The 55776-nt window shown below is 65.5% G+C and carries 51 protein-coding genes; 29 read left to right on the top strand and 22 right to left on the bottom strand.

The features are described from left to right. Nucleotides 1-22: 22 nt before the first annotated feature. Nucleotides 23-664: an SH3 domain-containing protein gene (locus tag J1C49_RS16560; RefSeq protein ID WP_227446952.1), complete on the bottom strand. Its 642-nt coding sequence runs from the start codon at nucleotides 662-664 to the stop codon at nucleotides 23-25. Nucleotides 665-824: 160 nt separating this feature from the next. Here J1C49_RS16560 and J1C49_RS16555 point away from each other — a divergent pair, with 160 nt between their 5' ends. Continuing rightward, a complete protein-coding gene (locus J1C49_RS16555; RefSeq protein ID WP_227446951.1) occupies nucleotides 825-3254 on the top strand; it encodes a DNA topoisomerase IV subunit A in 2430 nt (809 codons plus the stop codon). A gap of 504 nt (nucleotides 3255-3758) precedes the next feature. Here the strand turns inward: J1C49_RS16555 and J1C49_RS16550 are convergent. The 3 genes from J1C49_RS16550 to J1C49_RS16540 all read right to left on the bottom strand — a co-directional run bounded on the left by J1C49_RS16550 (nucleotide 3759) and on the right by J1C49_RS16540 (nucleotide 9018). After that, nucleotides 3759-6413, bottom strand: coding sequence for a peptidoglycan -binding protein (locus tag J1C49_RS16550; RefSeq protein ID WP_227446950.1), 2655 nt, complete (start codon nucleotides 6411-6413; stop codon nucleotides 3759-3761). Between the two features lie 3 nt (nucleotides 6414-6416). After that, the gene (locus tag J1C49_RS16545) at nucleotides 6417-7610 is read right to left on the bottom strand and encodes a biopolymer transporter ExbB (protein WP_227446949.1); all 1194 of its coding nucleotides are present in this window, start codon (nucleotides 7608-7610) and stop codon (nucleotides 6417-6419) included. Between the two features lie 871 nt (nucleotides 7611-8481). Continuing rightward, complete coding sequence (locus tag J1C49_RS16540) at nucleotides 8482-9018, bottom strand: gamma-glutamylcyclotransferase (RefSeq protein ID WP_227446948.1); 537 nt, start codon at nucleotides 9016-9018, stop codon at nucleotides 8482-8484. 458 nt (nucleotides 9019-9476) lie between these two features. Between J1C49_RS16540 and J1C49_RS16535 the strand changes: the two genes are divergently transcribed. After that, nucleotides 9477-10448 (top strand): DUF2125 domain-containing protein, encoded by a 972-nt coding sequence (locus J1C49_RS16535; protein ID WP_227446947.1) that lies wholly within the window; start codon nucleotides 9477-9479, stop codon nucleotides 10446-10448. A gap of 111 nt (nucleotides 10449-10559) precedes the next feature. After that, complete coding sequence (locus J1C49_RS16530) at nucleotides 10560-11840, top strand: acetylornithine deacetylase/succinyl-diaminopimelate desuccinylase family protein (RefSeq protein ID WP_227446946.1); 1281 nt, start codon at nucleotides 10560-10562, stop codon at nucleotides 11838-11840. A gap of 309 nt (nucleotides 11841-12149) precedes the next feature. On the opposite strand, the gene J1C49_RS16525 is transcribed toward J1C49_RS16530, so the two are convergent. Continuing rightward, a complete protein-coding gene (locus J1C49_RS16525) occupies nucleotides 12150-12731 on the bottom strand; it encodes a YqgE/AlgH family protein (protein WP_227446945.1) in 582 nt (193 codons plus the stop codon). A gap of 222 nt (nucleotides 12732-12953) precedes the next feature. On the opposite strand from J1C49_RS16525, the gene J1C49_RS16520 reads away from it, so the two are divergent. Next, nucleotides 12954-13751, top strand: a complete 798-nt coding sequence (locus J1C49_RS16520) for a protein-disulfide reductase DsbD domain-containing protein (protein ID WP_227446944.1) — start codon at nucleotides 12954-12956, stop codon at nucleotides 13749-13751. 454 nt (nucleotides 13752-14205) lie between these two features. Here the strand turns inward: J1C49_RS16520 and J1C49_RS16515 are convergent, their stop codons facing one another. The 4 genes from J1C49_RS16515 to J1C49_RS16500 form a co-directional block, all read right to left on the bottom strand. Beyond that, on the bottom strand, nucleotides 14206-17607 hold the full coding sequence (locus J1C49_RS16515) for an efflux RND transporter permease subunit (RefSeq protein ID WP_227446943.1): 3402 nt from the start codon (nucleotides 17605-17607) through the stop codon (nucleotides 14206-14208). A gap of 601 nt (nucleotides 17608-18208) precedes the next feature. Further along, nucleotides 18209-19666: an efflux RND transporter periplasmic adaptor subunit gene (locus tag J1C49_RS16510; RefSeq protein ID WP_227446942.1), complete on the bottom strand. Its 1458-nt coding sequence runs from the start codon at nucleotides 19664-19666 to the stop codon at nucleotides 18209-18211. Nucleotides 19667-19887: 221 nt separating this feature from the next. After that, complete coding sequence (moaB, locus tag J1C49_RS16505) at nucleotides 19888-20430, bottom strand: molybdenum cofactor biosynthesis protein B (RefSeq protein WP_227446941.1); 543 nt, start codon at nucleotides 20428-20430, stop codon at nucleotides 19888-19890. Between the two features lie 41 nt (nucleotides 20431-20471). Next, nucleotides 20472-21266, bottom strand: a complete 795-nt coding sequence (locus tag J1C49_RS16500; RefSeq protein ID WP_227446940.1) for a uracil-DNA glycosylase family protein — start codon at nucleotides 21264-21266, stop codon at nucleotides 20472-20474. 109 nt (nucleotides 21267-21375) lie between these two features. Here J1C49_RS16500 and J1C49_RS16495 point away from each other — a divergent pair, with 109 nt between their 5' ends. The 5 genes from J1C49_RS16495 (at nucleotide 21376) to plsY (ending at nucleotide 25261) form a co-directional block, all read left to right on the top strand. Then, nucleotides 21376-22326 (top strand): aspartate carbamoyltransferase catalytic subunit, encoded by a 951-nt coding sequence (locus J1C49_RS16495; protein WP_227446939.1) that lies wholly within the window; start codon nucleotides 21376-21378, stop codon nucleotides 22324-22326. Further along, on the top strand, nucleotides 22323-22862 hold the full coding sequence (locus J1C49_RS16490) for an aspartate carbamoyltransferase catalytic subunit (RefSeq protein WP_227446938.1): 540 nt from the start codon (nucleotides 22323-22325) through the stop codon (nucleotides 22860-22862). The genes J1C49_RS16495 and J1C49_RS16490 overlap by 4 nt, the downstream gene beginning before the upstream one ends. Further along, the gene (locus tag J1C49_RS16485; protein WP_370639429.1) at nucleotides 22859-23260 is read left to right on the top strand and encodes a hypothetical protein; all 402 of its coding nucleotides are present in this window, start codon (nucleotides 22859-22861) and stop codon (nucleotides 23258-23260) included. Before J1C49_RS16490 ends, J1C49_RS16485 begins: the two co-directional genes overlap by 4 nt. Then, entirely contained in the window at nucleotides 23257-24540 is a 1284-nt protein-coding gene (pyrC, locus tag J1C49_RS16480) for a dihydroorotase (RefSeq protein WP_227446937.1), read from the top strand. Before J1C49_RS16485 ends, pyrC begins: the two co-directional genes overlap by 4 nt. Before the next feature lie 94 nt (nucleotides 24541-24634). Beyond that, on the top strand, nucleotides 24635-25261 hold the full coding sequence (gene plsY, locus J1C49_RS16475; RefSeq protein ID WP_227446936.1) for a glycerol-3-phosphate 1-O-acyltransferase PlsY: 627 nt from the start codon (nucleotides 24635-24637) through the stop codon (nucleotides 25259-25261). A 54-nt stretch (nucleotides 25262-25315) separates the two neighbouring features. On the opposite strand, the gene J1C49_RS16470 is transcribed toward plsY, so the two are convergent. From J1C49_RS16470 to J1C49_RS16455, 4 genes are all read right to left on the bottom strand, one after another. Beyond that, nucleotides 25316-26500 carry an amino acid aminotransferase gene (locus J1C49_RS16470; protein ID WP_227446935.1) on the bottom strand — a complete coding sequence of 395 codons (1185 nt, stop codon included), beginning with the start codon at nucleotides 26498-26500 and terminating at the stop codon, nucleotides 25316-25318. Between the two features lie 84 nt (nucleotides 26501-26584). Further along, complete coding sequence (gene sseA, locus J1C49_RS16465) at nucleotides 26585-27454, bottom strand: 3-mercaptopyruvate sulfurtransferase (RefSeq protein WP_227446934.1); 870 nt, start codon at nucleotides 27452-27454, stop codon at nucleotides 26585-26587. A gap of 77 nt (nucleotides 27455-27531) precedes the next feature. Next, the gene (gene smpB / locus J1C49_RS16460; protein ID WP_227446933.1) at nucleotides 27532-28005 is read right to left on the bottom strand and encodes an SsrA-binding protein SmpB; all 474 of its coding nucleotides are present in this window, start codon (nucleotides 28003-28005) and stop codon (nucleotides 27532-27534) included. Between the two features lie 382 nt (nucleotides 28006-28387). After that, nucleotides 28388-28951: a hypothetical protein gene (locus J1C49_RS16455; RefSeq protein ID WP_227446932.1), complete on the bottom strand. Its 564-nt coding sequence runs from the start codon at nucleotides 28949-28951 to the stop codon at nucleotides 28388-28390. Nucleotides 28952-29135: 184 nt separating this feature from the next. On the opposite strand from J1C49_RS16455, the gene J1C49_RS16450 reads away from it, so the two are divergent. Both J1C49_RS16450 and J1C49_RS16445 read left to right on the top strand, forming a co-directional pair. Then, nucleotides 29136-29420 carry a hypothetical protein gene (locus tag J1C49_RS16450; RefSeq protein WP_227446931.1) on the top strand — a complete coding sequence of 95 codons (285 nt, stop codon included), beginning with the start codon at nucleotides 29136-29138 and terminating at the stop codon, nucleotides 29418-29420. Continuing rightward, entirely contained in the window at nucleotides 29392-30096 is a 705-nt protein-coding gene (locus tag J1C49_RS16445) for a hypothetical protein (RefSeq protein WP_227446930.1), read from the top strand. Before J1C49_RS16450 ends, J1C49_RS16445 begins: the two co-directional genes overlap by 29 nt. 861 nt (nucleotides 30097-30957) lie before the next feature. Here the strand turns inward: J1C49_RS16445 and J1C49_RS16440 are convergent. Further along, nucleotides 30958-31905, bottom strand: a complete 948-nt coding sequence (locus J1C49_RS16440; protein ID WP_227446929.1) for an L-threonylcarbamoyladenylate synthase — start codon at nucleotides 31903-31905, stop codon at nucleotides 30958-30960. Nucleotides 31906-32132: 227 nt separating this feature from the next. On the opposite strand from J1C49_RS16440, the gene J1C49_RS16435 reads away from it, so the two are divergent. Together J1C49_RS16435 and J1C49_RS16430 are read left to right on the top strand one after the other, a co-directional pair. Continuing rightward, nucleotides 32133-33833: an acyl-CoA dehydrogenase gene (locus tag J1C49_RS16435; RefSeq protein WP_227446928.1), complete on the top strand. Its 1701-nt coding sequence runs from the start codon at nucleotides 32133-32135 to the stop codon at nucleotides 33831-33833. Further along, nucleotides 33833-34873 carry an MBL fold metallo-hydrolase gene (locus J1C49_RS16430; RefSeq protein WP_227446959.1) on the top strand — a complete coding sequence of 347 codons (1041 nt, stop codon included), beginning with the start codon at nucleotides 33833-33835 and terminating at the stop codon, nucleotides 34871-34873. Before J1C49_RS16435 ends, J1C49_RS16430 begins: the two co-directional genes overlap by 1 nt. A 184-nt stretch (nucleotides 34874-35057) precedes the next feature. Here J1C49_RS16430 and J1C49_RS16425 read toward each other — a convergent pair whose 3' ends face one another. Further along, nucleotides 35058-35303: a DUF6356 family protein gene (locus J1C49_RS16425; protein ID WP_227446927.1), complete on the bottom strand. Its 246-nt coding sequence runs from the start codon at nucleotides 35301-35303 to the stop codon at nucleotides 35058-35060. Nucleotides 35304-35429: 126 nt separating this feature from the next. Here J1C49_RS16425 and J1C49_RS16420 point away from each other — a divergent pair, with 126 nt between their 5' ends. The 4 genes from J1C49_RS16420 to J1C49_RS16405 all read left to right on the top strand — a co-directional run bounded on the left by J1C49_RS16420 (nucleotide 35430) and on the right by J1C49_RS16405 (nucleotide 37564). Beyond that, on the top strand, nucleotides 35430-35891 hold the full coding sequence (locus J1C49_RS16420) for an Lrp/AsnC family transcriptional regulator (RefSeq protein ID WP_227446926.1): 462 nt from the start codon (nucleotides 35430-35432) through the stop codon (nucleotides 35889-35891). Between the two features lie 141 nt (nucleotides 35892-36032). Continuing rightward, on the top strand, nucleotides 36033-36518 hold the full coding sequence (locus J1C49_RS16415) for a DUF6173 family protein (protein WP_227446925.1): 486 nt from the start codon (nucleotides 36033-36035) through the stop codon (nucleotides 36516-36518). 178 nt (nucleotides 36519-36696) lie between these two features. Further along, nucleotides 36697-36831 carry an aa3-type cytochrome c oxidase subunit IV gene (locus tag J1C49_RS16410; protein WP_227446924.1) on the top strand — a complete coding sequence of 45 codons (135 nt, stop codon included), beginning with the start codon at nucleotides 36697-36699 and terminating at the stop codon, nucleotides 36829-36831. Nucleotides 36832-36934: 103 nt separating this feature from the next. After that, the gene (locus J1C49_RS16405; protein ID WP_227446923.1) at nucleotides 36935-37564 is read left to right on the top strand and encodes a hypothetical protein; all 630 of its coding nucleotides are present in this window, start codon (nucleotides 36935-36937) and stop codon (nucleotides 37562-37564) included. A gap of 388 nt (nucleotides 37565-37952) precedes the next feature. On the opposite strand, the gene J1C49_RS16400 is transcribed toward J1C49_RS16405, so the two are convergent. Both J1C49_RS16400 and J1C49_RS16395 read right to left on the bottom strand, forming a co-directional pair. Next, nucleotides 37953-38276, bottom strand: a complete 324-nt coding sequence (locus tag J1C49_RS16400; RefSeq protein WP_227446922.1) for an AzlD domain-containing protein — start codon at nucleotides 38274-38276, stop codon at nucleotides 37953-37955. Continuing rightward, nucleotides 38273-39076 carry an AzlC family ABC transporter permease gene (locus tag J1C49_RS16395; RefSeq protein WP_227446921.1) on the bottom strand — a complete coding sequence of 268 codons (804 nt, stop codon included), beginning with the start codon at nucleotides 39074-39076 and terminating at the stop codon, nucleotides 38273-38275. The genes J1C49_RS16400 and J1C49_RS16395 overlap by 4 nt, the downstream gene beginning before the upstream one ends. A 278-nt stretch (nucleotides 39077-39354) precedes the next feature. Here J1C49_RS16395 and J1C49_RS16390 point away from each other — a divergent pair, with 278 nt between their 5' ends. Genes J1C49_RS16390 through glp form a run of 5 tightly spaced genes read left to right on the top strand, consistent with a single transcriptional unit; the run spans nucleotide 39355 to nucleotide 44011 of the window. After that, nucleotides 39355-40233 (top strand): formate dehydrogenase accessory sulfurtransferase FdhD, encoded by an 879-nt coding sequence (locus tag J1C49_RS16390; protein ID WP_227446920.1) that lies wholly within the window; start codon nucleotides 39355-39357, stop codon nucleotides 40231-40233. A 4-nt stretch (nucleotides 40234-40237) separates the two neighbouring features. After that, complete coding sequence (locus J1C49_RS16385; protein ID WP_227446919.1) at nucleotides 40238-40684, top strand: GNAT family acetyltransferase; 447 nt, start codon at nucleotides 40238-40240, stop codon at nucleotides 40682-40684. Continuing rightward, nucleotides 40681-41331, top strand: coding sequence for a molybdenum cofactor guanylyltransferase MobA (mobA, locus tag J1C49_RS16380; RefSeq protein WP_227446918.1), 651 nt, complete (start codon nucleotides 40681-40683; stop codon nucleotides 41329-41331). Before J1C49_RS16385 ends, mobA begins: the two co-directional genes overlap by 4 nt. A gap of 34 nt (nucleotides 41332-41365) precedes the next feature. Then, the gene (mobB, locus tag J1C49_RS16375; RefSeq protein ID WP_227446917.1) at nucleotides 41366-41860 is read left to right on the top strand and encodes a molybdopterin-guanine dinucleotide biosynthesis protein B; all 495 of its coding nucleotides are present in this window, start codon (nucleotides 41366-41368) and stop codon (nucleotides 41858-41860) included. A 36-nt stretch (nucleotides 41861-41896) separates the two neighbouring features. After that, nucleotides 41897-44011: a gephyrin-like molybdotransferase Glp gene (gene glp / locus J1C49_RS16370; RefSeq protein WP_227446916.1), complete on the top strand. Its 2115-nt coding sequence runs from the start codon at nucleotides 41897-41899 to the stop codon at nucleotides 44009-44011. Between the two features lie 48 nt (nucleotides 44012-44059). On the opposite strand, the gene J1C49_RS16365 is transcribed toward glp, so the two are convergent. Next, on the bottom strand, nucleotides 44060-45067 hold the full coding sequence (locus J1C49_RS16365) for a hypothetical protein (protein WP_227446915.1): 1008 nt from the start codon (nucleotides 45065-45067) through the stop codon (nucleotides 44060-44062). A gap of 19 nt (nucleotides 45068-45086) precedes the next feature. After that, nucleotides 45087-45557 carry a transcription elongation factor GreA gene (greA, locus tag J1C49_RS16360; RefSeq protein WP_227446914.1) on the bottom strand — a complete coding sequence of 157 codons (471 nt, stop codon included), beginning with the start codon at nucleotides 45555-45557 and terminating at the stop codon, nucleotides 45087-45089. A gap of 421 nt (nucleotides 45558-45978) precedes the next feature. On the opposite strand from greA, the gene J1C49_RS16355 reads away from it, so the two are divergent. The 4 genes from J1C49_RS16355 to J1C49_RS16340 all read left to right on the top strand — a co-directional run bounded on the left by J1C49_RS16355 (nucleotide 45979) and on the right by J1C49_RS16340 (nucleotide 50893). Next, complete coding sequence (locus J1C49_RS16355) at nucleotides 45979-47631, top strand: electron transfer flavoprotein-ubiquinone oxidoreductase (RefSeq protein WP_227446913.1); 1653 nt, start codon at nucleotides 45979-45981, stop codon at nucleotides 47629-47631. A gap of 209 nt (nucleotides 47632-47840) precedes the next feature. Continuing rightward, entirely contained in the window at nucleotides 47841-48134 is a 294-nt protein-coding gene (locus tag J1C49_RS16350) for a PilZ domain-containing protein (protein WP_255670757.1), read from the top strand. A gap of 115 nt (nucleotides 48135-48249) precedes the next feature. Next, nucleotides 48250-50085, top strand: a complete 1836-nt coding sequence (locus J1C49_RS16345; protein ID WP_227446911.1) for a tetratricopeptide repeat protein — start codon at nucleotides 48250-48252, stop codon at nucleotides 50083-50085. Further along, the gene (locus J1C49_RS16340; RefSeq protein ID WP_370639428.1) at nucleotides 50072-50893 is read left to right on the top strand and encodes a 4-(cytidine 5'-diphospho)-2-C-methyl-D-erythritol kinase; all 822 of its coding nucleotides are present in this window, start codon (nucleotides 50072-50074) and stop codon (nucleotides 50891-50893) included. The genes J1C49_RS16345 and J1C49_RS16340 overlap by 14 nt, the downstream gene beginning before the upstream one ends. Before the next feature lie 70 nt (nucleotides 50894-50963). Here the strand turns inward: J1C49_RS16340 and J1C49_RS16335 are convergent, their stop codons facing one another. Next, nucleotides 50964-51962 (bottom strand): polyprenyl synthetase family protein, encoded by a 999-nt coding sequence (locus tag J1C49_RS16335; protein WP_227446910.1) that lies wholly within the window; start codon nucleotides 51960-51962, stop codon nucleotides 50964-50966. 54 nt (nucleotides 51963-52016) lie between these two features. On the opposite strand from J1C49_RS16335, the gene J1C49_RS16330 reads away from it, so the two are divergent. From J1C49_RS16330 to J1C49_RS16320, 3 genes are all read left to right on the top strand, one after another. After that, nucleotides 52017-52232 carry a DUF2007 domain-containing protein gene (locus tag J1C49_RS16330; protein WP_227446909.1) on the top strand — a complete coding sequence of 72 codons (216 nt, stop codon included), beginning with the start codon at nucleotides 52017-52019 and terminating at the stop codon, nucleotides 52230-52232. Further along, on the top strand, nucleotides 52222-52995 hold the full coding sequence (locus tag J1C49_RS16325; protein ID WP_227446908.1) for a tRNA1(Val) (adenine(37)-N6)-methyltransferase: 774 nt from the start codon (nucleotides 52222-52224) through the stop codon (nucleotides 52993-52995). Before J1C49_RS16330 ends, J1C49_RS16325 begins: the two co-directional genes overlap by 11 nt. A 117-nt stretch (nucleotides 52996-53112) precedes the next feature. After that, a complete protein-coding gene (locus J1C49_RS16320; protein WP_227446907.1) occupies nucleotides 53113-53289 on the top strand; it encodes a YdcH family protein in 177 nt (58 codons plus the stop codon). Between the two features lie 270 nt (nucleotides 53290-53559). Here the strand turns inward: J1C49_RS16320 and gcvA are convergent, their stop codons facing one another. After that, nucleotides 53560-54504, bottom strand: a complete 945-nt coding sequence (gene gcvA, locus J1C49_RS16315; protein WP_227446906.1) for a transcriptional regulator GcvA — start codon at nucleotides 54502-54504, stop codon at nucleotides 53560-53562. Nucleotides 54505-54978: 474 nt separating this feature from the next. Continuing rightward, nucleotides 54979-55701 carry an acetoacetyl-CoA reductase gene (gene phbB / locus J1C49_RS16310; RefSeq protein ID WP_227446905.1) on the bottom strand — a complete coding sequence of 241 codons (723 nt, stop codon included), beginning with the start codon at nucleotides 55699-55701 and terminating at the stop codon, nucleotides 54979-54981. Between the last annotated feature and the right edge of the window lie 75 nt (nucleotides 55702-55776).

Raw genomic sequence — 55776 nt, 5'->3', positions numbered from 1 at the left:
TTCCCCGAATATTTGTTGTGCGTCAGGAGTCGCGCAGGAAGCGCGCCGCCATCCATCCGGTCTCCGAGCCATCGAGCGCGCGAAGCTCCACCCAGCCATTTTCTGCCTCGTCCAGAACCTCAACCTCGTTACCGCGGCGCAGCTGATCGACGACGGCGTAGCTCGTCCCGGGGCCGGCGCGCATGTTCACCACGCTTCCCGTCACAACGCGGAAATCTTTGGTGTTTTGAGGCTCGAACAACGCGCCCGACGCGCCCTCCAGCACGAGGGACACAGGCTGGCCGTCTGTCTCGCCTGTCTGGATGAGAGGCTTCTCGACGGGCGCGATGGCCGTCACGAGTTGCAGGGTCGCGAGCGATTCCGGCTGCTTGCGCGTATCGAGAGACGCCTGCTGGATCACCACCCGGTTCGTCGCGCCGGTCACGGCGGTCGCCTTGCTCACGTCCAGCAGTTCAGGAGAGCCCACAGAGGCGCGCGCCAGTTCAATGGAGGATGCATCTTCGAGCGCCTTGCGATCCGTGCCCTTCAACGCGGTTTCTTCCACCGCATCGACTGCTGCAACCAAGGTCACGCCATGGTCGCCCGCGGCGAATTCATCACCACCAGACAACTCATACCAGCACCACCCCAAAACCCCGAAGGTCAGTATCATCAGCCGGGTCATCAAACCACTCCTACATTGCGCAACGTACACCAAGGATTGGCAGAAATCCTCTTGCGCCATTCATGTTTAAACCGATTCCCCAGATGCACTAAGGGAATTCTCGGGAATTTTTCCCGCACCGCGCTTGCCGCGTCGCGGACAGGCGGTTAACACGAAACCTATGGATAATGATGACGACGACCCCAAGATGAGCCCTCGCGACGTGCGCGAGCCGCTGTCGCGCGCAATCGGCGACCGCTATCTGACCTACGCGTTATCCACAATCATGCACCGCGCTCTTCCGGACGCCCGAGACGGGTTGAAGCCGGTGCACCGTCGTATCCTTTATGCAATGCGCAGACTGCGCCTAAGTTCCACGGGCGGCTTCCTGAAATCGGCAAAAATTTCGGGCGACACGATGGGCGACTTCCATCCGCACGGCGACGCCGCGATCTACGACGCCATGGCGCGGCTCGCACAGGATTTCACCATCCGGTATCCCCTGGTCGACGGTCAGGGCAATTTCGGCAATATCGACGGTGATAACCCGGCCGCCTCGCGCTACACCGAAGCGCGCATGACGATCATGTCCGAAGCCCTGCTGGACGGTCTGGACGAGAACGCCGTCGATTACCGCGACAATTACGACGGGCGGCTCCAAGAGCCGGTTGTGCTGCCGGCGTCTTATCCCAACCTGTTGGCCAACGGGTCCTCCGGGATCGCTGTCGGCATGGCGACCAATATTCCGCCGCATAATATCGGCGAGTTGATCGACGCCTGCCTGCACCTGATCAAATCACCCGAAGCCCGCGACGAGACGCTGTTGCAATACGTGCCCGGTCCGGACTTTCCCACCGGTGGCGTGATTGTCGAGCCGCCGGAGAACATCGCCGCCGCATACAAGACCGGGCGCGGATCAATCCGCTTGCGGTGCACATGGGAGGTTGAGGACCTGGGCCGTGGCCAATGGCAGGTCGTGGTGACGGAGATCCCCTACCAGGTCCAGAAATCCAAGCTGGTCGAGCGCATCGCCGAGCTGATCCAGACCAAGAAGGTGCCGATCCTCGCGGATGTGCGCGACGAAAGCGCCGAAGATATCCGGATGATCCTGGAGCCGCGTTCGAAAAACGTGGATCCGGATGTTCTGATGAACATGCTGTTCCGCAACTCCGATCTGGAGACGCGGTTCTCGCTCAACATGAACGTGCTGATCGACGGGGTCACGCCGCAGGTCTGTTCGCTGAAGGAAGTGCTGCGGGCGTTTCTCGATTTCCGGCGCGACGTGTTGCTGCGCCGCTCGCGGCACCGCATGGCCAAGATCGACGCCCGTCTCGAAGTGCTCGAAGGCTTGATGATCGCGTTCCTCAACCTCGATCGCGTGATCGACATCATCCGCTACGACGACGACCCCAAGGCGGCGCTGATGTATGAAAACTGGTCGCGCGATCATCAAGCCGGCATCAGACGCGCCACCGATGACAGCGATTATATCTCGCCTTTGCAAGGGATTGACCTCAAATCTCTGATCTTGGTCGAAGATCCCGGAGCGCGGCTGGAGGGTGTGCTGGCCGAGGGCGATGACGGGGCCGGCACCGCGATCCCGAGACGGTATGACGGGCGCGAGGATGGTCTGTCGGACGTGCAGGCGGAAGCCATCCTCAACATGCGGCTGCGCTCGTTGCGGCGGCTTGAAGAGCTGGAACTGAAGGCCGAGCAGGACAAGCTCATGGCCGAGCGCGCCACCCTTGCGGACCTTCTGGAGAGCACGGATGTGCAGTGGCGCCGGATCGCCGAAGAGCTGCGGGAGACGCGCAAGAAATTTGGCAAGAGCACCGAAACCGGTGCGCGTCGGACGGTTTTTGCCGAGGCGACGGAAGCCGAGGAGGTGCCGCTCGAAGCGATGATCGAGCGCGAACCGATCACCGTCGTGTGCAGCCAGATGGGCTGGATCCGCGCGATGACCGGCCATATCGCTCTGGACCGGGAATTGAAGTTCAAGGATGGCGACGGCCCGCGGTTCATCTTCCATGCCGAGACCACGGACAGGCTCCTCGTCTTTGGATCGAACGGCCGATTTTATACCTTGCAGGCCAGTCAGTTACCCGGTGGTCGAGGCATGGGCGAGCCGGTGCGGCTGATGGTCGACCTGCCCAATGAGGCAGAGATCATCGACCTGTTGATTCACCGTCCGGAGGGCAAATTGCTGGTGGCCTCCTCTGCCGGCGACGGCTTCGTGGTGCCGGAAAAGGACGTGGTCGCGCAGACCCGCGCCGGCAAGCAGGTCTTGAACGTGCGCGGCGACGTGAAGGCCAAGATCTGCACGGCGGTGGACGGGGACCACGTGGCCGTTGTGGGCGAAAACCGCAAGGTATTGGTGTTTGCGCTCGATGAGCTACCAGAAATGGGGCGGGGCAAGGGCGTTCGGCTGCAGAAATACAAGGATGGCGGGCTGTCGGATGCGCGCACCTTCACGCTGGCAGACGGGCTGTCATGGCATGATCCGGCGGGACGCACACGCACCGAAACGGCGCTCGACGAATGGAAAGCAAAGCGCGCCACGGCAGGGCGCATGGCCCCGCGCGGCTTCCCGAGAAACAACCGCTTTACCTGATCCCGAAAGGCCGCCGCAGCGCGTTTCCGGCGATGCACAATCCATGCACATTCGATGCACATTCGATGCACATTCCATGCGCATGACGGATGCATCGAAAACCGCGCGTGATCGGCGCCCCTGACGGAGCGGGCTGTTGAAATGGCGATGCCGGATCGGTGCGATGCTGGCAGCGCAATGGCGGAACACCCCGGCACGCCCCGGATCGCCCCCGGATCGCCGCGATTGGCATCGGACCGCGGGGCGCCCGCGTTGGGACGCGCGAGCACGCAGCGGATTGCCCTGCGGATCACCCCCGGTCACAGGAGGTTGCCTCGAGTCATGCCGGGTCGCATCGATACCACCTGATTTGCGCGCCTTTGCACCGGAAGCGCGCGCGCCGGTCACACCGGCCGCATCCGGTCGAACCGGACTGCGACACAGCGCACAGATTGGCATCGGTTCTTGACCGAGGTGGCCCCAAAAGACCCTGCCAGACACAGGCGCTCGGGCCGCGAAACGGTCCTAGCGCTCGGTCAGCTTCAACTCGATCCGGCGGTTTTGTGCCCGCGCTTCGGCCGTGTCGGCGGGGTTGATCGGCTGATGCTGGCCGAACCCGTTGGCCGCGAGACGATCCGGCGCGATCCCGAGGAAATCGGTCATGTAGCGCACGACAGAAAGCGCGCGGGCCTGGCTCAGCTCCCAGTTATCGGCAAATTCCGCCCCCGGCCTCACGGGGATGTCGTCGGTATGCCCGTCGACGCGGATGATCCAGTCCAGTTCAGACGGGATTTCGGTGGCAACCGAGCGCAGGATGCCCGCGATCTTGGCGATCTCGGCACGGCCTTCGGCGCTGAGATCGGCGGAGCCCAGCTCGAAGAGCACTTCGGAGCTGAACACGAAGCGGTCGCCCACAACGCGGACCCCTTCGGTATTGCCAAGCAGGTCACGCAGCCGCCCGAAAAACTCCGAGCGGTAGCGTTCGAGATTGCGGGCCTGCTCTTCGAGGCGCTTGCGTTCGGCTTCTTCAAGCTGGCGGCGCTTGCGCTCTTCGGCAGCCAGCTGCGCCAGCGCCTGATTGAGTTCCGAGCCAAGGTTCTGCAGTTCGACCTGCGCTTCGCTGTCGGCGGCCTTGGCCTCACCCAGCAGGGTCTGCAACTCGTCAAGCTGGGCGCGCAAAGCGGCGACCTGCTGGTTGAGCAACTCGGCCTGCATCTCGGAGGCGCTGGCCCGCTCCCGGCTTTGCGCAAGCTCTTCGCGGGCTGTGGCCAGAAGATCCTGCCGCTCCTGTGCGGTGGCGGCGCGGTCTTCGGCGCGGGCCTCGGCGGCCTGTTGCGCCGCCAGCGCCGCGGCCAGCCGTTCGCGCGTTTCCTCCACGGTGCTTTGCGCGTCGAACTGCGCCGCGAGGGCCGCCGCGAGCCGCTCTTCGAGCGACCGCGCATCGTCGCTGCGCTCGGTGGCGCGGGCTTCGGCCTCCGCAAGCGCGGCCTGAAGCCGGGCGATTGTCGCGTCGCGCCGGGCCTCCGCCTCGCGGGCGGCTTCAAGCTGGGCACCGAGTTCGGCATTGCGCGCGGCCAGCGTGTCGCGGGCGTCGGCGCCTGCGCTGGCATCGCTGCGGGCCGCGGCCAGATCGGAGACCAGCGCCTGATTGCGGCTGCGCAACGCGTCGATCTCCGTTTGCAGGCTCTCGGCCACGCTGACGCGGGCCAACGCGGCGGCAAGCTGGGCCGAAAGATCGGACAGCCGGGTCTGGTCCGCCTGCGCAATCCCCCGGGCCGTCTCGAGCGCCCGTTCGGCTTCGGCGCGGGCGGTCATCGCGTCGCGCAGGGCCTGCTCGGTCTGACGCCGGGCATCCTGTTCGCGCGCCAGATCGGCCCGCAGCGCGTCGAGCCGGTCATCACTTTCGGACCCGGCGGCCCGCAGATCGGCAAGCGTGGCTTCGAGGCGCGCGATTCGGTCGCTCTGGTCGTCGATGGTGGCCTGCAAGGCGCTGGCCTCCTGTTCGCCACTGGTCAGGGCCTCGGCAAAGCGCGCGTTGAGCGCGGCCTCGGCTTCGCGCGCGGCAAAGAGCTCGGCTTCGAGCGCGGCGATTCGGTTGGCCTGAGCCTCAAGGCGGTCGGTCATGGCCGTCTCGGTCGCAGTCTGCGCCGATTGCGCGGCGGCGAGCTGGTCGGTCAGAGACGCCTCGGCCTGTTGCGCGGCGGCCAGCTCGGCTTCGACCCGCGCAAGCCGCGTGTTCAGCGCAGCGATACGCGATTCCAAATCGCGCGCGGTTGTGTCGTTGGCCACCAGCGCCGCGGCCAGCCGCGCGTTCAGATCGGCCTCGGCCTCGCGCGCCGCAGCCAGCAGCGTCAGGGTTTCCTCCGCCTCGGCGCGTTGCTGTTCCAGCGCCAGCGTCATGGCCGTCAATTCCGCATCGGCGGCTTCCAGCCGGGCACGCAAGGCGGCGGCGGCTTCGGCCTCGGCCAGCCGGGCGGCCTCTTCCTCGGAGAGCGCCTGTTCGAGCGCCGCTAGATCACCGGAAAGGCCACCGATGCGCTCTTCGGCATCGGCAGTCTGGCTGCGCAGGTCAGCCACAAGCGCCTCAAGCGCCTCGCGCTGTGCGGCGGCAAGACGGGCCGCTTCGGTTTGGGCGTCGATCTCGCTCCGGGCATTGGCCAGCGCCAGGTCCAGCGCGTCCCGCTCCGAGAGGATCGCGGCGCGGGCCGCTTCGAGCTGCTCCTGCGTGGCGCGCAGATCGGCCACGGTGGCGCGCGCGTCGTCGCGTTCGGCAAGCAGGGCCGCGACCTGGTCCTCGAAGGCGGTGATCCGGCTTTCGGCGTCGGCGATCTGGGCGGCCTGTCGGTCACGCTGGGCGCTCAGGCTGTCGATGATCCGGGTTTGCTCGGCCAGGCGCGCGGCGTTGTCGGACAGGGTCGCTTCTAGCTCTCCCAGCTCGGAGGTGAGGTCGGCATTGCGGCGCTCCTCGACCCCCAGCGCCGCGGCCAGCGCGGCGATTTCGGCAGAGAGCGTGTTGAGTTCGGATTCCTGGCCGGTGATGGTTTCGCGCAGCACGTATTGCACGATCATGAAGATCGACAGCACGAAGGTCAGCACCAGCAACAGACCGGTCATCGCGTCAACAAAGCCCGGCCAGATATTGGCCTGAAGCCGCGCGCCGCTGCGCCGTGACAGGCCCATGGTCTAGCGCTCCTGACCGGGGCCGCCGGTGCGCGGGGGCGGCGCAGAGCGGGTGATCTTGCCAAGGTTGCGGCTGAGGGCTGCGAGATCGGTGCGCAGCTCGGCCATGGTTTCCTGACGGCCCGCGGAGAGCTCTTCGAGAATGCGCAGCATCTGCACGTCGATGGAGCGCAGGCGCATGCGGCTTTCAGCGTCCAGCCCCTCGGCGGTTTCCTTTTCACGGATCGCGTCGGCCAGACGGTCCTGCCCGTCCGCGATGCGGCTGAGCGCGGTGGCGGAGGGCGCGGTCGCCTCGATCCGTTCGGTCAGGCGCTCGACGCTGTCGGCAAGCTGGCCGAGACGGGTATCGACCTCGGCGCGGGAATGCTCGCTTTCGGCAAAGAGGAATTGCAGGCGCTCCATCTGTTCGGCCATACGGTCGAGCACGATGCCCGCCGCGCCCAGGTCGGGGCCCTCGGTATCGGCAGAGAACCCGATCCGGGTGATCGAGCTGAGCCATTCCTCCAGCTCGCGGTAAAAGCGGTTCTGGCCATGACCTGCGAACAATTCCAGCAGCCCCACGATCAGCGAACAGGCCAGCCCGAGCAGCGAGGAGGCAAAGGCCACGCCCATGCCGCCAAGCTGGGCGTCGAGACCGGTCATCAGGCGGCCGAAGACATCGGTGCCCGATTCCCCGTCTTGCGGATTGAGGCCACGGATCGTGTCCACAAGCGCGGGCACGGTGGTGGCCAGCCCGTAAAACGTGCCGAGCAGCCCGAGGAAAATCAGCAGGCTGACGATATAGCGGGTGATCTCGCGCGCTTCGTCGATCCGGGTCGCGACGCTGTCGAGGATGGAGCGCGTCGAGGTGGTGGTGATCTGCATCCGCTTGTCGCGCCGGCCCAGAAGCGCGGCGAGCGGCGCGAGAAGCTGTGGTGCCTGCGCGCGCACGCCCTGGTCGCCCGCGGCCGTGAAGCGCTCGATCCAGCGCACGGAATACATCAGCTGCGCCACCTGCCAGAAACAGGCCAGCACGCCGACCACGAACACGATGAGGATGAAGCCGTTCAGGTAGGGGTTGGATTCAAAGACCGGCAAAACCCGCGGCAACGCGAGAAACGCGCCGCCCGCGGACAGGCCGAGAACCACCAGCATCGAGATGACCTGGCGGATCGGTTGAGAAAAATGCGGCTCGGCCTCGCGGTCCGGCTGGTCCATCGGGACACCTGACGGGGGTTCTTGTTCTGACGGGAAGACCGTAGGGAATTTCGCGCCTCAAGCCAAGGGCTTGTCCCGTTTGCGCATGCAGATCGGCACGAAAGGCACAACCGACGATCACAGGGTCGCGCGCGGCGCGCAAAAATGACGCGACAGGTGCCAGCGGCGGCGCATTTGGCGGCTTAGCCACAGGCCGCGCCCGTCGGTCGTGGCTCGGGCGGGGCGAAGGCGATGCACGCGGCGTCCCTGCCCGCGCCCGGGAGCGTGCAGACTATCCGCAGAGGGCCGCACAGGTTTGGCCGGAGGGGTCAGCGACGTAGCCCCGGAGACTTGCATAGGGCCCTGTGGGTGTGGCCATGCCAGTTCGGCGATTCATTCACGGTCGCCTGCGCCGGGCTGAGCGAACATGACCATGCGGATCCGACAGGTCACGGAGCGCCCGCAGAGCGCCCCGCAGGTTTAGCCGGAGGCGTCAGCAGTGTATTCCCGGAGACCCGCAGAGGGCCCTGTGGGTGTGGCCATGCCAGTTCGGTGGATCACCCGCGCCGGGCTGAGCGCACATGACCATGCGGATCCGGCCGGTCATGGACCGCCCGCAGAGCGCCGCGCAGGCTTTGCCGGAGGGGTTAGCAGCGCAGTCTCGGAGACCCGCAGAAGGGCCTGTGGGGATGGCCATGCGAGTTCGGCGAGTCATTGACGATCGCCCGCGCCGGATGGAGCGGACATGACCCTTCGGATCCGGCAGGTCATCGGGCCGTCCGCAGAGGGCGCCGGGGACCCCAGCCGTTCAGCGCCCGAGCGGTCTCCGGCTGCCCGCGCAGGGCGGCGCGGGCTGGACCGGTTGGCTCCGACGGTGCGCCTCGGGCCGGCCTCAGCCGCCCGACAACAGCGCGCGCACCCGTTCGGTCAGCCAATGCAGATCCGCGTCAGGGATGCCGAGTTCGTCGAGATGGGCGGCTGTGTTGTAGAGATATTCGCTGTTCGGGCCACGCCCGCCATGGGCCCGCGCGATGATATGGGCTTGCTCTTCGAGCGGCAGCGACCCGCAATATTGCCCGTGGTCCGCGTCGATCACATAGGTCACTGTCTCGATGCGGCGGCCATCTGCCAGAGCCACCGGGAGCACCTTTTCGAGATAGGCCGAGGAGACCAGTTCCCGCTCGCGCAGATAGGTCAGGGTCGCGTCTTCGGTGCCCGGCATCGCGCGCAAGGCCAGCCCGTCACAGCTGGCTCCGGGATGCGCGTCCAGCGCGAGGACAAGGCCCGGTTCCGTTTCGGTGCCGCGGTGATGGATCGACCGCATGCAAAAGCTGCGCGCATAACCATGCAGGGTGGCATGGGCGGTTTCTGCCACCTCGAAACCGGGGTTCCAGAGCAAGGACCCGTAACCGAAAACCCAAAGCGTCATATCCATTCGTCCTTTGCCGGTGGCGCTCCGCAAGCCGCCCCGAAACCGCTTCGCCGTCGTCCCGGCACCGAACCGGGACAGATCCGCTTCAGCCGATGCCCCGCGCCCTGCCCCGTATACGCCCCGATCACAGGTTGCAGCGCGTATCACGATGCGGGATGGTTTGGCTGTGCGGCCCTGCCTATAGACCGAAGCCGCCGGGGATGTAAGAGACCCCGCATCGGACCGGGGCCCGGATCGGGCCGGCGGTGATCGGGTCGCCTAAGATCGGGTCGCCTGAGATCCGGGCAGGCCACGGCGCGAAGCACGCCCCTGCTGCCCCATCGGGATGGGCTGTTCGGGCTGTCCTGCGCGTTGGGGGATGGCGGGATGGCTCCGGGCGAAAGGGTCACGGGCGCGGCACAACGGATGACGGAGAGCGGATGGCGACTGGCCGGCGCGTGAGACGAGGGATTGGCATGAAACAACTGACGCTGCTTGTGGTTGCGGCTGCGCTGGCATGGTCGGGGTTCTGGCTCTGGTCGCAACAGGCACGCCATGCGGCTGTGGCGGACTGGGTTGAGGAGCGGCGGTTGGATGGCTGGGACATCGAGATCGGCGCGGCGTCTGTCAGGGGCTTTCCGAACCGGCTCGACACGACGCTCGACACGCTGCGCATCAGCGATCCGCAAAGCGGGATGACCTGGGAGGCGCCGTTCGTCCAGATCCTCGAACTGGTCTACAATCCCGGCCATGTGATCCTTGTCTTCCCGCCACGGCAGGTGCTGTCGCAGGGGCGCGACGGCGTGGAGATCGAGAGCGAGGGCCTGCGCGCCAGCGCCGTGTTCGAAGGCGCGGCTCTGGACCGCTTCAACCTTGAAGCGACGCTCGTGAACCTGTCGGGCGACTCCCTTGCGGTGGCACTGGCCGGGCTCAACGCCGGTGTCGCGCGCGTGCCTGCGGAGGAACCTCGCTATCGGCTTGCGCTGGCGGTGGATGCCATAGCAGGGGACGGGCAGCGGCCTCTGGCCGGTTCGGACCGGATCGACGCGCTTGTTGCGCAGGCGGAAGTGGTGTTTGACCGGGCATGGGAGGGCACAGGGCTTGAACCACCGCGCCCGCAGCCCACCCGCATCGACCTGCGGCAGGCCACCTATAGGGTCGACGATCTAGAGCTTGCGCTTGCCAGCGATGTCACCATCGACGCGCAGGGGCGCGCCACGGGCAGTCTTGCGGTGCGCGCGGCGAACTGGCGCACAGCCCTTGAGGGCGGCGGACTGGCAGACGCGCTGCCTGCGGAGGTGATTGCGGCGATCGAAGACGGGCTTGGCCTTCTGGCCCAGCTTTCCGGCAATCCCGATACGCTCGACCTGACCATCACGCTGCGGGAGGGGAAAACCGCGATCGGGATCATCCCGCTGGGCGACGCGCCGCGCCTGACCATTCCCTAGGACGTCGCGGACCCGTCCCGCACGGGTCCCCGACGCGACACGCCGCCCTTGCGTCTTGAGGGCGGGGCCGTGACACTGCGTGTCACAAGCAATCCGAGGGGGAGAGACGCCATGGCCGAGGATCTCGCGGCGCGAATCGCCGCCAAGCAGGACGAGCTGATCGCGCTGACCCAGGATCTGGTCCGCATCCCGACCCTGAATCCGCCGGGGGCCCATTACCGCGACATCTGCGAATATCTGCGCAAACGTCTGAGCCTGGAAGGCTTTTCCTGTGAAATGGTGCGGGCCACGGGGGCGCCGGGAGACAGCGACCGCTATCCGAGGTGGAACATCGTGGCGCGCCGGGAGGGGTCGCGGCCCGGCGATTGTGTGCATTTCAACGCCCACACGGATGTGGTCGAGGTCGGACAGGGCTGGACCCGCGATCCGTTTGGTGGCGCGCTGGAAGGCGACCGGATCTACGGGCGCGGGGCCTGCGACATGAAGGGCGGGCTGGCCGCCTCGATCATCGCGGCAGAGGCGTTTGCCGAGGCCCATCCCGATCACGCCGGTGCCATCGAGATCAGCGGCACGGCGGATGAGGAATCGGGAGGGTATGGCGGTGTCGCCTATCTCGCAGAGCAGGGGTATTTCTCCCCCGAGCGGGTGCAGCACGTGATCATTCCGGAGCCGCTTGGGCATGACCGGATCTGCCTTGGCCATCGCGGTGGCTGGTGGGCGGAAATCGAGACAAGGGGCGAGATCGCGCACGGATCGATGCCGTTTCTCGGTGATTGCGCCATAAGGCATATGGGTGCGGTGCTCGACGCGTTCGAACGCGATCTGTTCCCCGCCATGGCGGCGCGGCGCACGGCGCTGCCGGTGGTGCCGGATGGCGCGCGCCATGCCACGATGAACATCAACGCGATCCATGGTGGTGAGCCCGAACAGGCCAGCGACTACACCGGTTTGCCCGCCTGCTGCGTGCCGGACAGCTGCCGGATCATGATCGACCGCCGCTATCTTGTCGAAGAGCCGTTTGAGGCGGTGCAGGGCGAGGTCATCGCGATCCTGGAGCGGCTCAAGGCGGAGCGCCCGAAATTTGACTACGCGCTGCGCGATATCAACCGCATCACCCCGTCCATGACGGAGCGTGACGCGCCCGTGGTGACGACGGTGAGCGGGGCGATCCGCGATATCCTGGGGCAGGACCCGGACTACGTGGCCTCGCCCGGTTCGTATGACCAGAAGCATATCGATCGGATCGGGCGGCTGAAGAACTGCATCGCCTATGGTCCGGGCGAGCTTGAGCTGGCGCACAAGCCCGACGAATGGATCAGCGTCGCGGCGATGGTGTCCTCGGCGCAGGTCATGGGGCGCGCGCTGGAGAAGTTGCTCCTGCCGGAGGGCTAGGGCTGCCGGAGCGGACGGACCGGGTGCGGTGGACGGGCCAGGCGCGGCGGGCGGATCGGGTGCGGCGCGCGGGCTGAGTGCGGTGCGCGGATCGGGTGCGGCGGATCGGCGCGAGGCGCGCCGGGCCTTGCGGCGCGATGAGCAGAACCCTCCCCTATGCGCTCACGCGGTGCCTCTATCCGCTCAGGCGGTGCCCCGTTGCGCTCACATGGTGCCTCTATCCGCGCACATGATGCCCCGTGGCGCTCACATGCTGCCCCGTTGCGCTCACATGGTGCCCGGTTGCGCTCAGGCGGTGCCCCGATGCGCTCAGGCGGTGCCGCCTTCTGCGGACAGCATCAGCGCGGAGACCCCGAGCGATTCGAGCGCGGCTTCCCATTTCTCCGCATCCGGCAGGTCAAAGATGATGCGCGGCGCGGCATCGCATACCAACCAGGCATTCATCGCAAGTTCGTTCTCCAGCTGCGACGCGCCCCAGCCCGCATAGCCCAGCGCCATGAGCCATTTGGCCGGGCCCCGGCCGCGCGCCACGTCCTCCAGCAAATCAAGCGTGCCAGTCATGTGCAGGCTGTCGCTCACCTGCATGGCGCTGTCGCGGGGCGGATCCTCTGCCGCGTGCAGCACGAAACCCCGGCCCATCTCGACCGGGCCGCCAAAATGCACGGGCCGGTCGGCAAGCCCCGGTGCGGCGGGAATATCGAGCTGTTCCAGCAGGTTTGGCAGGGTGACCTCGTCGCTGGGTTTGTTCACGATCACGCCCATGGCCCCCTGTTCGGAGTGGTCACACAGGAACACGACGCTGTGGTCGAATCGCGGGTCGCCCATGCCGGGCATGGCGATCAGCATGCGCCCTGTGAGATGCTCAACGGTGGAGTGGGGCTGCGGCGTCATTGCGCGCGGGACGATGATGCGGTCATGACAAGAGCATGGGTGCGCTTGCCGCGTGATGCAAGGGCCAGAGACAAAAGCCTCGCGCCTTTGCATGGCATTGGCGCGCGAACCGGCGCTCCCATTGCAAGAGAACGTCCGGACGTGCCGCCAGTCACGCAGATGCGCAGGACGGTTATCCAGTCGTGACTTCCCTTTTTGCCGAAATGCCCGCATGACTGAGGGATGAAACGACTTTTGTGCCTGTTGCTGTGGATCGCGCTGCCGGGTTGGGCTTTTGCCAACCCCTACGCGGATGTTGTCGAGAGCGAGCTCCGCCCGGGATGGCGGCTTGCCGATGGCACACATATGGCAGCGCTGCATCTCAAGCTCGCGCCCGGCTGGAAAACCTATTGGCGCGCGCCGGGGGATGCGGGGATCCCGCCCCTGTTCGGCTGGAGCGGCGCGCAAAACCTGCGCAGCGTCGCGGTGCACTGGCCCGTGCCCGAGGTGTTCTGGCAATCGGGGATGCGCTCGGTTGGCTATGAAAACGAAGTTGTGCTTCCGCTCCGGGTGACACTGCGCGATCCGGCGCAAGCTGCGCGGCTCAAAGGCGTGGTGGATATCGGGATTTGCTACGATGTCTGCCTGCCCCACCGCGTGCGCTTTGACGCGATGCTGCCGCCGGAGACCTCACGACCCGATCCGCGCATCGCGGCGGCCCTCGCCGATCAGCCCCTGAGCGCAAGCGAGGCCGGTGTCCGCAGCGTGCGCTGTGCCGTGGCGCCCAGCGCGGACGGGCTGACCCTGACCGCGGAAATCCAGTTGCGCGGGCGGGCCGGACCGGTCGACACGGTGATTGAAACCGCCGATCCTCAGGTTTGGGTTGCCGAGCCGGACACGCAGCGCCGCGGGTCAACGATCTCTGCGCGCACGGAGCTGCGCCACATGTCCGGCAGCCCTTTTGCCCTCGATCGGTCGGGCGTGCGGATCACGGTGCTGACCGGCAGCACGGCCATCGACATTCGCGGCTGTTCCGGCTGAGCCGGAAGCCGGCGGCGCGGCTGGGCGTGGCGCACCGGGCTTAATGGTTCAGACCACGGCCGCGTTGACGCGCAGATGGCGGGGTGCAACGGCCTCGGGCTGAAACGGCACGACCGGCGGGTGACGCTAGCGCGGGGGCGATGCATTGGGCCAGATCAGAGACAGGCCAGCCCTCCGCCAAGGCTCCGATACACCAGACCCGCCGCCTCCACCAACGCTCTGCTACTCCAGATCCGCCACCTGCACCAAAGCCGTGCTGGCTCTCCGGCGCGTTGCGCCGGGATCGCATGGGCCAAGGTCCCGCCCAGACCGTGGTGCGACGCCCCCGCTGGCGGCTCTGCAGATGCGCCAAACCCGCCGCCCGTGCCAAGGCCATCCCTGTGGTCCGGACGCGCTGCGGGCCGTTCCGGCTCTCCGGCGCGCCGCGCCGGGATCGCGGGGGCCAAGGCCCCGCTCAGACCGTTGCGCGACGCCCGCGCAGGCGGTTCAGCAGATGCACCAGACCGCCCAGCGCATAGACCCCCAACAACAGCGCCACGACCCCCGAGAGGAACAGCGCAAAGGCGCCAAGCATGGGTGACAGGTTTGCCACCGGCGATTGTTGCAGCGCCACCGGCAGAGCCCCGGTCACGGCCACGGAGCCCATGGTCGCCGCGCACCAGGCGACCACCGACGCCGCAGCAAGCCCGAGAAACGCGCGCCAGCCGCCACGGCGGAAGCGCAGGCTGCGCTTGGCCGAGGCGACGTATTTGGACACGTCATGCTGCACCGCAACAAGTGCAGGCACCACAAGCAGCACAAGCACCATGCCGAACCCGAGCCCATAGACCAGCGTGATCACCGTAGGCTTGAGGAATTGCGCATCCGCCGAGCGCTCGTAGAGCAGTGGCATCAGGCCAAGAACGGTGGTCGCCGTTGTCAGGAACACGGGGCGCAACCGGTCTGCCGCGCCGTCAATAATGGAGGGGATCAGCCCGCGTTCGGCGGCATATTCGTCGATCTGGGTGATCAGCACGATGGAATCGTTGATGATGATCCCGGTCATGCCCAACAGGCCCACAACGGTGAACATCGACAGCGGCACGTCCCAGACCGCGTGGCCGTAGATCGTGCCCACAAGGCCGAAGGGGATGATCGACATGACCACAAGCGGCCGCGTCCAGCTTCCAAAGACCCAGGCGAGCACGAGGAAGATCCCCAGCAGCACCATGATCAGGCCATTGCGGGCATCGTTGAGAAAATCGCCCTCCTGTTCGCTCAGCCCTGAAAGCAGGTAGTCCACCTGCTGTTCGGAGGCGATGCGCGGCAGGATCTCCTCTTCGAGCGCGGTCATGATCTCGGTCGCGCGGGCGGCGTCGTCTTCGGCGATGTCGCCGGTGACGGAGATCAGGCGGATGCCGTTTTCCCGACGGACGGTGGAAAAGCCGGTGCGCCGCTCGACCGACACGATATCGGCCAGCTGGACGTATTCGCCGGAGGGCGTGCGCAGCTGGGTCCGTTCGAGGAAATCCGCCGTCAGCTCGCTTTCCGGCAGCTCGACCCGGATCTGCGCCGAGCGCGGCCCCACCGGGTAGGTCGCGGCCTCGATCCCGCCGAGCCGGTTGCGCAGAACGCGCCCCAGACCGTCGATATCGAACCCGAGCGCCTGCCCCTGTGCCGTCAGTTCGAGGATCAGTTCCTCCTTGTCATAGCTCAGCGTGTCTTCGACGGCGGTCACTTCCGGGAATTGCGCCAGCGCGGTTTGCAGCGCCAGCGAGGCGGCTTTGAGCGTTTCGGCGGAGGCGCCGTAGAATTTCACGTCGAGCGCGTCGCCGCCCGGGCCGGAGCGCCAGCCGCGGAAGGAAATCGTCTCGACCATCGGGTGCCGGGGCACGCGGTCCTGAAGCTCGCCGACAAAGGCAAAGGAAGAATAGGGGCGCGCGTCGGCCTCGATCAGCTCGATGGAAATGCCGCCCAGCTGATCGGCGTCCTTGGTATCGGTCCCGGCCAGCCCGCGTCCGGCATTGCCGCCGATTTCGGCCATGACATAGACCAGCGGGTTGGTGCCGTGGCGTTCTTCATATTCGCGGCCCAGGGCTTCCGTCGTGTCCTGGAACAGCTTCATCTGGGCCAGCGTGTCTTCGCGCGTCGCACCCGGCGCCATGGCGAAATTGCCGGTCACGGACGGGCGTTCGGGCGCGTTGAAGAAGCGCCATTGCACATCGCCCTGAATGAACAGCGCCGCCTGACTGGCGAGGGCGACAACGGCTCCGGCGAGCACCACGTAACGCGCCGCGATGACCCCGGCCATGAACGGGCGGAACAGCGTGTCGCGCATCCAGTTGAAGCCACGGTTCACCACGCGGGACGGCGCGTCATACCAATGCCGCTTGTCCGCGTGCTTGAGCGAATGGGCCATGTGGTTGGGCAGGATCAGGAAGCATTCCACCAAGGATGCAATCAGCACCACGATCACCGTAAAGGGAATATCGCGGATCAGGTCGCCAAAGCGCCCTCCAATCGCCACGAGGCCAAAGAAGGCGATCACCGTGGTGAGGGTCGCGGAAAACACCGGCAGCGCCATCCGCCGTGCCGCCCCCTCGGCGGCCTCATAGGGGCCAAGGCCCCGGCGCGAAAGCTGGTCGGCATGTTCGCCCACAACGATGGCGTCATCGACCACAATGCCCAGCGTGATGATCAGCGCAAACAGCGAGATCATGTTGATCGTCAGCCCGAAGGCATACATCAGCGCAATCGCCGCCATCAGAGCGGTGGGGATGCCCGCCGCAACCCAGAACGCGGTGCGCGCGTTCAGGAACAGGAACAGCAGCGTGACCACCAGAGCCAAGCCGGTCAGCGCATTGTCGAGCAGGATGTCGAGACGTCCGGAGATCGCCTCGGCGCGGGTGCGGATGAGATCGACGCTGACCCCGCTGGGCAAGGACGCTTGAAACGCCTCGGCCAGTTCCTCGACGGTGGCCTGAATGCCGATGGCATCGCCGCGGTCGGAGCGGTCGATACGGATCGAGATGGCGGGGTTCTCGCCAACGAAATAACTGCGCTCGCGGTCGATGCCCTCAACCCGCAGCGTTGCGACATCGCCGACCGTGAGCGTCGAGCCATCCGGGTTGGAGCGCAGGGTGATCGCCGCCAGATCGTCCGCGGCGCGCTTTTCGACGCCGGTGCGGACACGCGCGCCCGCGCTGCCCACGTCACCGGCGGGATCGGCATCGACCTCCGCTGCGATGGCGGCGGCGATTTCGGCCATGGTGATGTCATAGGCAATGAGGTTGAGGGTTGGCACCTCGATGATCGTGCGCGGCGCGGCGATGCCACGGATCGTGCTGCGGGTGACGCCTTCGGCAAAAAGCCGGGTGGTGAATTCATCGGCAAAGCGCGCCAGTTGGTCGACACCCACGGGCCCGGTGATCACCAGATCGGTTACGCGGTCCCGCCAGTAGCGCCGCTGCACCTCCGGCTCTTCGGCGTTATCCGGCAGGGTTGTGACCCCATCCACGGCCGATTGCACATCCGCAGCAGCGCGCGCCATGTCCCAGTTGGGCTCGAATTCGAGTTGGACGGACCCCGATCCCTCGCGCGAGGTGGCCGCACTGGACTCGACCCCTTCGACCGCAAGCAAAGCCGGTTCAAGCACCTGAATGATGGCGGTATCCACGTCCTCCGCCCCTGCCCCGTCCCAGCGCACGGATACCGAGACCTCGTCGATGATCACATCCGGGAAGAACTGCGCGCGCATGTTGGGGATCGCGAACACCCCCGCCGCCAGCAGGATCACGAGGAGCAGGTTGGCGAGCGTGGGATGGCGCGCGAAATGGCTCAGGATGCCTCCGGCCGCAGATTTCGAGGTCAGTGCCATGGGGTCAGCCTTCTGCCGGAATGGGGTTTGAGCGCGTCGGGTGGGCGGCGCGCTGGAGGCCCGGCCGGGGATCTGGCCCGGCCGGGCGGCACGCAGGGAAACGGTGTGGCCTGTCAAACAGAGGGGCCAGAGGAGACGGTTTTCGGTCCGAGGGAAGCGCGACCGGGACTCCCTGTGCTCCGACGCGCGGGCGCGTCGCGCCTCTGGAGCGGCGCGCTGACAGTCGGACCGCAGCGGAAGCCGGGGGCACAGTGAGCGACGGGCGGCTGGCTGTCACCGAGACCGAACCGCCGCAGCGCGGTCCGCTCCCGGGCGCAGCGGATGACACCAGAACGCGCGCCGCTGCCCGCGAGACGGGCTGTCCGATCAGCGACGGGTCGAGCGGTGGCCGGGCGGGCGACAGGGCGAGCGGCGGATGGCCGGCCGACGTGCAGAGCGGCGGGTGACGGACCGTCAGGCACGCGGACGCGCCACCGGGCTGGTCAGCACGCCCGTTCAGAAGTCCGCGCGGTTGCCGGAACAGGTGCCCGTCGGAGAGCACGACCGGGTGCCCGGACACAGATCCGAACCGGAGAAGCGGAGCCAGCCCTGCGCGCATGGTTCAGCCCCCCATCCGGCTTTCGATCCGCTCGACAACGCGGGCGGGCACACGGGTTTGGCCAAGCTGGGACAGAATGCGTGTCTTTGCCTCCGCAGGCATGCGCGTGTTGCCCTCGATAAACGCCACAAGCCGCGCCCGCCGTTCCTCTGTCAGTTCGAGCATCTCGGGCTGTTCGATTTCCTCAGCACCGTTCGGGCGCAAGGGGTTGACCCGGATGCCCGCGCCAAGAAGCGGGGTGCGTTCGGCCACGACCTCGCGCCCTTCAAGACCGCGCGCGCGGATCAGCACATCGTCGCCCTGACGCCGCAGCACATCCACCTGCGCCACGTCGAGACGCTCTTCCTCGCCGAGAACGAGCACCTCACCGCCCGCATTCACCGCCGTCGCCGGAAGCCGTGCGACGCGCGGCAGCGGGGTTTCCTCGATCGTAACGGTCACGAAATCGCCCGGCTTGAAGCCGCGCGGCGCATCGAGGCTGGCAAAGAGCAGCCGCCCTGTCTGACCCTCGCCAACGGACGCGCCTTCACGCGACACGCGCCCCGTGGCGGTGATGTTGGTCCCGAACACTTCAAGCGACACGGTCACGGGCGCCTCGCGCAGGCGCCCGGCCTCGTCGATGAGCCGGGTGTATTGCTGTGTCGAGACACGGAAGGCCACTTCGAGCGCCTCGCGGTCCACGAGGTTGGCGAGTTTTTCGCCCGGCGACACAAGCCGCCCGGCCACGACGGTCACGTCGCTGAGCGTGCCGGAAAACTTTGCGCGGATCTCGGTCTCGTCAAAGCGGCGCTGCGCTTCGGCGCGGGCGATTTCGGCGCGTTTGAGCCGGGTTGCGGCCTGATCGATGCGGGCCTGCGCGGAGGCAAGCGCCTGACGCCGTGTGAGCACCGCCTGGTTGGCCGCCGACAGGGCAAGCTCGGCGGTCTCCACCGCCGCTGCCGTGCCGACATTGCGATCCACCAGGTCACGCTGCCGCCGCAGCGCCTGTGCGCGCAAGGCCACCTGTTCCTGTGCTGCGGTCAGCTCGTCGCGGGCCAGAAGCAGCGCATTATCGGCCTCGCGCACCTCTGCGGACGCATCGAGCAGGTCGCTCTCGGAGCGGTCAAGCGCGGATTGCGCATCAGCCGGGTCGATCTGCGCCAGCAATTGCCCCGCGGCCACCTGACCGCCCTCGACGAATTCCGGTGCAAGATCGACGACCGCACCACCGGCCGCGCTGCGCAATTCGAGCGTGCGGCGGCTCTGGACCTCGCCAAAGGCCGAGAGAACGGGGGTCACGGTCTCGAACGTGACGGGGACGACGTTAACCGCAAACACCCGCTCGCGGGCCCGTGGCACCCGGGGTTCTTCGGCCATGCGGGCCTGCACCGCGTCCCGCACCATGGAGCCCGCATAGACCAGAAGCCCCAATGTCATGGACATGAGGAAAAGCCCGATGAGGCTCTTGCGCAAAAATCGCATCGTTGTCTTCTCCGAAACCGGGCCGCGCCCGTCCTATGGAATGTAGCAAGGCGGCGCGTGAAACCAAATAACCGGCGGCAGAAAACGCATCGCCGCCCGGATGATACGGCTGATCAGCCGGGTTCCGTCGCAGATTGGTCAAAGATCATGCGATACCCGCGACCCCGAACCGGACTGCCGACACGATCCGAAATGCCCGCACCGGCAGACCGGCGCGGGGCTCACTTGCGGCGGCGGTGTTCGTCGAGCCGCGGAAAGATCTCGACAAAATTGCAGGGCCGGTGGCGATAATCGAGTTGCAGCGCAAGGATCTCGTCCCAGGCATCCTTGCAGCCGCCCGGACTGCCCGGCAGGGCAAAGAGATAGGTGCCGCCCGCAACGCCGCCGGTGGCCCGGCTCTGGACCGCGGACGTGCCGATTTTCTTCATGGAAACAAGGGTAAAGACGGTCGAAAAGGCTTCGATCTCCTTTTCGTACACATCCCTGTGCGCCTCGACTGTCACGTCCCGGCCAGTCAGGCCGGTGCCGCCGGTCGATATGATCACGTCGATTTCCGGATCGGCGATCCAGTTGCGAAGCTGGGCGGCAATCGCCAGACGGTCGTCGCGCACGATGGCCCGGTCCGCCAGATGATGACCCGCCGCTTCGAGTCGCCCCACCAGCGTGTCGCCGGAGCGGTCATCGGCCATCTCGCGGGTGTCGGAGACGGTCAGGATGGCAATCCGGACAGGGATGAAATCGCGCGAATCGTCGATACGGGACATGGGATGGGGCTCCGGTCAGAAAAGGGGCATCACGTTTGGGATTACAGGGTCTTGAGCCGCGCCTTGAGCGACAGAAGGTCCGCCCACGTGTCGCGCTTGGCCTCGTTCTGGCGCAGGAGATAGGCCGGGTGCAGGATCGGCAAGGCGGGCCGCCCGAGCGCTTCGGTCCAGGTGCCGCGCAGCCGCGTGATCCCGCGTTTGCCAAGCAGGGTCTGGGCCGAGATATTGCCGACAATCACCAGCAGAGCCGGGTCAGCGAGGGCGATGTGGCGTTCGAGGAACGGCTTCATCATCGCGATTTCCTCGGGGCGCGGGTCGCGGTTCTGCGGCGGCCGCCAGGGCAGGACGTTGGTGATGTAGACGGACTCTTCGCGGCTCAGATCGATCGCCGCCAGCATCTTGTCGAGCAGCTGACCGGCCTTGCCGACAAAGGGTCGGCCGATGCGGTCCTCGTCACGGCCCGGCGCTTCGCCGACGATCATCACGCGGGCGCCCGGCTGGCCATCGCAGAACACGAGGTTGCGCGCGCCCCGTTTCAGCTCGCAATGCTCGAAGGCCCCCATGGCAGCGCGCAGCGCGTCGAGATCGGTGGCGGCGGTGGCGGCGGCGCGGGCCACGGCCACGGGATCGACCTCGACCCGGGGGGCGCGCGGCGCGGCACCGGGTGATGCGGCGCCGGGCTTTTGGCGCTCGGCTCGTTCGCGCGCCGCTTCGCGCAGCGCTTGCTCATGGGCAAACCGGTCCACCGGGCGGTCCGAGATGGCCTCGTCCACGCCGATTTCGATTTGCCATTCGAGCATCGCTTTCGCGCTATGCCAGTCCAGTGCCGAATCCATGGAACAGGTTTTAGCCCGTGCAGGACGAAAGGGGAAACACGACCGTCGGACCCCTTGCTCCTCCGGCGCAGCATCCATAGAAGAAGACCGGTCTTATCGTGGGGTCAACATGCGTTTCGATCACCGTCATCTTCTGGGCATCGAGCCGTTGCGCCCCGATGAAATCACCACCCTCCTGGACCTTGCCGACCGCTATGTCGATTTCAACCGGCGGCCCGACAGACACGCGCGCGCGCTGTCCGGGCTGACCCAGATCAACATGTTTTTCGAGAATTCCACCCGCACGCAGGCGAGCTTTGAAATCGCCGGAAAGCGGCTCGGGGCGGACGTGATGAACATGGCGATGCAGGCAAGCTCGATCAAAAAGGGCGAGACGCTGATCGACACGGCGATGACGCTCAACGCGATGCATCCCGATCTTCTGGTGGTGCGGCATCCGCATTCCGGCGCCGTGAACCTGCTGGCGCAGAAGGTGAATTGCGCCGTGCTCAACGCCGGCGACGGACGCCATGAACACCCCACGCAGGCGCTGCTTGATGCGCTGACGATTCGCCGGGCCAAGGGGCGGCTGCACCGCCTGACCATCGCGATCTGCGGCGATATCGCGCATAGCCGCGTGGCGCGGTCGAACCTGTTGCTGCTGCACAAGATGGAGAACCGCATCCGCCTGATCGGGCCACCGACCCTGATGCCCTCGGGAATCGATGCCTTCGGGGTCGAGGTCTTTGACGACATGCGCGAAGGGCTCAAGGGCGCCGACGTCGTGATGATGCTGCGGCTGCAACGCGAGCGGATGGACGGCGGTTTCATCCCGTCCGAGCGCGAGTATTACCACCGTTACGGGCTGGATTCGGAAAAGCTCGGCTACGCGATGGATGACGCCATCGTGATGCATCCCGGTCCGATGAATCGCGGTGTCGAGATCGACGGCACGCTGGCCGATGACATCAATCGTTCAGTCATACAAGATCAGGTAGAAATGGGCGTGGCCGTCCGGATGGCAGCCATGGACCTTCTCGCCCGCAACCTGCGGTCCCGGCCAAGTGAGATCATCACATGACAGAAATCAAGATAAACGGATCCGAGCGCGACGTTGTCAGGCTGTTTCACATCGACCTGCCCCGCGAAGCGGTGGAACGGTTCACGACCCAGGCGGGCACCGGGGAATGGCCGCTGAAATACGCGCTTGGCGCGCAGACCCTGCGCGCGGGCTTCGTCGAGGTGATCGACCTGCGCGACCTCGAACCGATGACGCTGTCGCAATATCTCGGGGAGGCATACGGGGTGCGGTCGGCCGAACTCAAGGACATGCGCGGCCGGATCGACGCGCTCAAGGGCCATGTGGTGGTGACACCCAGCCAGGCCTTTGCACAGACCTCGCAGACGCTCACCATTGCGACACCCCTGCGCTGGATCGGCACCTTTGGCGAGATCAAGGCCGCGGCGCGCGGCGCGGCGCTTCGTGCGGAGAGCGCAAGCGGCAATGCCGCCGCGCCGCCCCATGATGGCGGGCTTGCGCCTGTGCGTTGGCTGCCATTTGCCGTCCTGTTCCTCGCGGTTCTGTTGCTGCCTGTGCTCTACGTGGTGACCCGGTGAGCGCGACGGGCACGTTGGAGTTCAGACCGGACAGGACGACCTATATCCGGTCCCATGCCACCATGGCGGCCATCGCCATGGCCGGCGGGATGCTGATCCTCTGGCTGGCCGGCAACCCCTATGTCTGGACCGGGGCGATCGGCGGACTGGCAGCGGTGATCGTGCGCGGCTGGTATCTGCTTGACGAAGAGATGGGCCATGTCTGGCAGCTCAAGGATGGCACGCTTCACGGGCCGGCAGGGCGGCTCGTCCCGCTCGATCAGGTCGAGCGGCTGCGCCGCCTCGGGTCTGCGGTCCAGATCGTCACCCGGTCCGGCGACAAGCACCTGATCAAGTTCCAACCCGATCCACAGGCGACAATTGCACGGATCACCGCAGCCGGAGGGCGCATGCCATGAAACGGACGCTGATCGTCAACGCCCAGCTGGTCGACCCCGAGGCGGGTCGCGTCACACCCGGTGCGCTGTTGATCGCCAAGGGTGCGATTGCGCAGATTTTCGGCGAACCGGCGCCGGTGGTGGACGATGCCGCGGTGGTGGATGCCGATGGCGCCTTTGTCGCCCCGGGGATCGTGGATATCGGGGTCAAGATCGGCGAGCCGGGGGAACGGCACAAGGAAAGCTATGGCAGTGCCGGTCTCGCCGCGGCCGCCGGCGGGGTGACCACGATTGTCACGCGGCCCGACACCAGCCCGGCCATTGACACGCCCGAGGCGCTGGAATTCGTGCGCCGCCGTGCCAATGAGGCCGCGCCCGTCAACGTGCTGCCGATGGGCGCGCTGACCAAGGGCCGCGCGGGCCGCGAGATGACCGAGATCGGGCTGATGATGGATGCCGGGGCCGTGGCCTTTACCGATTGCGATCACGTGGTCACCGACACAAAGGTTCTGTCCCGGGCCATGACCTATGCCCGCTCGCTGGGTGCGCTGGTCATGGGGCACCCGCAGGATCCCGGCCTGTCACGCGGTGCGGCGGCCAGCGCCGGCAAGTTTGCCTCGCTGCGCGGCATCCCGGCGGTATCGCCCATGGCCGAGCGCATGGGGCTCGACAGGGATATCGCGCTCGTGGAGATGACCGGCGCGCGTTACCATGCCGATCAGATCACCGCCGCGCGTGCGCTGCCTGCGTTGCGCCGCGCCAAGAAAAACGGCTTCGATGTGACGGCGGGCACCTCGATGCACCATCTCACGCTCAACGAAATGGACGTGGCGGATTACCGGACGTTCTTCAAGGTCAAGCCGCCCTTGCGGGCCGAAGAGGACCGGATGGCGCTGATCGAGGCCGTCCGCGAAGGTCTGATAGACATCATTGGCTCGTTCCACACGCCGCAGGACGAAGAAAGCAAGCGCCTGCCCTTCGAAGAGGCCGCATCGGGGGCAGTCGGGCTTGAGACGATGCTCCCGGTGCTGCTCCGGCTTTACCATGCCGAGGATCTCGACCTGCCCACCCTGTTCCGGGCCTTGTCGCTGAACCCGTCGCGGCGTCTCGGGCTGGACTCCGGCCGGATGGCCGAAGGCGCGCCGGCCGATCTGGTGATGTTTGACCCGGATGCGCCTTTCATCCTTGACCGGTTCAAGTTGGCGTCGAAATCCAAGAACACGCCTTTCGACGGGGCGCGGCTTCAGGGGCGGGTGCTCAAGACCTTCGTGACCGGTCGCGAGGTCTATTCCTACCGCTGAACGGGAATCCGGGGATCGCGGTGCATTACCACTCAAGGCTTGGCCCGGCGTCGCGCCTGCGCTAGAGCCGGATGAGACCAACCCGGAGTGCCCGATGCCCGAAATCCTCTCCCCCCTATCCGTTTTGCTGCTCTGGGCCGTGCTCGGCTATCTGCTTGGCTCGATCCCGTTTGGCGTCGTGATCTCGAAGCTGATGGGGCTGGGCGATCTGCGGGCAATCGGATCGGGGAATATCGGCGCGACCAATGTTCTGCGCACCGGCAACAAGGCGGCGGCTTTTGGCACGCTTGTGCTGGATGGTGGCAAGGGGGCGGCTGCGGTGCTGATCGCGCGCGCCTTTGCAGGTGAAGACGCGGCACAGCTCGCCGGGCTGGCGGCCTTTGCCGGGCATTGTTTCCCCGTCTGGCTTGGCTTCAGGGGCGGCAAGGGGGTTGCCACGTTCCTCGGGCTGTTGCTGGTGCTCGCATGGCCTGTCGGGCTGCTGGCCTGCCTGACCTGGCTCGCGGCGGTGGCACTGGTTCGGATCTCCTCCGTTGGCGCGCTGGCGGCCTCGGCGCTGTCGCCGCTCTGGGCGCTGGTGACGGGCAATGGCGATACGGCCCTGCTCTGCGCGCTTCTGGCGGTGCTGATCTGGTGGCGCCACAAGGAGAACATCGCGCGGCTGCGCGCCGGCACCGAGGCCAATGTCGGCCGGGACAGCCGGGACAAAAAGGCCGAGTGAGCGTCACCCGGCCTGTGTCGTCTTGATGGTGCGTTTTCGCAAAAGCCGGGGCGCTCAGACGCCGACCTTGATCACCGCATCGGCAAGGATCGGCACGCTGTCCTTGTTCAGACCGGCGATGTTCACGCGGCTGTCGCCAACCATGTAGATGCCGTGATCGCGGCGCAGGCTTTCCACCTGCTCCGGCGTAGCGCCAAAGCGCGAGAACATGCCCCGATGCTGCGCGATGAACCCGAACCGGTCGGACCCGGACAGGCGCCGCAGCTCGTTGGCCAGTTGGTCGCGCAGGCCCAGCATCGACAGCCGGATCTCTTCAAGCTCGGCCTGCCAGTCGGCCCGCAATGCGTCATCGTTGAGCACTAGCGTCACGAGCCGTGCCCCGTGATCCGGCGGGAAGGAATAGTTCTGTCGGTTCAGGTAGGCCAGGGTGCCCTGTGTCACCTTGTGCTTGGCCGGATCGTTGGACACGGCCATAAGCAGGCCCGCGCGGTCACGATAGATGCCGAAATTCTTGGAGCAGGACGCCGCGATCAGGCATTCGGGCACGGACGACGCAACCAGCCGTGTCGCGGCGGCATCTGCGTCGAGACCGTCGCCAAAGCCCTGATAGGCGATGTCGATCATCGGGGTGGCGCCCGTCTCGATCAGCAGGTCGATCACCGCCTGCCACTGCGTGATGTTGAGATTGGCGCCGGTCGGGTTGTGACAGCAGCCATGCAACAGGATCACGTCCCCGGCCTTCGCAGCCTTGAGATCCTCCATCATGCCCCCGAAATCGACGCCACGCGTGTCGTCGTCGAAATAGCGGTAGGGCACCATCTCCATAGCCATATGCTTGAGGATCGACAGGTGGTTGGGCCAGGTCGGGTTGGAGACAAAGACACGCCCGTCCGGCGAGGCCATGCGGATCATGTCAAAGCCCTGACGGCACGCCCCGGTGCCGCCCGGGGTTGCCACCGCGGCGATATTGGCCCGCGGAACCGCATCACCGAGGACAAGCCCTGCCAGCGCGTCGGCATAGGCCGGATCCCCACCCAGCCCGGTATAGGCCTTGGTCTGTTCTTCACCCCACCACCGCTTTTCGGCCTCCTTGATCGCCCGGAAAATGGGCGTCTTGCCGGTCGCATCCTTGTAGACGCCGACGCCGAGGTCGATCTTTGTATCGCGCGGGTCGTCGCGAAACGCCTGCATCAGGGCGAGAATCTTGTCCGCCGGTTGTTCCTTGAGGTTCTCAAACATCGCGTTTCTCCGCTGCGCCGCATGGGACCGTGGGTGTATCGGCCCCTGGGTTTCGGGTTTCGGGGGTCATCATCTGCCTCGCGATCAGTCGCCGGTGCGGGCCGGCCCTGTCTCGACGGGCAGCGTGTCGAACTGGCCCCACTCGGTCCAGGACCCGTCATAGAGCGCGTGGTCGCGCACGCCCAACCGTTCCAGCGCGAGGCTGAGGACGGCGGCGGTCACGCCCGACCCGCAGGTTGTGATGATGGGTTTGCTCAGGTCCACGCCCGCCGCGTTGAACGTGGCACGCAAGGCATCGAGATCCTTCATGGTTCCGTCTTCGGACAGCAACGAGGCGTAATGGACGTTTTTCGAATTCGGGATATGCCCGGAGCGCAACCCTTCGCGCGGCTCGACCTCGTCGCCGGCAAACCGCCCCGGCGACCGCGCATCGACGATCTCCGCATCCCGCAGCTTCGACGCCGACGAGACCTGCGTGACATCGCGCACCAGATGCGCTTGCCGCCGCACGGTCATGTGCCGGTCGCGCACCATGGGCGGCATGTCCTCGGTCTCGCGCCCCTCGGCCATCCACTTGGGCAGGCCGCCATCAAGAACGGCGATGTTGTCCTGCCCCATCAGCCGGAAAAGCCACCAGACGCGGGCCGCCGAGAACAACCCCGTCTGGTCATAGACCACAACCTGGTGCCCGTCGCCCACGCCCATGGCGCGCAGGCGGGACATGAACTTCTCGATTGGCGGGGCCATGTGGGGCAATTCCGAGCGCGCGTCGGACACGTCGTCAATATCAAAGAAGCGCGCGCCGGGAATGTGATTGGCATCATATTCCGCCCTCGCATCGCGCCCGGTGGCCGCCATGTGCAGACTGCCATCGAGGATGCGCAGATCCGGATCCGCGATATGCCGTGCCAACCACTCGGTCGAAACCAGCGTTTTCGGATCATCTTGAAGCATTGAACCCTCCGATGCAGACACCTCAGAAGCCTTAGTCCCGCAGGCCGCGCCATGCAAGCCGCTGACCGGCTCCGGCCTCAACCGTTTTGCTTCAGAAGCCGCTGCTTCTGACGGCTCCAGTCGCGTTTGGCCTGGGTTTCGCGCTTGTCGTGGTTCTTCTTACCCTTGGCGATTCCGATCTTCATCTTCACCATCCCCTTGTGATTGAAGTACATCACAAGCGGCACCAGCGTCATTCCCTTGCGCTGGGTCTCGTTCCACAGGCGCGAAAGCTCCTTTCTGGACACGAGCAGCTTGCGGCGTTTGCGCTCCTCATGGCCAAACATCGCCCGGTCGTAAGGCGCGATGTAGGAATTCACCAACCACAGCTCTCCCTCTTCGACCGCGGCATAGCTCTCGGCGATATTGGCGGAATTCTCGCGCAGGGATTTGACCTCCGAGCCTTGCAGCACGATGCCGACCTCGAGATCATCCTCGATGGCGTAATCAAATCGCGCCCGCCGGTTCTCGGCGATCACCTTGTAATTCGGATCTGTGGATTTCTGTGCCATGGGTGCCAGAGATAGTCGCTGCGCCGACCGGTGAAAAGGGCAAGCCGGCGGAATCCTCCCGCGCCGCAATCGGCGCGCCGCTGTCCAGACCGCCATGCCGGAACGGTCCTGCCACGCCTTGTGCCTGTCGACCGTCATCGGCGCAGCCGCTGTTTCTTTGGGCCTCAAATATCCCGGGGAGCGCGAGGGGCTGGCCCCTCGCCCGCTGCCCTGGAGGTTGGCGATACACCGTTGAAGCCGCGCAGCCGGTGCCATGCGCCCGCTGACGCTCCGTCTCGGGAACGGACAACGCGGAATGCGGGGCTCCCGTAAGAACCCCGTTCCCGCGCATTGATCATTGTGCCTGCCCGTTCGGATTGCGCAAAGCCGGTCCTGCAATCCGTCACCAGCCGCGCGCAACCCGATAGCCTTTCTGGCGCAGACAGCGCAGCGCATAGGCCGCGCGCGGTTTGCCCTGGCCATAGCCGAAGCGGTTGTGGCGCGGTGCGATCCGCATCAGGCAACGGTCCGGCAGCCGGTTGAAACCCACGTAATTGCGGCGCAGACAACGGCGCGGCAGGGCAAAGGTCGTGCGCTGGCGATCGACCCGCACCATGCAGACGGCCGGAAGCGGCGCTTTGCGGGCCTGGCGATTGCCGTTTTGACGAGGCCGGTTGCCCGATTGGTCATAGCGATTGGTGTTCTCGATCCATCTGTCCGCCTGACGGGTGCCGTCGCGGCGCCCCCAACCGCCGCCCTGACGGCGTTCGTCATGCACCAGCACATCGGCGCCGCCCGCGCCGTTGGCCAGCTCGTTCAGGATGCGCCCGGTCACATAGATCCCCGCGGCGGTGCCAAGCAGGCGGCGCAGGTCGTCCGCAGAGTCGGCCCGCGCCGGGCCCGCGGCCGAAAAGGCGGTGATCGTGGCAGCGAGGGTGAGGATGCCGGTTATGAAACGTCTGGACATGGGATTTTCCTTCTTGCAGCGTCTTGCATTGAACGTGATGCGGCGCGCCGGAGACGGACCGCCTGCATGCACCCTCGTCCCACTTGGCAAAACGGCTCAATAACACCGGGCGGCTATGCGATAACACGCGGCCCGGTCCCGGCGGGTTATTGATAAACAGCCGCGTGAAGCGCAGTGTGCAACCATGCGAACCTTCATCCTCACTCTCTGTGTAACCGCCGCCCTGCCCGCGCTTGCGCAGGCCGCGTGTTTCGTCGAATACAAAGCCAAGCAGGACAGCCCGCTGCGGCTGCATTACGGCATTCTGCAAATCGATGGCGCCTGCCCCGGCGGAGGTCAGACCAGGGCCATCACGGCAGACCGCCTGCAACGCGGCGGTTGGACCCTTCTCAACATCGTGGGACGGTCCGAAACCGTGCCCGAGGACAACAAAAAGGCGAATGCCGGTGCCTATTACCTCCGTTACTGACACCCGCCGCTCCAGCACGCGGATCGTGGCCATCGGCATCGCGGCCATCGTGGCGATTCTCGCGGCAGCGGGCGCGCTGTTGATGCTGACGCTGCCCGATGCGGACGCGTTCAACCGCAAGGTCGAGCGGATCTTTGTGGAGAATGACGACCTGACAGGTCAGGCCGAGGTCAAGCTGCTGGAGATCCTCGCGCAGTCCGGCACCTCCTTCGCCGAAGTGCTGGCGAGCTACCGGACCGTCATTTTCGTGCTGCTGGTGTTTTCCGCGGCGTTGCTGATCGCCGCGCTGCTCTTTCTGGTGATGCTGGTCGTGCTCAACCGCCGCATGGCGCAGATCGAACGCGCCGGCATCCGGGTCGACAGCCTGATCATCTCCCGCGAGGAAAACACGGTCTATCTCAACACAATGGGCTTCAAGCTTACCGACGCGATGATGGAAACCCTGTCGATCCTTGCCGAAGCGCGGCTGGATGACGAGATGCTCACGGGGGCGCAGATCGAGGCAATGATCTCGGGCCGCTCGGAGGATGACTGCGAAGAAGCGGCGGGTGCGGTGCGTGTCAAACGTTTGCGGGACGGGCTGGGCAACCAGATCGTATCGGAATTGCTGGTGAAGAACATCACCAAGCGCGGCTACCTGCTGGCCATCGACAAGGGCGTGATCGAGATGGTCTGAACCAAGGACGCTCAGGATGCCGCACCGTGCCGCTTATGGGCCACTGCGAACCCGCGGGGCACGGCCACGATTGGCAAGAATGGCTCCGTCCAGATCCTGATCTCGGGGTCACCCCCATCTCGGGCCGCACCGTGCCGGTCGGCATGGTTTCGTTTGAACCGGGCGGCTCTTGTTTGGTGATGCGCCTTCTGATCTCAGGACACATCTGTTGGCCGGGGCGCATCCTGATCTCAGGGCATAGTCTGTTGGACTGGCCGCATCCTGACCTCAGGGCAGCACCGTGCCGGTCGGCATGGTTTCTTTTGAACGGGGCGGCTCCTGTTTGGTGATGCGCCTTCTGATCTCAGGGCACATCTGTTGGCCGGGTCGCGCCCTGATCTCAGGGCCGCACCGTGCCGGTCGGCATGGTTTCTTTTGAACCGGGCGGCTTCTGTTTGGTGATGCGCCTTCTGATCTCAGGGCACATCTGTTGGACGGGGCGCATCCTGATCTAAAGGCATAGTCTGTTGGACGGGGCGCATCCTGATCAATGTGCAGCACCCTGTTGGCGGGGTCGCATCCAGGTTGGTGGAGCTAATCCAGTGGGCCGGTGGGACTGTGCCCCGCTTCCGACGTGGTCGGTGCTCCGGGCTGCGTCTCGTTTTCCGGGCGTCGCGTCCCTCGGTCGGCATCGCATCCGGTTGCGCGCGTATTGCGATACGCGCGTGACGGCGCGATGTGCGAATGCGGATTTGGCCCCGGGTGTCGTTTCGGTCACCCGCTCCCTTCGGGACCACCGTTCCGCCGCCGCGCGGCTGAACTGGTCATTGATCGCGACCCCGCCCCCCCGGATGTCGTTTCGGTCATCCGCTCCCTGCGGGACTACCGCTCCGCCGCCGCGCGGCTGAGCCGGTCATTGATCGCGACCCCGACCCCCCGGTGTGGCACGGGCGAAACCGCGATCACGGGATGATCGCCGGAATCGAGCCGGATCAGGTATTCGAACAGGTTGGCAGCGGCCTCGTCGAGATTGCCGGTCGGAGACAGGTTGAGATCCGCGGCCACATTGCCAAAACCCAAACGCGCTTCGTTTGGCTCCCACTCCGCCGCGTTGAGCCGCACCCGCGCGCGCGGCGCATAATGCGAGCGCAGCTGTCCCGGCGCCGAGATGGCATCAGTGTCGCGACGCTGCCCCAACGCCCGGCCAAGCACGGTTTCAAGGCTGTCCTGAGTGACGCCCCCAGGCCGCAGAAGGACCGGATGGCCGGCCAGACCCACAATGGTCGATTCGAGCCCCATGTCACAGCGCCCGCCATCCACCACCGCGTCGATCCGTCCCCCAAGCCCGTCCACCACGTGCTTGGCGCGGACCGGGCTGACCTGGCCCGACCGGTTGGCTGACGGCGCCGCCACAGGGCGTCCGACCCGGTCCAGCAGACCACGCGCAATCGGGGCCGCAGGCAGCCGCACGGCCACGGTCGCCTGACCGGCGGTCACGCGCGGCGACACCGGCGCTCCGGTGCGCAGCGGCAGCACCATCGTCAGCGGGCCGGGCCAGAACGCCTCCGCCAGCGCTTCGGCCGCGTCATTCCATTCGGTCAGCGCCCGCACGGCGGAAACATCGGCAAAATGCAGGATCAGCGGATTGCGGCTTGGACGCCCTTTGGCTTCGAAGATCCGTGCCACCGCGTCTTCGTTGGCCGCATCCGCGCCAAGCCCGTAGACCGTTTCGGTGGGAAAGGCGACAAGCGCGCCCTCTCGAAGCAAGGCCGCCGCCCGGTCGAGCCCGGCCGCGTCCGGCTGCAGGATTTCGGTGATCTGTCCGCTCATCTCGGTCTGTTCCGGGTCCGTGAGAGACCCGCCCTCGGTTCGTGAATTCCGCGCGCCCATGCCCTTGCGTCAGCTTTGTGACGCCGCGTTTCGGTTGAAGCCCGCGCAGCCGCGCGTAGGTTTGCCATTGCAAGGACTTGGCGGCAAGGCCCGTCCGTTCGCTTGGCCCACCATGCGCGGATGACCGCGCCCAGGTCGGCTCATGCCGTCGCAAATCAGGAGGCTCCATGTCATACCGCGCGCCGCTTAACGATTATTCTCTTTTGCTGAACCACGTCACCGGCTTTGCCCAGGTGACACAGACGGAACGCTTTTCGGAGGCGACGCCAGATGTCGTCGACGCAATCCTCAGCGAAGCGGGCAAGATGTGCGAAGAGGTTCTGGCGCCGCTCAACCGCAAGGGCGACACCGACCCGGCGCGTCTTGAAAACGGCGTGGTGCGCACCTCTGAAGGGTTTGCCGAAGGCTACAAGGCCATCGCGGAGGGCGGCTGGGTGGCCATCGCAGCCGACCCGGCCCACGGTGGCATGGGTCTGCCGATGACGGTGACCACGGCGGTCAACGAGATGATGTCTGCCGCCTGCCTGTCGCTGCAGCTCAACCCGCTGATGACACAGGGCCAGATCGAGGCGCTGGAGCATCACGCCTCCGATACGATCAAGGATATCTACCTGCCCAAGCTCATCACCGGCGAATGGTCCGGCACGATGAACCTGACCGAACCGCAGGCGGGGTCGGATGTGGGCGCCTTGACCACAAAGGCGGAACCGAACGGCGATGGCACCTATGCGATCACCGGTCAGAAGATCTATATCTCCTGGGGTGACAACGACTTCACGCAGAATGTCTGCCACCTCGTTCTGGCGCGGCTGCCCGACGGGGTGCCGGGCACCAAGGGCATCTCTCTGTTTCTCGTGCCCAAACGCATCCCCGACGAGACCGGCGCGCCCGGTGTCGCCAACAGCCTCAAGGTCGTCAGCCTCGAGCACAAGATGGGGCTGCATGGCTCACCGACCTGCGTGATGCAGTATGACGGCGCCACGGGATGGCTTATCGGGCATGAGCATGACGGGATGCGCGCCATGTTCACGATGATGAACAACGCCCGGCTCGGCGTCGGCGGCCAGGGGATCGGCGTTGCCGAAGGCGCCTATCAGCACGCGCTGGCCTATGCGCAGGATCGCAAGCAGGGCAAGAACCCCGAAGGCACCATCATCGGGCATGCCAATGTCCGCCGCAAGCTGGCGACCATGAAGGCCGAAACCTTTGCCGCGCGGGCGATTGCGATGGACAATGCCGTGGCCATCGACATGGCCAACGCCACCGGCGATCCGGACTGGAAGGCGCGGGCCGCGCTGCTGACACCGATTTCCAAGGCGTTCGGCACCGAGACCGGGATCAAGGTGGCCGATATCGGCGTGCAGGTGCATGGCGGCATGGGCTATATCGAGGAGACCGGCGCCGCGCAGTATCTGCGCGACGTGCGGGTGACTGCGATCTACGAGGGCACCAACGGCATCCAGGCGATGGACCTCGTGGGCCGCAAGCTGATGGACGGGGGCGAGGCCGCGTTCCGCATCTTTGACGAGATCGAGAGCTTTGCCGAGCATGCGCGCGGCACCGAGTCGGACCTGGCGGAAAAGGTCTGGCAGGCGTCGGAGACGCTGCGCGAAGCGACCGAAGCGCTGCTCAAGCGTGATCTGGCGGATCGCTTTGTCGGCGCGATGCCCTATCTGCGCGGGTTCGCCCGCGTGTTGGGCGGATACTATCATCTCAAGGCCGCGCTGGCGGAGCCGGGCGGTGCCCATGCGCGGCTGGCCCGGTTCTACATCGACGCGGTGCTGCCGGAACATGCCGGGCTTCTGGCCCAGTCGCTGGTGGCATCGGACACGGTGATGGGGCTCTCGGTCGACGATCTGGCCGCGTGATGGACACCCGCTACCAGCCAATTCGCACGCCATGGGAGACCCCGCCCGCCCCCGGCACCGCCATTGACGTGGCCGAAGGGGTGAAGTGGATCCGGCTGCCGCTGCCGATGAAGCTGGACCATGTCAACGTCTATGCGCTCGATGACGGCGACAGCTACACCATTGTCGATACGGGCTTTTCCTCCAGAACCTCGCGGCGGATCTGGGGGGAGATCCTGTCCGGACCGCTGGCGGGCAAGCCGGTCGGGAGGGTGATTGTCACGCACCACCATCCCGATCACGTGGGGCTTGCGGGCTGGTTCCAATCCGAACACGGTGCAGAGCTTGTCACCACGCGCACGGCGTGGCTCTTTTCGCGGATGCTCCGGCTCGACGCGCAGGACAGACCCACCGAGGAAACCGTCGCGTTCTGGAAACGCTGCGGTATGGAGCGCGCGATTCTTGCGGAACGGATGGAAGAGCGGCCGTTCAACTTCGCCGATTGCGTCTGGCCGATGCCGCTCGGCTTCAAGCGCATCAAGCAAGGTGATGTGATCCATGCGGGCGGCCGGGCGTGGGATGTGCATATCGGGAACGGGCACGCGCCGGAGCATGCCACATTGTGGTCCCGCGACGATGATCTTGTGCTTGCCGGGGATCAGATCCTGCCATCCATCAGTTCCAATATCGGGGTCTATGCCACCGAACCGGAGGCCGATCCGGTCGCCGATTGGCTGGAGGCCTGCGAACGGTTCGCGGCCATGGCAGAGGATCGGCACCTCGTGCTTGGCGGACACAAGCTGCCGTTTACGGGGCTTCCGGCACGGATGCGGCAATTGATCGACAATCATCATCATGCGCTTGACCGGCTGGCCGAGCATCTGTCGGAACCGCGCCCGGCGGGCGAGTGCTTCCAGCCGCTTTTCAGACGTCAGATCAGCGGTGGCGAATACGGGCTGGCGCTGGTCGAAGCGATGGCCCATTGCCTGCATCTTTGGCACGAGGGACGTGCACGGCGCAGCCTGCGCGACGATGGCGCGTGGCTTTGGCAGACGGTTTGAGCCGCACCGATACGCGCTGCATTCTCCGGGAACACAAGGCGGCCCGGTCGCAGCCGCACCGATACGCGCCGGTTTCTCCGGGCACGCGAGGCGGCCCGGCTCGGCGGCGGTTCGGTGGCAGCACGCTCGAAGAGCGAAAATCCGGGAAGGACCTGCAATTGATGCGCCCCCGGGCCCGCGGAGCTCACCCCCGGTTTTCGATCCGAGCGTAAAGCCGCCGGAGGATCTGGCTGGCCGTGCGTTCGCACAGCGCCGGCACGAACGCGTGGACAAACGCGGCAAGCGCCGCCACGGCAAGCCAGAAACCGAACCCGGCGGCAAACCGCATATGCTGGAAATAGGTCTCGTCCACCGATCCGGGATGGTCGAGAAAGACCCGCGCAAAACGCGATTTGGCCTTTGGCGGGGTGTTGGTGTCGATCTGTGCCATGCATGTGCTCCGTGAGTGGTGGTGTGTCCCGTGAGTGGCGGTTGAGGTGAAGATACCAACAGCGCCGAGTGCGTGCGTCCCAAACTACTCTGTTGTTTGCGGAATGTTTGGGATATGATCCCAATAATGAAACAGACTTTCGACGAAACAGACCGCGCTATCCTCGGTATTCTGCAACGGGACAGCACGCAAAGCGTTGACGCCATTGCCGAGCAGGTGGGCCGGTCGCGCAACGCGTGCTGGCGACGGATCAGGGCGCTGGAGGATGCCGGCGTGATCGTCGGGCGCGTGGCACTGCTTGATCCGGCCCGCGTGGGCTGTCCGCTGGAGGTGATCGTGTTGTTGCGCACGTCGAGCCACGAACCCGACTGGATGGCACGCTTCCATACCCTGACCCGGGCGATGCCGGAAATTGTCGGCGCGTATCGCATGACCGGCGATCTTGATTACATGCTGCGGGTGCGCGTGGCGGATATGCCGGCTTATGATGCGTTCTACAAACGGCTGATCCAGCGCATGCCGCTTTCGGATATCTCCGCCAGCTTCGTGATGGAGGAGATCAAGGAAACCACGGCGCTGCCACTTTGAGAAGTACGCCGTCCGGGCTTGTATCCCTGCGAAGGAGCGTGGAGGCTGCTTTCCGGGACTGAACGGGAGTGCCTGCCGGCCCCTTAAACCTGAACCGTGAGTCCTGAACTCTGAACCCTGAAGACAGCAAGGATGCCCGCCATGGATGACAAGATCGCCACCGCCGCAGAGGCTGCCGAGGGTGCGGCCCTGCCACGGCGGATCGATGTCCATACGGACGGCACACAGCCCGAGTGTGAACAGGCGCTCAGTCCCAAGCCGCAGGCGCACAAGAGCCCGGCGGAGTGGGGCTATGAACGGCTGGTTCTGTATATCCAGAATTTCGAAGCGCAGCTCGATTCGGACCATGAAATCGCCATGGGGTTTGCGGGCGGCGAGGCCGGGGTGCTGCGGATCGAGGGCATCGGCTTTTTCGACCCGGACATGATCACCTTTTACGGCACGGATCAGCACGGCGCGCGGATGCAACTGATTCAGCATATCTCGCAGTTGAGCGTCGTGTTGCGCGCGCTGCCAAAGATTGGCCCGCAAGAACGCCCGCGCCGGATCGGTTTTGAACTGGCCCGCGCCCTCAGCCCGGATGAGTCCAAGGCTGCGGACGCCACCGCAGAAACCGCCACAGAATGAGGCGGTGCGTGGATGTGGGACGCCACCGCCGAACGGCCCGCCCGCCCCTCGCGCACAGGTCAACGCCGGCAGGGGCAGCCGCGACATTTCTGCGCTTTTCGGTGGCGTGACAGGCACGAAAGAATAGGGTAGTCCGGGACGCAACTTTGACAGGCGCGTGAAACGGAAAGACAAGCTCATGGCAGAACACAAGCACGGCAGCATGGACATCACCGAACAGGAAAAGACGTTCAACGGGTTCATCACCTTCACCATCCGCACGGTCATCGTGATTCTCGTGGCGGTGGTGCTTCTGGCGATGTTCAACGCCTGAGCATAGCCGCGTGGCCGGTCAGGTTTGCGGCCGCGATGGTCTCTGACAGGCGCACCGCACCATGCCTCGCATGGGGCTTCCCCTATGAACGGGATCGGATGATATGACTTTACGGGCTTGGGCCTTGGGCCTTTTGGCGGCGCTCACACTTTCGGGCTGTGCGGCCGTCACAACCCATGGCGGCGATGCAAGCATCGAAGAGGTGCGGGCGGCGGTCTATCGCCATGACGGCCCCCCGAAGCTGACGCTTTACACGATGATCAACAACCGGTCCGGTGCGGGCGCGCATACAAGCCTCATGATCAACGCATCCCAGCGGGTGATCTTCGACCCGGCGGGCTCGGTGCGCTACGATACGGTGCCGGAGATTGGCGATGTGCTCTATGGCGTCACGCCCCGGGTGGCCGACAGCTACGCGCGCGCCCATGCCCGGGAAACCTATCATGTGGTGATCCAGGAGGTAGAAGTGTCGCGGGAGGTTGCCGAGCGTGCCCTGCAACTCGCGATCCGCAACGGCACGGTGCCCTCGGCGCAATGCGCTGCGTCCACCTCCGCGCTCTTGCGCCAGCTTCCCGGCTTCCAGACGATTTCCAGCACATGGTTCCCCAAGAACCTCATGGAGCAGTTCGGGGCGTTGCCGGGTGTGAAAACGCGCAGGCTCTTCGAGAACGACGCCGACGACAAGACGCTCGCCATCGAAGCCTTTGATGCGGCAGCCGCGCAAGGCGGCTGACCCATGCCAGGGCGGTATTGAGCCGACAGCCAAGACACGTCCTGCCGCCTGGACGCCTCTGTTGACGTCCCGCCACACGTCCTGACGCACCGCTGCATGTGTTGACGTCCCGCCGCGTGGCCTGACGTCCCTCCGCGTATGTTGACGTCCCGCAACGTCCTTACGTCCCGCCGCGTATGATGACCTCCCGCCAAGTGTCCTGACGTCCCGCCAGCATTGAACTTCTATGGCAGGCCGCATGTCTGACGGGTCGCTGCACTGGTCACGAGCCCTGCCCGCGTTGCCAGAACCGGTTCGGTGGCGCGTGGAACGCGCGACAAGACGCGGCATGATGCCTGACGTATACGGCGCGATACTACGGCGAGGATGTGCCGCGGCCATGGGACTGTCAGCCCAGCAAAGCGCCCAACACGAGGACACCCGCCCCTGCCCCCATCGCGCCCAGCACGCTCTTGAACCCGTATCCCACCGCAAAGGTGGCCGCGGCGGCAGCAAGACGGATCGGATCGGGTTCGCCGCCGGTGGCCTGTGGCCAGATCACAAGGGGAACAACCAGCGCGGGCAACACGGCGACGGCGGTATAGCGCAGGTGCCGCAGGAGCCATTCCGGCAAGGCGCGGTCGCCCACGACCCCGAGAAAGAGGAACCGGAAACCGAAAGAGCCCACGCCCAGCGCGAGGATCACGAACCAGAGGTCTGCCTTGTCGATCATGGCCGGGTCTCCGAATGGGTGCTGTCCTGTCGGGTGTGGCCTTCTGTGGTGCCTCCCGCCACATCTGTCCGCGCGGCCTGCGCGGTGTCCTGCGCCTTGCGCGCCTCGATCCGCCGTTCCACCTCTGCCCCGACGATCATCCCGCCGATCCCGGCAACCATGAGACCGAGGTTGAATGGAAGCCAGACAAAACCCACCGCCAATATCGACGCCGACAGCGCCGCGGCGCGGTGGGCCGGGGTGCGCAATGCCGGGGCGATCATCGCGATAAACGCAATCGGCAGGGCAAAATCCAGCCCGCCATCAGACGGGATTGCCTCCCCCGCCAGGGCACCGGCCAGCGTGGCCAGATACCATGGCGGGCAGATCGGCAGCATCACACCCACAAAATAGGCGAATTTTTCCGCCAATGATTGGTCCGGGTGTTTTTCGTAATCCAGCACCGATGACGCATAGGTCTGGTCGACGAGGAAATAGGCCACAAAGGCCCGTTTCCAGAAGGGCAAGGCGCCAAGATGCGGCGTGATCGAGGCCGAATACATCGCCATGCGCAGGTTGACAGCCAGCGCAGAGGCCAGCGCAACCACCGCGGGCGCGTTGTCCTGCAAGAGTTGAAGCGCGGTGAATTGCGCGGCGCCCGCGATCACGACAACGGAAAAGCTCATGGTCTCAAGCACGCTGAGGCCCGCCTCGGTCGCCAGCACGCCGAACAGCATCGCGAAGGGGCCCACGATCAACAGGAACGGCAACCCGTCGCGCAGGCCCCGCCAGAAGCTTTCTTTCACCTTCGGATCGCGCATCCACCGCCTGCCTTTCCCGTTCCGTCCAGCGCCTCTCCGGGCCGCGCGCGGCGCCAGACCGCGTCTTGCCCTGCCCAGAGCACCCGGCGGCTGCCCATTCCTGGCCGCGCGCGGCGCAAGACCGCGTTTTGCGCGCCCGGCGCCGCGGGGCGGGACATGGGCCGTGATGCATTGCGGGCTGTCCGGTGCCATGGTCTGCCGGGCGCTTGACATCCCCCCCTGCAGAGCCATCACTGACCAAACACCACGCACCTGCCCTTAGACAAGGCCCGCTCCGGATGCAATCGACAGACCACCGCTTTCTCATCGCGCCTGACCCAAGCCTCGCCCGCCTGACCCGCGCCGTAACCGGCATCGACCAAAGCGGTGCAGAGGTTGCCCTGAGCGTGGTCGAGGAGCGCCCGCTCACGATCTTTCTCAACAGCCAGGAGATCGTGACCGCCATGACCATCGGCGATTATCCGGAATACCTGGCCATCGGTTTCCTGCGCAATCAGGGGATGCTGAGGGATGGAGACACGATCACGGCGGTGGATTACGACGAGGATCTCGACGTGGTTGTGGTGCGCACCGATCGCCAGACCAGCTATGAGGAGAAGGTCAAGAAGAAGACCCGCACCAGCGGATGCGCGGTTGGAACGGTGTTTGGCGACATGATGGAGGGGCTTGAAGGGCTGACGCTTCCGGTCGCAGAGGTGCGAACGTCGTGGCTCTACAGCCTTGCCGCCGAGATCAACACGACCCCGTCGCTCTATCTTGAGGCCGGCGCAATACACGGCACCGTCCTGTGCCAGCGGGACCGCCCGCTGGTCTACATGGAAGATGTCGGCCGCCACAACGCGGTCGACAAGATCGCCGGCTGGATGCTTCGCGAAAAAGTGCCGGCGGGCGACAAGATACTCTACACCACCGGTCGCCTGACGTCCGAGATGGTGATCAAGACGGCGCTGATGGGCATTCCGGTTCTCGCCTCCCGCTCGGGCTTCACCGCGTGGGGCGTGGAGATTGCCCGCCAGGTCGGGCTGACCTGTATCGGGAGGATGCGGGGCAAACGCTTCACCTGCCTGAGCGGGGCCGAGCGGCTGGTCTGGGACATGGACCCGGGCAGCGTGCCCGAAGAAGACCGCAAGCATCGCCGCAAGAGCGCGAAAGGATAGGCCCATGCCCTTCGTTCCTCTGCCCGATGGAGCCGAGACGGCGCTTGCAGCCCTTTGGGCCGAGGTCGACCTCAGCCGCCCGTGGAATCCCGCCGATCAGGACATCGCCGCCTTTCGCGCCCATCCCGCAGCGGAGATTCTCGTGTCCATGGAGGGCGCTCGGGTCATTGCTTCCGCCGCGGTCGGCCATGACGGGCATCGCGGCTGGGTCTATTACGTGGCCGTGGCGCCGGACCGGCAGGGCACTGGGCTGGGCCGCGCGGCGATGGACGCGGCGGAGGACTGGCTGCGCGCGGCGGGCGCGGTGAAGCTGATGCTCATGGTGCGCGACAGCAATGCGCCGGTGATCGACTTCTACGACCGTCTCGGGTTTTCGGATGACGGCGTGCGGGTGATGGCGAAATGGCTGGACCCGGCGCGGGCACGGCTCTTGCAGGAGCACGGCCCATGACGCGGCCGCTTGGGGTGATCCTCGCCGGTGGGTTGGCCACGCGGATGGGTGGCGGCGACAAGACGCTGCTGGCTTTGGGCGGCAAGCCCTTGCTGGCGCATGTGATGGCGCGGCTCGGGCCGCAGGTTGCAGGCATGGCGCTCAACGCCAATGGCGATCCGTCGCGCTTCGCTAGGCACGGATTGCCGGTGCTTGGAGACAGTATCGACGGTTTTGTCGGGCCGCTGGCCGGCGTTCTGGCAGGGCTCGACTGGGCCGCGGGTCTGGGCGCGGACAGGATCGTGACCGTCGCGGGAGACACGCCGTTTTTCCCGGCGGATCTTGTGGACCGGCTCGAAGCGGTCAGCGCCGGGCAGGTGCATCCGCTTGTTCTGGCCGCCACGCCACGGGGAGACCAGATCACCAAGAGCATGTCGCGCTCCGGAGCGATCCGTCATCCCACCTTTGGTTTGTGGCCCGTCGCCCTGCGCAATGACCTCCGCGCCGCGCTCGCGGACGGGTTGAAAAAGGTCGTGCTCTGGACAGACCGGCATGGCGGGCGCGAGGCGTTGTTCGAGGAGCCGGGTGATCCGTTCTTCAATGTCAACACGCCCGACGATCTCCGGGCAGCAGAGCGGATGCTGGCGCCTCCCGGCGCCGCGCGGTAAAGCCGTCAGGAAGCAAGACAGCGAGGGGCAAACCATGCGTGTTTACGGGGTGACCGGGTGGAAGAACGCGGGCAAGACAGGGCTGATGGAGCGGCTGGTGGCGGAGATCACCGCACGCGGTTTCAGCGTTTCCACCGTCAAGCACGCCCATCACAGCTTTGACGTGGATCATCCGGGCAAGGACAGTCACCGGCACCGCGTCGCCGGCGCATCGGAGGTCATCCTCGCCTCGCGCACGCGCGTCGCCCAGATGACGGAACTGCGCGGCACCGAGGAGCCCGCGCTTGCCGACCTGCTGGCGCGGCTGGCGCCGGTCGATCTGGTGCTGATCGAAGGCTATAAGCGGGACACCCACCCCAAGGTCGAGGCGTGGCGCGCGGAAACAGGGAACCCGCTGATTGCACCGGGTGATCCCCATATCCGGGCGGTTGCGAGCGATACGCCGATGGACCTGGACCGTCCGGTTTTTGACCTGAACGACACGCGGGCGGTCGCCGATTTCATCCTTGGCGAAGTGGGGCTGATGTGAAGCCCGAGTTTGCCGCCGCGCTGGCTGGGAGGACTCATGCCGCTTTTTGACACGATCCTCATGGTCGACTGGTCCGCCACCAGCGGCAAGGCCCCGGCGCGCCCCTCCAAGGACGCGATCTGGATCGGGATCACGCGGGACGGGCGCGACGAAGACCCGGTCTATCACCGCACGCGGACCGACGCCGAACGGTGGCTCGGTCAAGTGTTGGCCGAGGAGCGCAGCGCGGGTCGGCGCGTGCTGGCGGGGTTCGATTTTCCTTTTGGCTATCCGCAAGGCGTGGCCCGGCAGATTACCGGCACCGATGATCCCCTCGCCTTGTGGGACTGGATCGAAGCGCGGATCGAAGACGGCCCTGACGGCAAGAACAACCGCTACGCGGTCGCGGAGACGATGAACGCGCGCTTTGACGGTCCCGGCCCGTTCTGGGGCAAGCCGAACGAGACCGGCTGGCCCGGCCTGCCCTATCGCAAGGCCGGAATCCGCTATGACACCGTGCCGGAGCGACGGGCCTGCGATCTGGCCGCGCGCGCCTCGTCCTCGTGTTTTCAGCTCGCCTTTCCGCCGACGGTGGGCGGGCAGATTCTCATGGGATTGCCCATGTTGAACCGCTTGCGACGCATGGACGGCGTGTCGGTCTGGCCCTTCGAGCCATGGAGCGCGGCGCCCGTGGTCTTGGCAGAGATCTGGCCGGGGCTGATCGAAGCCGCCGTCAAGGGCACCACGGACGAGATTCGCGACCGCGCCCAAGTGCGGCTTCTGGCCCGCGCGCTGGCGGCACTGCCGGACGCGGAGCTTGCGGATATGCTCGACGCACCGCCGCGGGAGGCGGCACGGGAAGAGGCATGGATCCTTGGCGCGGGACAGGCAGAGCGGCTCTCTGAACTGGCTGCGGTGTTGAAACCGCCCCCGCTCAAGAATGACTGTTTCGCGCTGCCCCCCGGCGTGGATTGGACGCCTGTGGAGGATGCGCGCGCCATGCTGCGCGACCGGCTGCACGCGGTGACCGGCATCGAGCAGGTGCCGGTGATGGCCGCCACGGCGCGGGTGCTGGCCGAAGACGTGATCGCGCATCGGTCCAACCCGCCCGAGCCGAACACCGCCGTGGATGGTTACGGATTTGCCGCCGCCTGCGTCGGAGACGGTGACCAGAGCCTGCCCCTTGTGACAGGCCGGGCGGCGGCAGGCGTGCCGTATGACGGTGTCGTCCCGCCGGGACATGCCTGCCGTGTGCTGACGGGCGCGGCTCTGCCGGACGGTGTCGACACTGTGGTGCTTGACGAGGATTGCGCCGTTGAGCCCGGACGGGTGGCGTTTCGCGGGCCGGTCAAACCCGGCGCCAACACCCGGCGCGCGGGCGAGGATGTCGAGGCCGGAGCGGTTGCGCTGCACGCCGGGCGGATCCTGACACCGGCCGACCTTGCGCTGGCCGCAGCGGTCGGGGTCGGCACAATCGCCGTCCGGACGCGCTTGCGCGTGGCGGTTCTGTCAACCGGAGACGAGTTGGTCGAGGCTGGTGGCACCGCGCAGACGGGCCAGATTTTCGATGCGAACCGTCCAATGCTCCTGTCGATGGTGGCGCGCATGGGCTTCGAGCCGGTGGATCTTGGCCGGGTGCCCGACGACCGTGCGGCTCTGCGCGCAACGCTCGATCGCGCGGCGCGCGACGCGGATGTGGTGCTCACCTCGGGCGGCGCGTCCGCCGGTGACGAAGACCACGTCTCCGCCCTTCTGCGCGAGACCGGCGCCTTGCAGGAGTGGCGCATCGCGCTGAAGCCGGGACGCCCGCTTGCGTTGGGACTATGGCAGGGCGTGCCCGTCTTTGGCCTGCCGGGCAACCCGGTGGCTGCCTTTACCTGCACGTTGATCTTTGCCCGCCCTGCCATGGGCGTGCTGGCCGGGGCGGGCTGGTCCGATCCGGTCGGGTTCACGGTGCCTGCGGGCTTTTCCAAGAACAAGAAACCGGGGCGGCGCGAATACCTGCGCGCGCGGATCCGGGACGGCCGGGCGGAAGTGTTCAAATCCGAAGGGTCCGGACGGGTCTCCGGTCTGAGTTGGGCCGAGGGTCTGGTCGAATTGCCTGACGGCGCAGCGACAATCGCGGAAGGCGATCCGGTCCGGTTTATCCCGTTCGGGAGTTTCGGGCTCTAGCGGCGCGCGTCTTGCATGATCGGCGTGAACCCTCGCCACGCGGCCCGTTCAGTCGAACGTGCCCGCGACCCGCCCGAGGAGCATGAACGCGCGCGCGGTCCGGGTGCCGGCAAACTCCGTGATCTCGGCGTCGCTTGCCCCCTGTTCGAAAGCGGCAAAGCTCCTGTCGAAGCGGCGCAGGAAATGGTGCGCGGCGTCCCGGAAGATCGGATCCTGTTTCATCCGGCCCGCCGCAAGCGCCAGCGATGCCCGGTCACGCACACCGCCAAGCGCCGCAATCTCGCGGCCCCGCGCCCCTTGGGCAAAGGCGCGCCATTGCTCGGGCCGGGCGAGGTCCGGGGCGAGATCGTCCATGTAGATCCCTTCCTGCGAAAGAAGGGTCAGCACGTCCTGCGAGGCCTGCACAAGCTGGGCTGCGTTGCGGTCCTTCAACGCGCGCCGTAGCGCGGCAAAGCCCTCGCGATCCTCCGCGGTTTCGGGGAAGTGCAGCGCGCGGATGAAATCCGCGTTTGGCAGGGGCGGTTCCAGCGCCTCGGCAGGGGTGCCAAGCGACAGCGCGGGCTGGTCGCTGTCGTCCTGCGTTTCGGGGGGATGCGCCGCCTGCATCGACGCTGCATCGCTCACGATCCGTCCCGACGCGATCATCGCCAGCGCGTTCTCCAGCCCGCGCTGAGCCGCCGCGATTTCATCGAGCCGCTTGACCAGCATCGGGTTGGGCGCCTCTTTCGAGCCCTGCTGCGCCTGCGCGACATAGGCATGGCGCAGCGCGTCAATGGCGGCCTGAAGCCGCGCGCTGTCTTCGCGCATCGCCGCGGACGACCGCGCCGCCATGCTCGCCACCCAGATCAGCGCTACGGGAAAGACGACGATCATCAGAACAAGGATAAAGCGCAGCTCCCCCGCCAGCGCGGACAAACCGGAGCCGAACAGGAAATAAGATCCCGACAAAAGCACCCAGATCGCCGACAGCGCAACGGCGACAATGTCGAAGCCGGTGGTCTGGACGCGCTCTGATCCCGCAGCAAAGCCGGGTGGAGATGTCTTTGACTCAGCCATGCGCAGTCCGGACAGGGGGTTACTTGTAGACGATGCTCAGGATTTCGTAGCTCTTTTCGCCACCGGGCGTGCGCACTTCGACGCTGTCGCCCTCTTCCTTGCCAATCAGGGCGCGGGCGATGGGCGACCGGACGTTGAGCAGGCCCTTGTCGATATTGGCCTCATACTCGCCGACGATCTGCCATGTCTTTTCCTCGTCGGTATCCTCGTCGACGACGGTCACGGTGGCGCCAAACTTTACCGCGCCGGAAAGCGTGGTGGGGTCGATCACTTCGGCAAGCCCGAGCACGCCTTCGAGTTCCTTGATACGGCCCTCGATGAAGCCCTGCTTTTCGCGGGCCGAGTGGTATTCGGCATTTTCCTTGAGGTCGCCCAGTTCGCGCGCCTCGGCAATCGCCTGGATGATGGCGGGCCGCTCTTCGGATTTGAGCTTTTTCAATTCGGCCTGAAGCGCGGTGTTGCCCGCGCGGGTCATCGGTATCTTTTCCATGGGTCTTTCCGGCAAAAGCGTCGTTTGCGGCGGGGTCGTGTGTTCGCCGTTACAAATCATGCAGCGGCTTGCTGTGCAAGCCTGACAGCGAAACCGCCCGCCCTGCAAGCCGAACCGCGTCACCTGATCGATAATTTGTCAAAGAAGGTAAGATTTCCCTAAAATTCGACCGGACGTTCCGCGCAAACGCGCCCAAGACGACCTGAATACGCGGTTTTGCGCAAGGAGCCGGGAGGCGTAAAATGCCGCGAACCCCGGCCCTATCCCGGCTTGACCCGCGCGCACGGGGGGCACCGGCGGGCGTCAAACGCCCTGATGCGCGACGATACGCTCATCACTTTAACGTTTCGTCTCAATTGACCTTTGCCGCAGCTGCACGATAGTCAGGCTCGGATTTATTTTGCGGCATGAGGAGTGCGCCATGAGCGACATCGAGCGCGAGTCGATGGAATATGACGTGGTGATCGTCGGAGCCGGCCCGGCCGGGCTGTCCGCAGCGATCCGTCTGAAGCAGCTGGACGCCGATCTCGATGTGGTTGTCCTTGAAAAGGGGTCGGAAGTCGGCGCGCATATCCTGTCGGGCGCGGTGCTTGACCCGGTCGGTCTTGACGCGCTGATCCCCGACTGGAAGGAAAAGGGCGCGCCGCTGAACGTGCCTGTGCGCGAAGACAAGTTCTACATGCTGGGCGAAGCCGGGCAGATCCGCATCCCCAATGCGCCGATGCCGCCGCTGATGAACAACCACGGCAACTATATCGTCTCCATGGGCAATGTGTGTCGCTGGATGGCCGAACAGGCCGAAGCGCTTGGCGTGGAGATTTTCCCCGGCATGTCCTGCTCCGAGCTGGTCTATGGGGAAAACGGCGAGGTCAAGGGTGTCGTCGCAGGTGTCTTCGGTCTCGAAGAAGATGGCAGCTACGGCCCCAATACCGAGCCCGGCATGGAGCTGCACGGCAAATACGTGTTCCTCTCCGAAGGCGTGCGCGGCAGCCTCTCCAAGGAGGTGATCGCGAAATACGATCTCGCCAAGCACAGCGAACCGCAGAAATACGGTCTGGGGATGAAGGAAATCTGGGAAATCGACCCGGCCAAGCATCGCGAAGGCTCCGTCACCCACACGATGGGCTGGCCGCTGGGCAGCAATGCAGGCGGCGGCTCCTTCATCTATCATCTTGAGAACAATCAGGTTTACGTAGGGTTCGTGGTGCATCTGAACTACGAAAACCCCCATCTCTTCCCTTATATGGAGTTCCAGCGCTTCAAGCACCATCCAATGATCGCGGAGCTTCTGGAGGGTGGCAAGCGCATCGCTTATGGCGCCCGCGCCATCTCTGAGGGCGGGTATCAGTCGATGCCGAAGATGGTCGCGCCCGGTGTTGCGCTGCTCGGGTGTTCCGTTGGCATGGTCAATGTCCCGCGGATCAAGGGCAATCACAACGCGATGCTGTCGGGCAAGGCCGCAGCGGAGGCCGCTTATGACGCCATCAAGGCGGACCGTTCCGGCGATGAGCTTGACGCCTACGAAACGGAGGTGCGTGAAGGCGCGATCGGTCAGGACCTGTTCAAAGTCCGAAACGTCAAACCGATGTGGTCGAAATGGGGTCTGACCGCGTCGCTCATGGCGGGCGGCGTCGACATGTGGACCAACAGCCTGTTCGGCAAATCGCTCTTCGGAACCATGGCGCACGGCAAGTCAGACGCGGAAGCCACCGGCAAGGCCGCCCGCTTCCAGCCCATCGATTACCCCAAGCCCGATGGCAAACTGTCCTTTGACCGTCTGACGAATGTGAGCTTCAGCTTCACCAATCACGAAGAAAGCCAGCCGTCACATCTCAAGCTGGAAAACGACCTGATCCCGATTGCGACAAACCTGCCCGACTATGCCGAGCCCGCGCAGCGCTATTGCCCGGCGGGCGTCTATGAAGTTGTGCGCGAAGAGGGCAAGGCCGCCCGTTTCGTGATCAATTTCCAGAATTGCGTGCATTGCAAGACCTGCGACATCAAGGATCCGAGCCAGAACATCAACTGGACAGTGCCGCAGGGCGGCGACGGCCCGAACTATCCAAACATGTAATCCGCATCTGCCGCTTGAAAGCGCGTGACACGGGTGTGAAGGGCGCGGCTTTGGCCGCGCCCTTTTCTCATGCGCCGTCTCGAAGCCGTTCAGACGCTTTTAACCGGGCCGTGCGACAACGCTTGGCGTAACGGCGCATCGCTCTGCCGGTTTTCGTCCGCGATCAGAGCGCCACCGGGAAGCGGTGCGAGAGCACATGAGGCAAGGTTTTGTTCCAACATCGAAAAGAACGGTTTCCGAGCGCCTGGCAACTCAAGGTGACAACACCGACGGAGCCCGTTGTCATCGCCGAAATCGTCAATATCAGCCAAAGCGGTATGCGCTTTTTCTCGACCCCGCCCCTGCCCCTTGGTGCAGAAATCAGCTTTGATGCAGGCCCCACGCGGGTCCACGGCACGGTGGTGCGACAAGCGCCGAATGGCGCCTGTGGCGCGGTTTTCGAGAAACCGCTGACGGATCGGGAGCTTTTCATGCTGCGTCAGTATCGCAGGCTCGCCACCTGACCCCCTCGCGGCGCTTCACGGGGACGCGAAGAGTGATTGTCACTTTGGCGGTCGCGCTCTAGGATTCGGTCAGTCGCGGCGATTTTGGCCGCGCCGCAACAATTGAGGCAGACCGATGGCGATGGTTCAGGTGACACAGGCGCAGAACGCGGCCCACGCGAAAGCGGACGGGCACCACTTTGCACAGAACAATCGCGCGCGGATCGGGTCGATCAGCGGGATTGCCCGCCATGCCCTCGCCGCCGTCCTGTTTTGCGGCACCGTCCTTGCAGCGGCCCCGCTTCATGCCAATGGCGTCGCCGGTGATTACCTTGCCGCGCGTCAGGCCAGCTTTGCGGGGGATTTCAAGGCCGCCGCAGAGTATTATGGCCGGGCTGTGCTCTACGATCCCGAGAACCCGCAAATCCTCGAACGTGCGGTGCTCGCCAATGTCTCGCTCGGCGATCTCGACCGCGCGGCAGGCATTGCCGACAAGCTTATCGCCGAAGGCTATCGCAGCCAGCTCGCCCAGATGGCCCTCATCGCCCGTGACACGCGGAACGAGAATTACGAAGCCGTCATCGGCGCGATCAACGAGCAGCGCGGCGCAGGACCGCTCGCCGACGGGCTGATCAAAGCCTGGGCCCAGCTTGGAATGGGCGACATGACCTCCGCACTTGTGAGTTTCGACGAAGTCGCAGGCCTGCAAGGGCTCGGCGCTTTTGCCCGCTATCACAAGGCCATGGCCCTCGCATCCGTTGGCGATTTCGAAAGCGCAGCCGGCACCTTTGAAGGCGACGCCGGCGGGATGAGCCGCACCCGCCGCGGGATCATGGCGCAGGCTGAAATCCTGAGCCAGCTTGATCGCAACCAGGACGCGCTTGTGCTGATCGACACGGCTTTTGGCGGGGCTCTCGACCCAGGTCTGACACAGCTCCAGACCGCCCTTGAAGCCGGAGAGACGGTGCCGTTCAGCCACGTCCGCTCGGCCCGCGACGGCATCGCGGAGGTGTTCTATTCGCTGGCTGGCGCGCTTTCGAGCGAGGACAATGACGACCTGACCCTGATCCATGCGCGGCTCGCGCAATACCTGCGCCCCGATCATGTGGATGCGCTCTTGCTCACCGCCGAACTGCTCGACGAGATGGAGCAATATGCGCTCGCTGTCGCCACCTATGCGGAGGTGCCCGAAGATTCCGAAGCCTATCACGCCGCCGAGCTTGGCCGCGCGGAAGCCTTTCGCCAGCAGGACCAGATGGATGAAGCCATCGCGGTGTTGCAAGGGCTGACCGAAAGCCACGGCGATTTGCCGATCGTGCATTCGACACTGGCCGATTTCCTGCGTCAGGATGAACGCTACGCCCAGGCGACCGACGCCTACACCACCGCCATGGGCCTGTTCGACGAAATCACCGAGCGCGAATGGTTTTTGCACTATGCCCGCGGCATCACCTATGAACGGCGCGACATGTGGCCGGAAGCGGAGGCCGATTTCCGCGCCGCGCTTGCGCTGAACCCGAACCAGCCACAGGTGCTCAACTATCTCGGCTATTCGCTGGTCGAAAAACAGATCAAGCTCGACGAGGCGCTCGAGATGATCGAGCGCGCGGTCGCGGCGCGGCCCAATTCCGGCTATATCGTGGACAGCCTTGGCTGGGTGCTCTACCGGCTCGGCCGCTACGACGAAGCGGTGGGGCACATGGAGCGCGCCGCCGAGCTGATGCCGATCGATCCGATCGTCAACGACCATCTTGGCGATGTTTACTGGGCCGTGGGCCGCAAGCTGGAGGCCGAATTCCAGTGGAAACGCGCCCTCAGCTTCGTGGATTGGGAGAACGCCGCCGAAGAAGCCGATCCGGACCGCATCCGGCGCAAGCTCGAGGTCGGGCTGGACCAGGTGCTCGCAGAAGAAGGCGCCCCACCGCTGAGAGCCGCGGGTGTCGCACAAGACGGCGCGGATGATGAAGGCTGAGGCCTTTGCACCGGCCAAGATCAATCTCGCGCTGCATGTGACCGGACAACGGGCAGACGGCTATCACCTGCTCGACAGCCTTGTCGCCTTCGCGGATGTGGGCGACACGATCACCGTGGCGCGCGCGGCCCGGACAACCCTCGCGATCACCGGCCCGATGGCGGCTGGTATCCCGGCCACGCCCGACAACCTGTGCTGGCGTGCTGCCGACGCGTTCGACGCTCCCGTGGCGATCACGCTGGACAAACACCTGCCTGCCTCGGCCGGGATCGGCGGTGGATCGTCGGATGCAGCGGCAACGCTGCGGGCCATGGCGCAGCTTTGCGATGCGCCTCCCTCCATGGACCCGGCGCAACTCGGCGCAGACGTGCCGGTTTGCATGCTGGCGCGCGGGGCCCACATGCACGGGATCGGCGAGGCGGTGACGCCCATTCCCCTGCCCAGCTTTCCTGCTGTGCTGGTGAATCCCTGCGTGGCCGTGTCGACCCCGGAGGTGTTTCGCCGCCTCGCCGTGAAAACCAATGCGGCCATGGACCCCTTCCCGCGCACGACCGACCGCGCGGATTGGCTCGACTGGTTGCAGGTGCAGCGCAACGACCTTGAGCGCCCGGCGATCGCAGGCGCGCCCGTGATTGCCGATGTGCTGCACGCCCTGCGCGCCCTGCCCCAGACCCGGCTTGTGCGCATGTCGGGGTCCGGGGCCACTTGCGTCGCCTTGTGTGATGCAAAGCGGGATGCAGATGCCGCCGCCTCCGCGCTCAGTCATGCACACCCGGATTGGTGGGTGACGGCCTGCATATTGCATTGATGGCAGCGGTGAAACCGGCTGGCAGATGCGTCGTCCGGCGGGTCGACGCCGCCAAACCCGCCAAACGGACTCAGTTGACGCGCTCGACCACGTAATCCGCCAGATCCACCAACAGGTCCCGCATCTCGCTTTCCGGCAATGCGCCCATGGCGGCCTTGGCCCGCGACACCCACTCCAGTGCCTCCACGCGCGTTTGCTCCAGCGCCCCGTGCGCCCGAAGCAGCGTAAGGGCATGGTCGAGATCGCCCTCCTGCTGCTTGCCTCTGGCAATCGTCCGGTCCCAGAAGGTCCGCTCGTCGTCATCCGCCGCCGCCACGGCCTTGATAACCGGCAGGGTCAGTTTGCGCTCCCGGAAATCATCCCCGATATTCTTGCCCGTGGCGTCGGAGCCGCCATAGTCAAGCAGGTCGTCAACAATCTGAAACGCGATGCCCAGCGCATCCCCATAGTCAAACAAAGCCCGGATCTCCGCCTCAGGCCTGTCGGCGATCACGCCGCCCACCTCAGTGGCTGCGGAGAAGAGCGCTGCGGTCTTGCCGCGGACCACCTGGAGATAGGTCGCCTCGGTGGTGGACAGATCCTGTGCGGCGGTCATCTGGAGCACTTCGCCCTCGGCGATGGTCGCAGCGGCATCCGAGAGGATTCGCAACACCCGGAGATTGCCTGTCTCGGTCATCAGCTGAAAGGACCGTGCAAAGAGGTAATCCCCCACCAGCACTGACGACTTGTTGTCCCACAAAAGATTGGCGGTTGGTCTTCCGCGGCGCTTGCTGCTCTCGTCGACCACATCGTCATGCAGCAGCGTCGCGGTGTGAATGAACTCCACCGTCGCGGCCAAATGCACATGATATGGCCCGTCATAGCCACAGAGCCGCGCGGATGCGAGTGTCAGCAGCGGGCGCAACCGTTTGCCCCCGGCTTCCACAAGATGGGCGGTCACTTCGGGGATCCGCGGCGCATGTTCGGACGCCATACGCTCCCGAATCAACCCGTTCACGGCCACCAGCTCATCCGCCAGAAGACGCGCCAGACGTTCATGCGGTTTTTCACACATTGTGTCCAAACTCATCACACTCCCGTGCAAGGCTCGACATTCGCGCGGCCTTGTCCTTAAATCCCCGTCATGGAAGAGCTTTTGCGCACCAATGACATCACCCTGATCCCACTGGCCAGAACCCTTCTGGACGATGCGGGTATAGACAGCTTCGAGCTGGACGTAAATATGAGCGTCCTTGAAGGGTCGATCGGCATATTGCCGCGCCGCCTGATGGTGCGCTCCGATGAGCTGGCCGCAGCGAGGCGGGTATTGCACGACAACGGCGTGCGCTTTGAAGGCTGACGCGTTCGACGACGCCGCGCTGACGCGCGACTCCTTTCTCGGCGGGCGCGTCACGCTTTTGCAACCCCGTGTTGGCTATCGGGCAGGGGTGGATCCCGTGCTGCTGGCCGCGTCGGTTTCTGCGCGCCCGGGTCAGAGCGTGCTGGATCTCGGCTGCGGCGCGGCTCCAGCCTTGTGCTGTCTGGCAACCCGGGTCGAGGGGCTCGCCCTTGTCGGGCTCGAACTGCAACCGGCCTATGCGGCCCTCGCGCGCCGCAATCTTGCACTCAATGCTCTGTCGGGGGACATCTATGAGGGAACCGTCAGCGATCCGCCAAAGGCCTTGCGCCAGATCAGCGTGGATCACGTGATCGCCAACCCGCCCTATTTCGACGCGGCGCGCGGCAAGCAAGCCGAGGACACGGGACGCGGGACGGGCCGCGCCGGAGAGACCCCCTTGGAAGACTGGGTGCGCTGTGCCGCAAAACGCCTCAAGCCCGGCGGCGCGTGCCATGTGATCCTGCGCGCGGAACGGCTCCCGGAATTGATCACGGCAATGGACAATCATCTCGGCGCGCTCACGCTCCTCCCGCTTCTCCCACGCGAGGGCCGCGCCCCGAGGCTGGTCTTGATGAGCGCCCGCAAGGGTGGGCGCAGCCCGTTTCGCTACCGGCCTGCCCTCGTGCTGCATAAGGGAACCACGCATGCCGGAGATCGCGAAGCCTATACCGACGCGATCCGCGCTGTGCTGCGAGACGGCGCGTCCTTGCCCATGTCAGAGTGAGTCTGCAGCATTACGACGAATTCTACGAATAATTGCGCATCCATTGTGCACCTGCGGCGTGACTTGTGTGCGGCGATATGCTGGACTGAAACTCCATACCCAACAAGGAGGACGACTATGAGCTTGAGTTCGCACTTGCAGGAACTGAAGAAGAAGCATCACATGCTCTCCGGTCAAGTTGAGGAAGCCCAACGGTCACCCGGTATTGACGACCTGCGCGTCGCAGAACTGAAAAAACAAAAGCTGCGTCTGAAAGAAGAGATCGCGCGTCTGGAAACGCAGGCGGTCCACTAAGACACAATGCGAAAAAGGGTGGCGCCGGTTCTGCGCCCCCATCCGTGCGCATGGATCGCACGGTTGTTGGCCTCCGCCTGGTCACCAGGCGTCATGGGTCCGATATACAAGCGTTAGAGTATCCCGGCTCACGGTGACCTTCTGTCACCGGAGCCTTTTTCAGCCATAGCGCCGTGCCAATGCTGCCTCAGGCGCGTTCGGCTTGGCGGTTCTCATCCCCGCAACACCAGACCCCGAGTTCTCGGCCTGCTATCGTGCACCGCTGAAACCTCAGTCTCGAAGCGTTTCGACATCAACAAGGGTCCGGCCTTCCAGCCCATCCGGGATCTTTCCGATCTCGGCCATCAGCCAGTCGTGAAACGCAACCACTTGCGGACGGACAACACTCGAAGCGCTCCGGATGAAACGAAACCGGGCGCGGGTTGTCAGCCCCACGTCAAACGGCGCCTCGAGTTGACCACTGGCAAGATACTGGGCCGCAAGCGACGTGCGCGTCAGCACCACGCCGGCGCCCGCGAGGGCTGCATCGAGCGCGTGGTCCGCCTGGCTGAAATGGGCGGCGCTCTGCGGCGCGCGCTTGATCCCGTTGGCTTTGAACCATGCACTCCAATCTGCGGGCGGATCGAGGAAATCCACCGACTCGTCGTGCAGCAGCGGCGCATCAAGAAGCGCCTCCACCGTCGGATAGCGCGCGACAAGCTCCGGGTGCATGACCGGCAGGATGGCCTCCTCCATCAAGTGTTCAGAATGCAGCCCCTCGTCCAGACCATAGCCATACCGGATCGCCACATCCACCTCATCGCGGTCCAGATCGAGTTGCCGCAAGGTCGCCGTGAACCGCAGTTCGATTTCGGGATGGGACGCGGCAAAACCGAAAAGGCGCGGTGCCAGCCACTTCGCCGTGAAGGCCGGCCCGGCCGTGACAACCAGCGTGCGGTTGTCCTGCAAGCGCTGCACCGCGCGCCACGCCGCGGCAAGCGTCTCGAACCCGTCCGATGCGCCCGGCGCAAGAGCACGCCCCGCTTCGGTCAGCTCCACCGCGCGGTTCAAACGCCGGAAGAGCGGCTGACCAAGGTGCTCCTCAAGGTTCTTGATCTGAAAGGAGAGCGCGGCAGGCGTGACGAACAGCTCCTCGGCTGCCTTGGCAAAGGACATGTGCCGCGCGGCAGCCTCGAACGCGCGCAGCGCCTTGAGCGGTGGAAGTCGATCAACCATAGTCAGTTCAATAAAACTAATCTGGCGCTTTGGAAAGTCTCGTTTGTCGCAGGGCCCGGAAACCGCCATATCTCAGACATCGAAAGCACCCAGCCCACACGGATAAGGATTGCACCATGTTTGAAGCCCCTCAAGATACCCGCCATCGTGAAGCATTTCGCAAGGCGCATGACGCACGCGGCGCCATGATCGCCGAATTCTGGCGCTACGTTTTCCCCCGCGCCCGCTGACCGCAGGGTCGGCAGGATGTGATATGGTTAAGGTTGCCTTGACCTTCCTCCGATCCCGACGATCTCGGCACGCGGCCACGCTCCCGAACGGATGGTGCCCACAGGACGCCTGACGCTCCGGCAGCGTGACCTGACCGGTAACGCGCTTCTTGAGCATAGTGCCGGAAAACAAGAGACCCCGGTGCAAGCACCGGGGTCTTTTTTGATCACCACATGTCGTGCGTGCCAAAGAGGCGCGCCGCACTTACACGAAGAACTGCGCACCGTTGGCCGAGATTGTCGACCCGTTGATGAACCCGGCATCGTCAGACGCGAGGAACGTCACGCATCGTGCAATCTCCTCAGGTTCCCCAAGACGGCCCGCCGGGATGCCCGCAACAATGCTGTCACGCACTTTTTCCGGGATCGCCATGACCATTTCGGTCGCGATATACCCCGGGCAGATGGCATTGGCCGTGATGCCTGCCCGCGCGCCTTCTTGTGCAAGCGACTTGACGATCCCGAGATCGCCCGCCTTGGTCGCAGCGTAGTTCACCTGCGCGAACTGGCCTTTCTGACCATTGATCGACGAGATCACGATGATCCGCCCGAACTTGCGCTCGCGCATGCCCGGCCAAACCGGGTGCACCGTGTTGAACACGCCGGTCAGGTTCGTGTCGATCACCTCTTTCCACTGTTCAGGGGTCATCTTGTGGAAGGGCGCATCGCGTGTGATGCCCGCATTGGCCACCACCACATCGATCGGACCGAGATCCGCCTCCACCTGCGCGATACCCGCGGCCGAGGCTTCGTAATCGGCGACGTTCCACTTGTATGTCTTGATGCCTGTGGCCTCCGTGAAGGCCGCGGCCTTCTCGTCATTGCCAGCATAGGTCGCGGCAACATCGTAGCCTTCTGCCTTCAAGGCTTTCGAAATGGCTTCACCAATACCGCGGCTGCCGCCGGTCACTAGAGCAACTCGTCCCATGAGGTCTTCCTCCGTTTGAAAGATGTGCCGGGCTCCAGGCCTTCTTTGGGCCGGAAATATCCCGGGGGGTGCGGG

This window comes from Cognatishimia sp. F0-27 (assembly GCF_020667845.1).
GTDB lineage: Bacteria > Pseudomonadota > Alphaproteobacteria > Rhodobacterales > Rhodobacteraceae > JAFMPQ01.
Note: the sequence above shows the minus strand (reverse complement) of the source record. Positions and strands in the feature narration are given on the sequence as shown.

What these genes read in the sequence shown, in the direction of transcription:
- J1C49_RS16560 (WP_227446952.1), bottom strand. Translation starts at nt 664, where the DNA reads ATGACCCGGCTGATGATACTGACCTTCGGGGTTTTGGGGTGGTGCTGG.
- J1C49_RS16555 (WP_227446951.1), top strand. Translation starts at nt 825, where the DNA reads ATGGATAATGATGACGACGACCCCAAGATGAGCCCTCGCGACGTGCGC.
- J1C49_RS16550 (WP_227446950.1), bottom strand. Translation starts at nt 6,413, where the DNA reads ATGGGCCTGTCACGGCGCAGCGGCGCGCGGCTTCAGGCCAATATCTGG.
- J1C49_RS16545 (WP_227446949.1), bottom strand. Translation starts at nt 7,610, where the DNA reads ATGGACCAGCCGGACCGCGAGGCCGAGCCGCATTTTTCTCAACCGATC.
- J1C49_RS16540 (WP_227446948.1), bottom strand. Translation starts at nt 9,018, where the DNA reads ATGACGCTTTGGGTTTTCGGTTACGGGTCCTTGCTCTGGAACCCCGGT.
- J1C49_RS16535 (WP_227446947.1), top strand. Translation starts at nt 9,477, where the DNA reads ATGAAACAACTGACGCTGCTTGTGGTTGCGGCTGCGCTGGCATGGTCG.
- J1C49_RS16530 (WP_227446946.1), top strand. Translation starts at nt 10,560, where the DNA reads ATGGCCGAGGATCTCGCGGCGCGAATCGCCGCCAAGCAGGACGAGCTG.
- J1C49_RS16525 (WP_227446945.1), bottom strand. Translation starts at nt 12,731, where the DNA reads ATGACGCCGCAGCCCCACTCCACCGTTGAGCATCTCACAGGGCGCATG.
- J1C49_RS16520 (WP_227446944.1), top strand. Translation starts at nt 12,954, where the DNA reads ATGAAACGACTTTTGTGCCTGTTGCTGTGGATCGCGCTGCCGGGTTGG.
- J1C49_RS16515 (WP_227446943.1), bottom strand. Translation starts at nt 17,607, where the DNA reads ATGGCACTGACCTCGAAATCTGCGGCCGGAGGCATCCTGAGCCATTTC.
- J1C49_RS16510 (WP_227446942.1), bottom strand. Translation starts at nt 19,666, where the DNA reads ATGCGATTTTTGCGCAAGAGCCTCATCGGGCTTTTCCTCATGTCCATG.
- moaB (WP_227446941.1), bottom strand. Translation starts at nt 20,430, where the DNA reads ATGTCCCGTATCGACGATTCGCGCGATTTCATCCCTGTCCGGATTGCC.
- J1C49_RS16500 (WP_227446940.1), bottom strand. Translation starts at nt 21,266, where the DNA reads ATGGATTCGGCACTGGACTGGCATAGCGCGAAAGCGATGCTCGAATGG.
- J1C49_RS16495 (WP_227446939.1), top strand. Translation starts at nt 21,376, where the DNA reads ATGCGTTTCGATCACCGTCATCTTCTGGGCATCGAGCCGTTGCGCCCC.
- J1C49_RS16490 (WP_227446938.1), top strand. Translation starts at nt 22,323, where the DNA reads ATGACAGAAATCAAGATAAACGGATCCGAGCGCGACGTTGTCAGGCTG.
- pyrC (WP_227446937.1), top strand. Translation starts at nt 23,257, where the DNA reads ATGAAACGGACGCTGATCGTCAACGCCCAGCTGGTCGACCCCGAGGCG.
- plsY (WP_227446936.1), top strand. Translation starts at nt 24,635, where the DNA reads ATGCCCGAAATCCTCTCCCCCCTATCCGTTTTGCTGCTCTGGGCCGTG.
- J1C49_RS16470 (WP_227446935.1), bottom strand. Translation starts at nt 26,500, where the DNA reads ATGTTTGAGAACCTCAAGGAACAACCGGCGGACAAGATTCTCGCCCTG.
- sseA (WP_227446934.1), bottom strand. Translation starts at nt 27,454, where the DNA reads ATGCTTCAAGATGATCCGAAAACGCTGGTTTCGACCGAGTGGTTGGCA.
- smpB (WP_227446933.1), bottom strand. Translation starts at nt 28,005, where the DNA reads ATGGCACAGAAATCCACAGATCCGAATTACAAGGTGATCGCCGAGAAC.
- J1C49_RS16455 (WP_227446932.1), bottom strand. Translation starts at nt 28,951, where the DNA reads ATGTCCAGACGTTTCATAACCGGCATCCTCACCCTCGCTGCCACGATC.
- J1C49_RS16450 (WP_227446931.1), top strand. Translation starts at nt 29,136, where the DNA reads ATGCGAACCTTCATCCTCACTCTCTGTGTAACCGCCGCCCTGCCCGCG.
- J1C49_RS16445 (WP_227446930.1), top strand. Translation starts at nt 29,392, where the DNA reads ATGCCGGTGCCTATTACCTCCGTTACTGACACCCGCCGCTCCAGCACG.
- J1C49_RS16440 (WP_227446929.1), bottom strand. Translation starts at nt 31,905, where the DNA reads ATGAGCGGACAGATCACCGAAATCCTGCAGCCGGACGCGGCCGGGCTC.
- J1C49_RS16435 (WP_227446928.1), top strand. Translation starts at nt 32,133, where the DNA reads ATGTCATACCGCGCGCCGCTTAACGATTATTCTCTTTTGCTGAACCAC.
- J1C49_RS16430 (WP_227446959.1), top strand. Translation starts at nt 33,833, where the DNA reads ATGGACACCCGCTACCAGCCAATTCGCACGCCATGGGAGACCCCGCCC.
- J1C49_RS16425 (WP_227446927.1), bottom strand. Translation starts at nt 35,303, where the DNA reads ATGGCACAGATCGACACCAACACCCCGCCAAAGGCCAAATCGCGTTTT.
- J1C49_RS16420 (WP_227446926.1), top strand. Translation starts at nt 35,430, where the DNA reads ATGAAACAGACTTTCGACGAAACAGACCGCGCTATCCTCGGTATTCTG.
- J1C49_RS16415 (WP_227446925.1), top strand. Translation starts at nt 36,033, where the DNA reads ATGGATGACAAGATCGCCACCGCCGCAGAGGCTGCCGAGGGTGCGGCC.
- J1C49_RS16410 (WP_227446924.1), top strand. Translation starts at nt 36,697, where the DNA reads ATGGCAGAACACAAGCACGGCAGCATGGACATCACCGAACAGGAAAAG.
- J1C49_RS16405 (WP_227446923.1), top strand. Translation starts at nt 36,935, where the DNA reads ATGACTTTACGGGCTTGGGCCTTGGGCCTTTTGGCGGCGCTCACACTT.
- J1C49_RS16400 (WP_227446922.1), bottom strand. Translation starts at nt 38,276, where the DNA reads ATGATCGACAAGGCAGACCTCTGGTTCGTGATCCTCGCGCTGGGCGTG.
- J1C49_RS16395 (WP_227446921.1), bottom strand. Translation starts at nt 39,076, where the DNA reads ATGCGCGATCCGAAGGTGAAAGAAAGCTTCTGGCGGGGCCTGCGCGAC.
- J1C49_RS16390 (WP_227446920.1), top strand. Translation starts at nt 39,355, where the DNA reads ATGCAATCGACAGACCACCGCTTTCTCATCGCGCCTGACCCAAGCCTC.
- J1C49_RS16385 (WP_227446919.1), top strand. Translation starts at nt 40,238, where the DNA reads ATGCCCTTCGTTCCTCTGCCCGATGGAGCCGAGACGGCGCTTGCAGCC.
- mobA (WP_227446918.1), top strand. Translation starts at nt 40,681, where the DNA reads ATGACGCGGCCGCTTGGGGTGATCCTCGCCGGTGGGTTGGCCACGCGG.
- mobB (WP_227446917.1), top strand. Translation starts at nt 41,366, where the DNA reads ATGCGTGTTTACGGGGTGACCGGGTGGAAGAACGCGGGCAAGACAGGG.
- glp (WP_227446916.1), top strand. Translation starts at nt 41,897, where the DNA reads ATGCCGCTTTTTGACACGATCCTCATGGTCGACTGGTCCGCCACCAGC.
- J1C49_RS16365 (WP_227446915.1), bottom strand. Translation starts at nt 45,067, where the DNA reads ATGGCTGAGTCAAAGACATCTCCACCCGGCTTTGCTGCGGGATCAGAG.
- greA (WP_227446914.1), bottom strand. Translation starts at nt 45,557, where the DNA reads ATGGAAAAGATACCGATGACCCGCGCGGGCAACACCGCGCTTCAGGCC.
- J1C49_RS16355 (WP_227446913.1), top strand. Translation starts at nt 45,979, where the DNA reads ATGAGCGACATCGAGCGCGAGTCGATGGAATATGACGTGGTGATCGTC.
- J1C49_RS16345 (WP_227446911.1), top strand. Translation starts at nt 48,250, where the DNA reads ATGGCGATGGTTCAGGTGACACAGGCGCAGAACGCGGCCCACGCGAAA.
- J1C49_RS16340 (WP_370639428.1), top strand. Translation starts at nt 50,072, where the DNA reads ATGATGAAGGCTGAGGCCTTTGCACCGGCCAAGATCAATCTCGCGCTG.
- J1C49_RS16335 (WP_227446910.1), bottom strand. Translation starts at nt 51,962, where the DNA reads ATGAGTTTGGACACAATGTGTGAAAAACCGCATGAACGTCTGGCGCGT.
- J1C49_RS16330 (WP_227446909.1), top strand. Translation starts at nt 52,017, where the DNA reads ATGGAAGAGCTTTTGCGCACCAATGACATCACCCTGATCCCACTGGCC.
- J1C49_RS16320 (WP_227446907.1), top strand. Translation starts at nt 53,113, where the DNA reads ATGAGCTTGAGTTCGCACTTGCAGGAACTGAAGAAGAAGCATCACATG.
- gcvA (WP_227446906.1), bottom strand. Translation starts at nt 54,504, where the DNA reads ATGGTTGATCGACTTCCACCGCTCAAGGCGCTGCGCGCGTTCGAGGCT.
- phbB (WP_227446905.1), bottom strand. Translation starts at nt 55,701, where the DNA reads ATGGGACGAGTTGCTCTAGTGACCGGCGGCAGCCGCGGTATTGGTGAA.